Here is a 57,671-nt window from a genome sequence, read left to right on the forward strand (position 1 = left end):
TGACGCACGGGGCCGAAGCCCACCTCCTGGTGCCGGGCCAGCCACTCCTCCAGCCGCAGCCACAGCGCCGCGGCGAAGGCGGCCCGGGGAACCGGCCGGCCAAGCTCCAGGGCCACCGAGGTGGCCGTCTCCTGGAGCTCCTCGGGGAAGTGCTCCCGCTGGGAGTTGAGGTTCACGCCGACGCCCAGCACCACGAAGTGCACGCGCTCGGGCTCGGCGGACAGCTCCGTGAGGATGCCCGCCACCTTGCGCCCGTTGATCTGCACGTCATTGGGCCACTTGATGGCGGCCTCGGCCCCGGCCTCGCGCAGCGCCTCCGCCAGCGCCACGGCCGCCACCAGCGTCAGCTCCGGGGCGTGCTGCGGGGGCAGCTCCGGCCGCAGGATGGCCGAGAAGTAGAGGTTGAGCCCCGGCGGAGACACCCACGCCCGGCCCCGCCGCCCCTTGCCGGCCGTCTGCTGCTCGGCCACCACCACCTCGCCATGCTCCGCGCCCTCGTGGGCGAGCCGGAACGCCAGCTCGTTCGTGGAGGCCAGCGTGCCGTGGCAATGCAGGGTGCGGCCCAGCTCCCGGGTGGTGAGCAGGGGGTTGAGCTCCAGCGGCGTCAGCCGGTCGGGCACCTCCACCAGCCGGTAGCCTCGCGCGGGGATGGCCTCGATGCGGTAGCCCTTGCCGCGCAAGCCCTCCACGTGCTTCCACACGGCGGTGCGCGACAGCCCCAGCTTGCTGGAGAGCGCCTCCCCGGAGGTGAAGTCCTCGCCCCCTTCGAGCAAGAAGCCCAGGATGAGTTCTTCCTGCGTCTCGGACGTTTCGGGCATCGGGGCAGCCTCGGGGGTCGAGTTGCCCGCAGGGTACGGAGGGCTCCCCCGCCGTGCAACCCGGCCGGCCTGCCTACCCGCCCGCCCGCAGCACCCCGGGCCCTTCCTCGATGCGGATGACCTGGGTGGGCGCCCGCGTGCTCTTCAGCGCGTCGATCCACTGCACCGCGGCCTGTATGTCCTGCTCGCGGGTGGTGTGCGTGAAGACGACAATGGTGGCGTGCGGATCCTCGGGGCGGGCCGGGCGCTGGAGCACGGAGGCCAGGCTCACGCCCTTCTCGCCGAGCACGGTGGCGATGCGGCCCAGGACGCCGGGCTCGTCGCTCACGGAGAAGCGCAGGTAGAAGGGCCCCCGCCGCTGGACGGAGGGCACGCGCGGCGCCTCCTGAAGGTAGGGCGGGCAGAGCATGGGCAGCCTGCCGGAGACCCCCGCCAGCAGGTTGCGGCAGATGTCGATGGTGTCCGCCACCACCGCACTGCCGGTGGGCAGCGAGCCCGCCCCCAGCCCGGAGAACAGCGAGGCGCCGAGCGCCGCCGACTGGAGCAGCACCGCGTTGAAGGCGCCGCGCACATCCGCCAGGGGGCTCGCCGACGGGATGAAGGCCGGGTGGACCCGCACGTCCAGCCCCTCGGAGGAGCGCTGGGCGATGGCCAGGAGCTTGAGGACATAGCCCGCCTCGCGCCCCAGGCTGATGTCCACCGGCAAGAGCGAGGTGATGCCCTCCACGTGGACATCCTGCGGCGAGACGCGCGTGGCGAACGCCAGCGAGGCCAGCAGGCAGAGCTTCTGCGCCGCGTCCATACCGCTCACGTCCAGGGTGGGGTCTGCCTCCGCGAACCCCAGCTTCTGGGCCTGCGCGAGCGCATCCCCGTAGGCCGCCCCCTCATCGGCCATGGCCGAGAGGATGAAGTTGGTCGTCCCGTTGACGATGCCGTGGATGGAGGAGACCCGGTCCGAGGCGAGCGCCTCGCGCAGGGTGCGGATGATGGGGATGCCGCCGCACACGGCCGCTTCGAAGTGCAGGTCCACGCCCCGGGCGAGGGCCTGGGAGAAGAGCGCCTCGCCGTGCGCGGTGAGCAGGGCCTTGTTGGCGGTGACGACGTGCCGCCCCGAGGCGATGGCGCGCTCCAGGTACTCGCGCGCGGGCGACAGGCCGCCCATCACCTCGACGACCACGGCCACTTCGGGGTCGGCGAGGATCGGCTCGATGCTCCGGGTGACGATCTCGGCCGGGACATCCTCGGGCCGGGCCCTGCCCTCCTCCCGCACGAGGATGTGGCGCACGCGCACGCGCGCGCCCAGGCGGCGCTCGATGTCCCGGGCGTGGTCCGCGAGGATCCGGTACGTGCCCAGCCCGACATTGCCCATGCCCAGCAGCGCGATGCCGATCTCTTTCATTCGCTCCTCCCTGCACCCGGCGGGGGCGGCTTCACCTCGTACGCGAGCAGCTCCAGCCACGTCTGCGGAATGCGCTGCCCCTGCCGCTCCGCCTCCACCTGGATGCGGACCAGCCCCACGCCCGCGGCGAAGGTGAGCGTGTTGACGAGCGTGGTGTCCGCATCCACGCGGTTGCGCGCCTCGACCTGGACGCAGTCCGGGAAGGTGCCCGCTGGGACTTCGCAGGGGCTGCCCGCCCAGAGGATGCGGTAGCGCTCGGTGGAGGAGACCGACACCACGTTCGTCCACGAGTGGCCCGCCTCGACGGGGCCCCGCAGCAGGTAGCGCTTCTGGTCCCGGACGCCGAAGCTGTCCACGGTGAGCTGGCTGTTCCGGTTGTCGATGAAGTAGCCGTCCTCCTCACCGGTGATCTTCACCTCCACGCGCTTGTCGTCCCGGCCATTGAGCCGGTACGTCCAGGCATTGCCCACGGCGAGGGGGTAATAGGCGGCCAGCGAGGCAGGGCCCGGGGAGGGCTCCTCCGCCGCGACCCGCTTGGCACAACCGCTCCAGACCAGGGCCGCGGACACCAGCGCCCAGCCCCCAACGAGAGAGACCTTCATACGTTCAATGGTTCGCGGGGGACAGCGTCCCACGCGCCTCCGGTGAGCCGTGCTTGCGTGATGCGTGAAGCGTTTCCAGGGCCTGTTGCGCGGCGGCCTGGATGGCGGGCTGATCATGCCCCTCCGCCACGGTGTAGAGGTACGCCTCTGCCTCGCTGCCGCCGATCTCCCCCAGCGCGAAGACGAGCTCCTGCAGGAAGCCCACCTCCTTGCCCCGGGACAGATCGATGAGGGCCGGCACGGCGGCCGGGGCGCGCATCTCCACCAGTGCTCCGATGGCCTGCCGCACCGAGGTGGCGTCACTCGACTTGAGCTGTTCGATGAGGAGGGGCGCCGCTGCCGGGTGGCGGCGCTCGGCCAGCGTGCGCAGGGCGAACTCGCGGACCCGTGAGTCCGACGACTGGAGATCCTGCACGAGCGCGCCGCTGTCCCGCTCCAGCGAGGAGAGCTGGAGCTGCGCCAGCTCGGTCACCTGCCGGAGCGCGGCGTCGAGCGAGGCCCGCAGGGCCTTGCGCCGGGCCTCGGGCGTCTCCGCGGTCACCCGGGTCTCTCCCAGGCCGACCACCTCGTAGCGCTCGGGGAGCTCCCCGCCGAAGCGCTCCAGCACCAGCGTGGCGCCCACCTCGGCATAGGTGTGCTTGCTGTCGTCCTTGAGGATCTCCCGGGTGAAGGGCAGCTCCAGCGTCAGCCGCCACGGGCGCACCTCACCGGCCTTCTTCTCCTGGAGCAGCTCGAAGCGCTTGCTGCCCTGGAGGGCCTGCTGGAAGAGCTCCCGGATCTGATCGGGCTCCAGCGCGAGCTGGGCGTTGTCCGTGACCGTCTCTCCCGACAGCCGGACCTCCCCCACCGGGTAGCGGGGCGCCTGGGAACGGCAGGCGCCCAGCAGCAGGAGACCGGTGGTGAGGAGCAAGAACGGCTTCATGACCCCCTCACCGTACCTCACTCCCCCCCTGCCCGTCCCCGCGAACCGTTAGCTCGGGTTCCCCTCGGAAGTGCCTCCCTCGGAAGAGCCCTCCTCGGTGGGCGGGGCAGGCGGCGGCTCCGCAGCAGCAGGTGCCTCCCCAGCAGGCTGGGGTGCCTCTCCAGCAGGCTGTGGGGCCTCCCCAGCAGGCTGGGGTGCCTCCTCCGCAGTCTGCAGTGCCTCTGCGGCCACGGCGGCGGCCTCAACGGCAGCCACGACGCCCACGGCAGGCGCTCCCTCAGGAGCCGCCTCCCCTGCCGGCGCCGCCTCCCCTGCCGGCGCCGCACCCGGGGCGCCTGCCTCGGGCTTACTGCCACGGCCCCGGCGCCCACGGCGGCGGCGGCGGCGGCGCTTGCGCTCGGACGGGGAGCCGCCCTCCGCGGAAGCGCCTCCCTCGGGGGTGCCTCCCACGAAGGCACTCGCGGCCTCGAGATCCTCATCGTCCCCTTCGTCGTCGCCCTCCTCGCCCTGCTCCTCGTCCTCCGGGGGCGGCGGGGGCGGCACCGCGGAGAGGCTGCTCTCGCGCACCTCCACCTCGATGGGCTTGGGCTCCTCGGCGAGGTCCTGCTCCTTGTCCTCTTCGGACTCCTCGGCACGGCGGGAGGAGGTCTCCTTGCCGCCCGGCTCGCCCTTCTGCTTCTCGCGCTGACGCTCCTCGCGCCGGCGCTGGGCCTCGTCGGCATCGAGCTTCGCCGCCTCGAAGAAGCGCTCGTCGATGTCGAACAGCTCCACCTGGGTGATGGACACCGCCGTCTTCGCCTCGAGGAACTTCTCGCCGAGCGCGTCGCCGCACCACAGCATCACCAGCGCGCCGCTGGCCTGCGCCTCGGTGCGCGCATCGCCGCGCGCCTCGCCCGCGCTCACCAGCAGGCCCACCTGCGCCGAGTAGTGGCCCAAGTCCCTGCGCAGCTCCTGCACCATCTTGCGGTCCACGGTGGAGGTGCCCTTGAGCAGCCGCACCGCGTAGCGCAGCTCCACGCTGCCCTCGCGCTTGCGCGCGGTGAGCAGGGGGCCTTCCTTGGAGCGCTTGGCGACCTTCAGCTCCCGGAAGTGCAGCGCGTGCATCATCTTCACGACGGACTTCTCGAACGTGCCCACCTCCAGCTCGCCCAGGCGCTTGCGCAGGCCCCGCGCCACCGTGCGGCGCACGTCCTTGAGCGCCGTCTTGAGCGTGGCCAGCTGCGCCGGGTCCACCAGCGTCTCGGCAGCTCCCGCGGCGGCCGCGGGGCGCGCGAGGAGAGGCCGTCCCCCCTCCAGGGGAATGCCCAGGGCCGCGGCGAACGCCGCCTGCAGCTCCAGGGGAGGCGCCTCGCTGGGCGAGCCCGCGCGCTCCAGGCTCACCTCGCTCGACTGCTTGTTGAAGGAGAACTGGGGACGGCGCCCCGCGTCGATGCGCCGCTGGTTGTCCTCCAGGAGCGCGGTGAGCACCGCCTCCACGGTGATGTCCTCGGGGGCCAGCTCCCGCGTCCGGGCGCGCTCGATGAGCTGCTCGGCCCGCAGGCCCGCCTCCGCCTCGCTGAGGATCTCGAACACCACCTCCGGCAGGGGCGGGAACCGGCGCTTGCGGCCACCGCGCTCCTCCTCGTCCTCCCGGCGGCGCTTGCGCTCGCTGCCCCGGCCCGTGGCCCGCACGTTGTCCGTGCGCGGCTCGGGGTGGCGCTCCACGGGACGCAGCGGCGGCAGATCCTCTTCCGGGTTCGGCTCCACCACCCCGGTCTGTGCCAGTGCTTCCAGATCCTCCTGCAAAGCCCAGTCCACCAAGGCAAACGTGTCCTTGGAGGTCACGACCACCTTGCGATCCCGCGTCCGCCGTGCCATCGCGGCCAGCCGCGACAGCATCGTGATTTCTGGCGTCTTTCCAACATGGGACAGGAGGTTCTGAGCGATGGACTTCTCGGTAATTTCGAGAAAGTGGAGGGGACGACCTTCGCTCTCCAGGATTCGGAGCGCGGCCTCGTAAAATGTCATCGAGTATTCCCCAAGAATTTCAGACGGTTACAAAAATGTAGGTCCGTATGGGCGGCGGATGCTAGCCACCTGTATTCTGGCTTGTCAACGAAGGGAACGGATGACCCGCTTTCGTCTTGGACAGCGCTGGAAGCGCGAACCCTCGGCTCCGCCGTTGGATTCCATCGCCTTGGAATTGGATGGCGTCAACCTTCTTTCTGGGGCGGTGGAAGAACCGCTCGTGGAAGTGGTGTCCGCCCTGACGCGCGCGGCGGCGGCTTTGCACTCCGGAAAAGAGGGGCTGGTCCAGGTGTCCCTGGTGGAGGCCGGGCTGGAACTGGTGATGCGGCGCACCGGGACCGAGGTGGCCCTGTCCGTGGCGAGCCTGGGGCGCCCGGCGCGGCTGCTGCGGCCGCCCGTGCGGGTGGACCTGGAGGAACTGGCCGAGGCTGCGCGGGAGTGCGGCCGGGGCTTCCTGGCGGACCTCACCCGGGTGGCCCCCGGCACGCTCTCCACCCCCCCGGCCCGGGAGTTGAAGGAGGCCCTGCGCCAGCTCAGCGGCCCGGGGGTGGTGCAGAAAGCGCCCCGCCCCGAGCCCTTCGTCCGCCGGGTGGAGCCCCCGGAGACGCCCGGCTTCGGCTTCGAGCTGAAAGACGCCACGGACCTGCTGCGTTCCCGGGGAAAGGACCCGGGCGCGGCCCTGGGAAGCCTGCTGTGCGCGGGCGAGGTCTGGCTCTCCCTGCCGGGCCAGCCCACGGCGTGGCGGGCTCCGGGCCCTCCTTTCCTCACCGCGCTGGAGCTGTCCCGGCAGGCGGTGGAGCTGGCCCGGGCGGTGGAGCTGGGCGAGCCCCGCTTCTCCCTGGAGCTGGCCGGGGTGAAGCCGGGGCTCTCCCTGGAGCTGGCCGCGGGGCGGGGAAAGCTGGGCGCAGGCGCCGCCTTCGAGGTGAAGGGCGAGGCGCTGGTGGCGGCGATGTTCCACCTGGGGCAGTCGCTGGCGCTGGCCCTCTCGGAGCGTGAGCGCACCCAGGTGTCGAACCCCTATCTGGTGGAGCTGACGGACCGGTGCCGGGAGGGGCTGTCGCACCTGCGCGAGGCCGTTCCCCCTTCTGAAGGCGAGGCCCAGGCCCGGGGACGGGGGCGTGCGGCGGGCACGGGCAAGCCCCTGCCGGTACCCGGGCGCCTGCGCCGCTTGCGCTTCGAGAAGCGCTGGTCGCAGAAGGGGCTGACGGGCGCGGAGTTCGGCCAGCTCCACCTGGGGCGCCAGGAGGCGGTGTTCTGCTCGCGGGAGATGGCCTGCGCCGTGTCCCGCAAGGATGGGGAGATCCTGTGGCGGCGGGCCTCGAGCCATGGCGTGGCGGCGACGGCGGATGGCCACGTGGTGACGGCGGACCTGGACCGCGTCCTTGGCTTCATGGGCTCGGGCCCCAGCGCCCGGTGGCTGCACGACCACGACGGGCTGACGCTGGGGCCGCAACTGGTGCGCCAGGACGGACTGCTCATCACCCTGGCGGAGGACCGGACGGTGCTCGCCTACGCGGAGGTGACCGGCCGGGAAATCTGGCGCCTGGCGCCGCCGCGCACCCAGCGCAGCTGGCTGGCGATGCAGGGCCACCGGGCGATGCTGGCCACGGACTCGGGCTACCTGTACGGGCTGGACATCACGGATGGGCAGGTGCGCTACCGGATGCGGGCGCCTCAGCCCTTCCACGGCACGCCGGTGCCCTGGGGCAAGCACTTCGTGGCGCTGCTGGGGCGGGGCTCGCACCACGCGCTGTTGATGGCGGATGCGCACTCCGGAGACGTGGCGTGGACGCGTGAGTTCCACCTGGCCATGCCCTCGGCCCCACTGACTTCACGCACGCGCCTGTACGTCGCCGGGGAACGGGACCGCGAGGGTGTGCTGCTCTGCCTGGACGCGAAGGGCAAGCTCCTGTGGGAGCGCGCGCTGCACCTGGGCACGGGCCCCTATGCGCTCGCCGCGCTGCCGGGCGCGGTGCTGGTGACTTCCGCCAGCGGCGCGGCGGCCCGGGTGGAGACCTCCGGCGAGCTGAGCTGGCGCGTGGGTGCCGTGGGAGAGGCCCTCCCCGCCGCCCTGCCCGCCCGGACCTCGCGCGGCGTCACCCTCCTGGCCGGCGATCAGGTGCGCGCCGTGGATCCCAAGGGAGGCCAGGTGCTGGGCCAGGTGCGCGCGGGGGCCGGACTCGTCGCGCTCCAGGTGGATGCACGGCTCGGCCTCTACCTGCTGGACGACAGCGGGACCCTCAGTGCTTACCGGCTCGTGTCTCACTTCACCGTCGTGGATTGAGGCTGGACGCGCGGAGCCCGCCCACCTCGTGAAGATGCTCGAGTAAGCGCTCAAAGCGCCCAGTGCAACGCCATGCGCCACTGGGCGGAAGGCAGCAGCTCCGCCCTGCCATCGTACCGGGGCGTCCGCATGACGCCCGCGGTGCCCTCCACCCCCACCCGGAGCGGCTCCGCCAAGGGGTACGTCACGGACGCGAACGGCCCCACGCCCGGAATGAGCCCCCAGCGCCGGGGCTCCTCGATGCCGAAGAGCCGGCCGGCCTGTTCCGCATCCACCCGTGTAAAGGACTGGGACACCCACGTCCCACGGCCCTCCGCCCCCACCGTCACCTCCACGGGCCCCAGGGGAAACGGGAAGCCCACGCTCAGGGAGGCCTGCACTCCGGTCTGGACCAGGTAGAGGTCTTCCCACTCCCTCCGGGCGCGCGTGAAGCCCAGCCGCGCGCCCACCAGGGCCCGTGACCACCGGCGCCGCACCCCCACTTCCGCGAAGTGCTCCGGGCCCAGGCCCCGCACCGAGCCCGAGGACAGGGCATACCCGGCGCTCAGGGCCCACGGGCGCAGCACCAGCGGCGCGCCCCCGCGGAGACGGGCGTGCTGCCGGGGCACGCTCAGGAAGCCAGCCCGGGTCAGAACCCGCTCCGCGTTCCAGCCCAGGAGCACCTCGGCCGCCTCGGCGAACGCGCCCTCGGGGCGAACCACTTGGTAGCGGCCAGGCCGCACCGCCAGCCGCAGGACCTCGCCCCGGGACTTGCGCACCTCCGCCACCAACCCGTTCTGCGGGTCCGTGACCCAGAGGCTGCCCTCCACGTCCTCTCCGAGCACCAACTGGGCCCCGAGCCGCGCCGGGCGCGCCAGCACCCACTCTCCCCAGCCCTTCAGGCGGATGTCGAAGCTCGGATGCTGGAGCCCCGCCCCTCCCTGGGTGGAGCTGGCCAGCGTGTGGCGCCAGGTGTACGCGTAGAGTTCCGCCAGCGTGACGGCCCCATCCCCGTTCCCATCCGCCAGTCCGCGCAGCGCCGCCAGCAGGTGGTGCGTGAAGAGCGAGCCCCGCAGGGCGGACCACTCCTGGGCGGGCTCCCCCTCCCCCGCTGACCGGAGCACCACCATCCCCTCCACCTGGGCGGGGACCTCCAGTTGCACGGGAACCTCCGCGGCGCGAGGCATGCCTCCCTTGGCACGGGTCCGCACCGGCGTCCGGCACGCATCGAGGAGGGCCACCCGCAGCGTGGCCGGTGTGTCCTCCAGTACCTGGGTCAGCTCCGCGAGGGGGAGCTTCGTGCCCTCCAGGTGCAGCGACTCCTCATCCGCGTGGGCGGACGCATAGAAGATCAACGTGCCGCGCCCCCGGGGACGCGCCTGGGCCAACAACCGCTGAGCCCTGGACAGCGCGCTCCGGACCGCCTCCGCGCCCCCTTCCGTCACCAGGAAGGCATTGCCCGGGGCCACCTGGCCCGCCTCCCGGATCAGCTCGTGAAAGCGCCGGGCGTCCGCCTCCGCGTAGTCGAGGGCCGCCTCCTCCTTCAGACCGATGTTGCTGCCCACCACCACCGCCACCCGCAGCGCCTCTTCACCCTGGGCCGAGGAGGCTCCGGAGCACAGCAACACCGCCAGCAGCCATCCCCTCATCTCGCCTCCTTGACGTGGACATGTGACGCCGATGGAACCGGCAGCCCGGGATCCTCGAACCTCAAGCCCCCCGCCCTCTCGAAGGCCTGGCGCACCGAGGCCTCGACCTCCTGGGCCTCCAGCGGCGTGGGGCTGACAAACACCATCACCCGCTCTTCGCCCTGCACGTCATCCAGGACGACACTGCCCGGCAGAACATGCTCGCCAGGCTCCAGGGCCACCGCGTGCGCGCTGTCCGCGGGGTAATAGCGGGTGAACTGCCCCGCCTCGTCCAGGTTGGCGATGAAGACGTAGCCCCGCTCCGGCAGCACCACCCGGAAGCGCAAGACGTCTCCCTCGCGCAAGGGCATGCCCTCCGGGAAAGCCACCGCGGGCTGTCCCTCGCGGCTGACGAGCACCTCCCAGCGCACCGGGGCCGCGCCCTTGTATCGAATGGACGCGGGCCCGCTGGAGGCACCGGGCCCGGGAAGCGCGCCCTGAAGCGCCAGGGCAACGAGCGCCAGCGCGGGCACCATCGCCAACGCCCACAGCCTGGGGCGCTCCCACCAGGACGGACGTGCGGTCTGCTCCAGCACCCGGGCAGCGAAAGCCCGCGCGGGACGGGCCTGTAGGAAACGGGCACGTTCTTCTCGCAAGGCCGCGATCCGGGCCTGGCAGGCCGCACAGGCGCTCACGTGGCGCGCAGGCTCGGAGGCCCGGAGCGCTTCCCCGGGCGCGAAGGCCAGCTCGTCGAGAACCCGCCCCGGAGGGTGGCCCGCCTCACGGGAGGCACGCAGGGCATCGAAGCGGTTCATCCCGTTCCTCGCTGGGGCCGCCCGCCCGACAGCAGCCGGAGGGCCACCTCCTTGAACTGGGCCAGCCGCTCCTTCACCGTCTTGCGTGAGCACCCCAGGTGCTCGGCCACCTCTTCCTGCGTCAGCTCATCCAGGTAGTAGAGGACGGCGGTGTCCCGCACGCGCTCCTTGCAGGCCGCGAGCACCTGGCCGAAGAGGTACATCTGTTCCGGTGTCTCCGGGGCCACGGCCTCCTCCGAATGGGGCACCTTCCCCTCCTCCGTGGACACGTGCCGCGCCCGGCGGCTCAGCAGGTCCATGCAATGCCGGTCCGCGATGCGGTAGAGCCAGGGCAGCGGCTGCCCGTCCCGGAGGGTGTGCGCGTAGCGCCAGGCGCGCAGGAAGACCTCGTGCAAGGCATCATCCGCCTCGGCCTCGGACTGGAGCAAACGGACGCACCGCCGATGCACGGCATACCCATACAACGCATACCATTGCTCGATCGCCGACGCGTCCATTGCGCTCGCTCACGGACACACTTGCCGGGCGCCCTCCAGCGTCAAGGAGGTGGAGTCCGCCGGGAGTGATCGGAGCGAGGCCCCTCCCTCGGGAGAGAGACCTCCCTGCAGAAGGCTGAATCCCAGCGGCAGCCTCCCGGGCCACTGCCGCCAGATGCCCTCGCGCTCGCGTGGCAGTTCTCCATCCATGAAGAGCACGGCCATGCCCGAATCGAGGGACGTGGCCATCACGCGCTCGGGTGAGCCCTCCTCCGGCGCCAGGTCCAAGCGGCCGTTGCGATTGGCATCCTGGAAGGAGAGGACCCATCCGAGGGCCAGACGCCCCTGTCCTCCCTGGGACGCCAACACATGCTGGGCCGCCGGAGGCGGAACCGTGGACAGGGGCAGCACGAAGTTCACCGGGAAGTGCTCCTCATGAGGCACCGGCTGCAGGAGGGCGCCCTGCTCCAGGCCACACGCGCTGTTCCCGGCCAGCAAGGCCACGGAGAGTTCCTCCAGGGAAGACAGCCCCGGGGCCCACGCCAGGGCCATCGCAGTGGGGCCCCGGCCCGCATCCAGGGGGGCTCGCAGCTGTCCATCCAGGACCGCCACCGGATCGACGCGGTACGTCTCATCCGCCAGGCCGTACTCCCCACAGCCCCCCGTGCCCTGCGCCAGGAGTCCCCATCCCAGCGCCATCCCCCCCGCGCGTGCGCCCCGAAAGTTCATGGCGTGCTCCGGCTCCGGCGGCGCCTCAGCACCAGCAAGAGCCCTCCCGCCACCAGGGCCGGCATTCCTCCGCCCGTGGCCACACCGCACCCCGAGTCGCCGGGCCGCAACGGCTGCTCCTGGACTTGCTGGCCGCAGTCCACCGCCGGGGCACCGCTGGGATAAATGGTGCACAGGGCCTGTTGAGAGCCCTCATCGAGGGTGAGCCGGGGAGGCTCGCCGGGCGTCACCGTGGCGTACATCGTCGAGCGCGAATCGGGCGAGTGGTCCAACCCCAGCGCGTGACCCAGCTCGTGCGTCACCACCGCCTGGAGGGACAGGGGGCTGTTGGGCACGAAGGCCCAGGGGGCGAGTTCGATGTCCGCGTCGAGCACTTCACCACTGGGCATCCGGAAGGTAACCGTCGTCAGCGCCAGGGTCTCCGCGTGGTGTTCCCAGCAGTCCGGCTCCTCCGGCTGCGTACAGGTCCGGTCCCGCAGGACGATGATGTTCTCGTTCGTTCCCCCGGGGCTGTAGCCCACCTGCCGCGAGGAAGTGGCGGGTCCATCGGCCAGCCGGAGGCTCGCACACGCCACGAGGGCGTCATCCCAGCGCTTCAGGGCCAGCGCCACCGCCGCCTGGCGGGCCGCGCAGTCCGGCTCCCCCGGCATGCAGACCTGCTGATGAAACGTGAGCGTGCTGCCCCCAGGCCACCACAAGCAGTGCTCCTCCCCGGCCCCAGGCTCCTGAGGCACACGGGTTCTAACGAAAGGCACCGGCCCATCTTCCCCGGGAGAGGACTGAAAGGGCTGGAGGGCCGGGGAGGCCTCCGCTGCCGCCACCGCGAGCACCTCACTCCGAAGCGTCTGGAGGTCCACCGTCCTCGGCGCCGGGGAAACGGGCTGGAGCGACAGCGGATCGATCAACTGCAAGTCCGCCGCGAGCATTGAAGTGGCCTGCACACGGCCGTCCGGCGCGGAGCGAAGCACCCGGAAGCTGCCCTGGGACAGCCCCACCAGATGGGGGCCCTCGCTCCCCTGCTTCAGGAAGACCACCACCTCCTCACCGGGAGCGAACGCGGGCGCGCCGCTGACGTGCTGGCGGATGCCGCCCAGGGTGCCGCCCGGCAAGAGCACCTGGACCGAGGGGGGCGTCACGGTGCCCTTCAGCACCTCCCCCACGGACACCTCGACGGTGGTGACGAGGCGCCCCGTACCGGGAATCCAGCGGGGCTGGGTGCGCAGCACCTGGCCCTGGACCACCCAATCCGCCCCCTGGGTCAGGGCGGGCACATCCAGCGCCATCTGGGTCGAGGCCCAGGCAGCAGGGGTGAACAGCAAGAAGGCCACCATCCACAGGGGCCTCCACGGCAATCTCGGCAGGGAAAATGTGTTCATTTCCTCCAGGACCGGCGCAGCGGCGAAATTGGGCACCCCTTTTTTGATAGGGGCACGCCATGCACCCTGGACGCTTCCACGTGTGGGCCCGCCTCTGCCTTCTTCTTGGGCTGTGCCTCACCACCTCCTGCGGCGGTTGCGGCCGTGGCACGTCAACCCCTGCCCTGCCTTCGGCGCCGCGGGTCTACGTCAGCAACGAAGAGTCCAATGACATCTCGGTCATCGACCCCGCGACAGACCAGGTGGTGGCCACCGTGTTCGTCGGCAAGCGCCCCCGGGGAATCCGGCTCAGCCCGGATGGACAGACGCTCTACGTGGCGGTGAGCGGCTCCCCCCGGGCCCCGCCGGGGGTGGACGAGAGCACCCTGCCACCTCCAGACCGGAGCGCGGATGGCATCGCCCTTGTAGACATCGCGTCCCTGAAGCTCGTGAAGACGCTGGAGAGCGGAGACGATCCGGAGGCGTTCGACATCACCCCGGATGGCCGGTTCCTGTACGTCTCCAACGAGGACGCGGCCCAGGCCTCCATCGTGGACCTGGCCTCGGGCCAGGTGACGCACACCGTGAAGGTGGGCGGAGAACCCGAGGGGGTCACCACGCGGCCCGACGGCCAGGTGGTCTACGTCACCAGCGAGGAGGACCATCAGGTGTATGCCATCGACACGCGGAGCCATGAGGTGGTGGCCCGCATCCCCACCGGAGACCGGCCCCGCTCCGTCACCTTCACCCCGGACGGAGCCCGCGCCTTCATCACCGCGGAGTTCGGCCGCACCGTGACCGTAGTGGATGCCCAGCGGCACCAGGTCCTCTCCACCCTGCCCATCGAGCGGCCCTCGGCGCGGCCCATGGGCACCGCCCTCTCCCCCGATGGGCGGACGCTGTACGTCACCCATGGGCGCGGCAAGTCCGTCTCCTTCATCGACGTGGCGCGCCTGGAGGTGGTCCACACCGTGGAAGACGTGGGGACCCGGCCATGGGGCGCTGGCGTCTCGCCCGATGGCCGCAAGCTCTACACCGCCAACGGCCCCTCCAACGACGTCTCGGTCATCGATACCGGAACCGGGCAGGTGCTCAAGCGGATCGCCGTGGGCAGCTCACCTTGGGGGATCGCCGTCTCCCACGTTACAGGTCACGCCTCCCGTCCATGACCTGTCAGGTAGACAACGGCCCGCATTGTACTTCGGTACTACCCCCTCGCCTTCTGCGGCGTGGGCCCTAGCCTGCGGCCCGCATGACTTTCCCCCCCCGGCAGGGTTTGGCCTCCTGGCGTCCTCGTCCGCTTGCGAACCTTCTGACGGTGCTCCTGGTCGCGCTCCTGGTGGGCTGTAAGGACAAACCCGCGCAGCCCCCTGCCCCTTCGGGCGCGAAGAGCCCTGCCTTCGACAAGGCGCAACAAGGCGCTTCGGTGGCCGCCGAGGACGACGGCCAGTGGCTCATGGCCGCGAAGAACCACGCCAACACCCGCTTCAGCGGCCTTGGGGACATCCACACCGGCAACGTGAAGGATCTCAAGGTGGCGTGGACGTACTCCACCGGCCTGGTGCGCGGGCACGAGGCGGCCCCCCTCGTGGTGGGGGGCACGATGTACGTCGTCACCCCCTATCCCAACCACCTGGTCGCCCTGGATCTCACCCAGCCGGGCGCTCCGATGAAGTGGGTCTACGAGCCGCGCCCCTCCCCCGCGGCGCAGGGGGTGGCCTGCTGCGACGTCGTCAACCGGGGCGCGGCCTATGCCGAGGGGCGCATCTTCTACAACACGCTCGACAACCACACGGTCGCCGTGGACGCGGCCACGGGCAAGGAGCTGTGGAAGACGAAGCTCGGTGACATCAACAAGGGCGAGACGATGACCATGGCGCCGCTGGTGGTGCGCAACAAGGTCATCGTCGGCAACAGCGGCGGCGAGCTCGGGGTGCGTGGGTGGGCGGCGGCGCTGGACACCCAGACGGGCGCCATCGTCTGGCGGGCCTACAGCACGGGGCCGGACAGCGAGGTGCTCATTGGCCCGAACTTCAAGCCCTTCTACACGCAGGACCAGGGCAAGGACCTGGGCGTCAGCACGTGGCCCCCGGACCAGTGGAAGATCGGCGGCGGCAACGTCTGGGGGTGGATCTCGTACGATCCGGAGCTGGACCTCCTCTATTACGGCACCGGCAACCCGGGGCCGTGGAACCCGGAGCAGCGGCCCGGCGACAACAAGTGGACGTGCGGCATCTTCGCGCGCAAGCCCGATACCGGCGAGGCGGTGTGGTTCTACCAGTGGAGCCCGCACGACCTGTACGACCACGACGGCATCAACGAGGCCATCCTCACGGACCTCACCCTCAACGGCCAGCCGCGCAAGGTGCTCATCCACCCCGGGCGCACCGGCTACATGTACGTGCTGGACCGGGCGACTGGGGAGGTGCTCTACGCCGTTCCCTTCGCGCACATCACCAGCAGCCACGGCGTGGATCTGAAGACGGGACGGCTCCTGCCCGCGAAGGAGAAGGCCCCGGGCATGGGCCGGACGGCGCGGAACATCTGCCCCGCGGCCCCGGGCGCGAAGGACTGGTCGCCGGCGGCCTACTCGCCGCAGACAGGCTTCGTCTACATCCCCGCCCTCAACCTCTGTGAGGACTCACAGGGGTTCGAGGCCAACTACATCGCCGGGACGCCCTACGTTGGCACCAACGTGCGGATGTACGCGGGGCCCGGCGGGCACAAGGGGGAGTTCATCGCCTGGGACGTGCTGAACGCCAAGAAGGTGTGGAGCATCATCGAGCCCTTCCCCGTCTACAGCGGGGTGATGGTGACGGCCGGGGATGTGGCGTTCTACGGGACGATGGATGGGTGGTTCAAAGCCATCCACGCGCGCTCGGGCCAGGAGCTGTGGAAGTTCAAGGTGGGCTCCGGAATCATCGCCCAGCCCATCACGTACCGGGGGCCAGACGGCAAGCAGTACGTCTCCGTGCTCTCCGGCGTGGGCGGCTGGGCCGGCAACATCGTCGTCAACGAGTTGGATCCCCAGGACCAGACGGCGGGCAAGGGCTTCGCCAACGCCATGCGGGACCTGCCCAAGCACTCCACCAAGGGCGGCATGCTCTACACCTTCAGCCTCCCCTGAGCCGGCGAGAACACCCCATGCTCTCCCTGCTCCTCGGAGTCTCCCTTCTGCTGGGCGCCAGCCCTTCCCCCGCGCCCACGGCCCCCCTGGCCCCGGGGGCTCCTGCGGGGCGGGTGTTGCGCGTGTGCGCCGACCCCAACAACCTGCCGTTCTCCAACCAGCGCCAGGAGGGGCTGGAGAACCGGCTCGCCGAGCTGCTGGCGCGCGAGCTGAAGGCCTCCGTGCAGTACACCTGGTGGGCCCAGCGCCGCGGCTTCATCCGCAACACCCTCAAGGAGGGCCTGTGCGATGTGGTGCTCGGCGTCCCGGCGGACTTCGAGCTGGCCCTCACCACGAAGCCCTACTACCGCTCCACGTACGTCTTCGTGTCCCGCAGGGACCGCAAGCTGAAGCTCCACTCCCTGGATGATGCGGCGCTGCGCACGCTGAAGATTGGGGTCCACCTTGTCGGAGACGACATGGCGAACACGCCCCCGGCGCACGCGCTGGCCCGGCGAGGCATCGTGGACAACGTCGCCGGCTACACCCTCTATGGCGACTACACCCAGGAGAACCCTCCCGCACGGCTCATCGAGGCGGTCCGCCAGGGGGACGTGGATGTGGCCATCGTCTGGGGCCCCCTGGCGGGTTACTTCGCCAAGCAGGCCGGTGCCGCGCTGGAGCTCTCACCCGTGACGCCCCAGAAGGACACCGCCACGGGGCTGCCCTTCGTCTTCGACATCTCCCTGGCGGTCCGCCGGGGAGACAAGGCCCTCAAAGCGGAGCTGGAGACCGTGCTCGCCCGCAAGCGCCGGGAAGTGGACGCGCTTCTGGCCGAGTACGGCGTGCCGCGCCCGTAGGCTTCCCATGCCCACCCTCCCCGTCCGGCCCACCGTCGCCCTGCTTGGCTTGCTGAGCCTCACCGCGTGCGAGCGGGAGCAGCGCCGTTTCCAGGAACTGGCGCCCGCCTCGGGCCCCGTGGACTCCTCGGCCCAGCTCACCGAGCTGCAGCCCGGGACGCCCTCGCCGCGTACGCCCACGAAGAACGTCTACGAGGAGAACGCCTATGCCCTCAGCGAGGGCAAGCGGCTCTACAACCAGTTCAACTGCGCGGGCTGCCATGCCCAGGGGGGCGGAGACATCGGCCCGCCCCTCATGGACTCCAAGTGGCGCTATGGCAGCGAGCCCGAGAACATCCACGCCTCCATCGTCCAGGGGCGGCCCAACGGGATGCCTGCCTTCCGCGGGAAGCTGGTCGATCAGCAGGTATGGCAGCTCGTGGCCTACGTCCGCTCCCTGAGCGGGTTGGTGCGCATGGACGTGGCCCCCAGCCGCGGCGACTCGCTCAGCGCGAAGCCTCCGGAGGCCCTGCAACCCGAGCAGCCTCCCACCCCGGAGCCCGTGGAGCAGCCGCGATGAAGCGGCGCGTGCTCCTCCTGGCGCTCCTGTCCGCGGGGTGCCAGGACGCGGCCCAGTCCGTGCTGGATCCGGTAGGCCCCCACGCGGCCCACATCCACGGGCTGGGGCGCCTGTTCCTGGGGGTATGCACGGCGGTCTTCGTGCTCGTGCTCGCGGTGCTGCTGGTGGCCGTGCTGCGCCGCCGGGTCGATCCGTCGCTCGGCAACAGTCCGCCCGAGGTGGATGCGGAAGCCCTGCTCCCCAAGGACCGGCTCGCCCACCCCTACACGCGCGCGGTGGACCCTGCCACCGAGCACCGGATGACGCGGGCGGTGGCCGTGGCCACCGGGCTGACGGTCCTGACGCTGCTGGTGCTGCTGGTGGCGAACACCCTCACGGGCAAGTCCCTGGCGGCGATGCGCTCCGAGCAAGCGCTGGAGATCGAAGTGGTGGGCCGGCAGTGGTGGTGGGAGTTCAAGTACCGGGATCCGGTGCCCGCGCGCCTGCTCACCACCGCCAACGAGCTGCACATCCCCGTGGGCCGGCCCATCTCCCTCAAGCTCAACTCCCGGGATGTCATCCACAGCTTCTGGGTGCCCAACCTCGCGGGCAAGCGCGACCTCATTCCCGGGCAGGAGAACACGCTGGTCATCCAGGCGGACGCGCCGGGCGTCTACCGGGGGCTGTGCGCGGAGTTCTGTGGGCACCAGCACGCGAAGATGGGCTTCCTCGTGGTGGCCGAGTCCCCCGAGGACTTCGAGCGGTGGCGAGAGCACCAGCTCCAGCCCGCCCAGCCCCCGGCGGATGCACTGGCCCAGCGGGGGCAGCAGGTGTTCCTCACCGGCCCCTGCGTGATGTGCCATGCCATTCAGGGCACGGACGCCTTCGCCACCCTGGGCCCCAACCTCACCCATCTGGCGAGCCGCCAGTCACTGGCGGCCAACACGGTGCCTAACGTGCGGGGCCACCTGGCCGGGTGGATCCTCAACTCGCAGAGCATCAAGCCGGGCAACAAGATGCCGTCCATCCGCCTGCCCCCCGAGGACCTGCACGCGCTGCTGGCGTACCTGGAGGGGCTGAAATGAGCACCGATGCCCTCGAGCGGGAACGGCTCACCCGCACCTGGAGCCCCCTGAAGGGGCTGCGCGGGTGGCTGAGCGATGTGCACCACACCACGCTGGGCAAGCGCTTCATCGTCACCGCCTTCATCTTCTTCCTGCTGGGGGGCCTGGAGGCGCTGGCGATGCGGCTCCAGCTCGCCCGGCCCGAGGGCACGGTGATGGGGCCGGACCTGTACAACCAGGTCTTCACCCTGCACGGCAGCACGATGATGTTCCTGTTCGCCGTGCCGGTCATGGAGGGCATGGGGCTCTACCTGGTGCCGCTGATGATCGGCACGCGCAACGCGGCCTTCCCCCGCCTCAACGCGTTCGCCTACTACACGTTCCTCATCGGCGGCGGGCTGATGTACGTGTGCTTCTTCCTCGACATCGGCCCGGACGCGGGGTGGTTCGCCTATGTGCCGCTGGCGGGCCCGGAGTACTCGCCCGGCAAGCGCGTGGATGTGTGGGCGCAGATGGTCACCTTCACGGAGCTGTCCGCGCTGGCCGGAGCGGTCAACCTGATCGTCACCGTCTTCAAGCACCGGGCGCCCGGCATGTCGCTCAACCGCATGCCCCTGTTCGTCTGGGCCATGCTGGTGAAGTCCTTCATGATCGTCTTCGCCATGCCGGCGGTGATGGTCTCCAGCCTGTTCCTGGCGATGGACCGGCTCATCGGCACGCACTTCTTCAACCCGGCCGAGGGCGGCGATGCGCTCCTGTGGCAGCACCTGTTCTGGTTCTTCGGCCACCCCGAGGTCTACATCATCTTCATCCCCGCGCTGGGCATCCTCTCCTCGGTGCTCGCCGTGTTCGCGCGCCGGGAGATCTTCGGCTACCTGCCCATGGTGCTGTCGCTGGTGGCCACGGCGTTCATCGGCTTCGGCCTGTGGGTGCACCACATGTTCACCACCGGGCTGCCCCAGCTCGGGCAGAGCTTCTTCACCGCGGGCAGCCTGATGGTGGCCATCCCCAGCGGGGTGCAGATCTTCTGCTGGCTCGCCACGATGTGGGGCGGGCGGCTGCGGCTGCGGCTGCCGCTCTACTGGGTGCTGGGCTTCTTCGCCCTCTTCGTCATGGGGGGGCTCACCGGCGTCATGCTGGGGGCCTATGCCCTGAACCTCCAGGTCCACGACACCTTCTTCGTCGTTGCCCACTTCCACTACGTGCTCATCGGCGGCGCCGTCTTCCCGCTCTTTGGCGGCTTCTATTACTGGTTCCCCAAGTTCACCGGACGGATGCTGAGCGAGCGCCTGGGGAAGTGGAACTTCTGGCTCTTCTTCATCGGCTTCAACCTCACGTTCTTCCCCATGCACATCCTGGGGCTGATGGGCATGCCCCGGCGCGTGTACACCTATGGCGTGGACCGGGGCTGGGAGGATCTCAACCTGCTGGCCACCGGGGGCGCGGCCCTGCTCGCCGTGGCCATCACCCTCTTCCTGGTGAACGTCTTCTGGAGCCTCCGGTACGGCGCCCTGGCCGGCGACAACCCGTGGGATGCGGACACGCTGGAGTGGTCCACCACCTCGCCCCCGCCGCCCTACAACTTCCTGCACCTGCCCACCGTGCGCGGGCGCTACGCGCTGTGGACCCAGGCGGTGGATCAGCCCATCGTCACCGGTGTGCGCAGTGACCGGCGCGAGGTGCTCGTCACCCAGCTCATGGACGCCGAGCCCGACCACCGCACGGAGCTGCCAGGCCCCACGCTGTGGCCCCTCTTCGTGGCGCTGGGCACCGGGGTGACGTTCATCGTCTCCATCTTCACCCCGTGGGGCGTCATCATCGGCGGGGTGCTGACGGCCTGCGCGCTCGCCGGCTGGTTCTGGCCCTCGGGCCATTCGAAGGAACTCATGGAGGAGCAGCCGTGAGCCCCCGCCGGACCCTCGACGTGTCGCACCTGCCCACCGTGGCCTTTGGCCACCGCGATCCGCTGTGGTGGGGCGTGACGGGGCTCATCGCCATCGAGTCCACCGTCTTCGCCCTGCTCTTCGCCAGCTACTTCTATCTCCGGGGCAACTTCCAGGAGTGGCCCCCCTCGCCCATTCCCGCCTTCCCGCGCACCCTGGCCACCGTCAACCTGGGCGTGCTCCTCCTGAGCTGCCTGCCCATCCACTGGACGAACAAGGCCGCGGAGAAGTCCCGGCTGGGGGGCATGCGCTGGGGGCTGCTCCTGGCGAGCGTGCTGGGCGGGGTGTTCCTCGCCGTGCGCTTCGTGGAGTTCCAGCACCTGGGCTTCCGCTGGGACAGCCACGCCTACGGCTCCATCTTCTACACGCTGATGGGCATGCACACCGCGCACGTCATCACCGGCACGCTGGAGAACCTCCTGCTCGCCGCGCTCCTGTTCAAAGGGCCCGTGGAGGACAAGCACCGCGTCGATGTGAAGGTGAACGGCATGTACTGGTTCTTCGTCGTTGCCATCTGGTTGCCTGGCTACGCCCTCCTCTTCCTGGACCCCGGCGTGTTCCGGCGCTGAGGGGTCCCCTCGAAGGAGTCCTTCCATGACTCGCTCGGACGCACCGCTGCCCTCCCACGACGGGGCCCTCTGGCTGGGCGTGCTCGCGCCACCCCTGGCCTGGCTGCTGGTGCTCCAGGCCAGCTACAGCGTGGTGACCACGGACTGCCAGCAGGCCCGGCCGCTGCTGCTGCACGGGTTGACCCTCGGGGCCCTGCTGCTCCTGGGCGGCGGGGCGCTCGCCGCGGGCCGCGCCTGGAAGGCCCTGCGGGCAACGCCCACGTCCCTGCAAGGGCGTGGCGCGGGACGGGCCCGCTTCATGGCGGCCTTCGGGCTCGTGGAGAGCGCGTTCTTCGCCCTCGTCATTCTGGCCACCTCCCTCTCCACCTTCCTGCTGAGCCCCTGTGACTGAGCCCCGCTCCTTCCTGAAAGCCCGGTCCGCCGGGGTGCTGGCCCTGCTGGGGCCCGCCACCGCGCGGGCCCATGGCGGCCATGCCCCTGCGCTCACCCTCCCGGAGGTGCTGGGCTGGTGGACGTGGGATCCGCTCGTGCTGGGCACGCTGGGGCTCTCGGCGTTCCTGTACCTCCGGGGCCTGCGGGTGTTGTGGCGGCGCACGGGCACCGGCCGGGGGGTTCAGCGCTGGGAGGCGGGGGCCTTCGCCCTGGGGTGGCTCACGGTGGCCCTGGCCTTGCTGTCGCCGCTGGACCGGCTCAGCGATCTGCTCTTCTCCGCGCACATGACGCAGCACGAGCTGCTCATGCTCGTCGCCGCGCCGCTCCTCGTGCTCGGCCGGCCGCACCTGACTGCCCTCTGGGCGCTGTCCCCCTCCCGGCGTGCGCAGGTGGTGCGATGGATGCAGGCACGGCCCGTGCGCACAGCCTGGCGGGCCACCACGGGCCCCTTCCTCGTGCTGCTGCTCCATGCGCTGGCGCGCTGGGTGTGGCACCTGCCCGTCCTCTTCCAGGCGGCCCTGGAGAGCGAGGCCGTCCACGCCCTGCAGCACTTCATGTTCTTCAGCACCGCGGCGCTCTTCTGGTGGGCGCTGATCCGGGGGCGCTACGGCCGGGTGGGCTATGGCGTGGCGGTCCTCTTCGTCTTCGCCACCGCCGCGCACACCAGCCTCCTCGGCGCGCTGCTCACCTTCGCCCGCTCCGTCTGGTATCCGCTCTACGAGGGCCGGACCGAGGCCGGAGGGCTCGAAGCCCTGGAGGACCAGCAGCTCGCGGGCCTCATCATGTGGGTGCCCACCGGCGTCATCTTCATCCTCGTGGGGCTGGCCCTCTTCGCCGCCTGGCTCGGGGAGGCCGAGCGGCGCGTGGCCCACACGCGGGTGGAGTTCTCCGAGGAGGTCCCTCCATGAAGGCCCTGCTGCCGGGGGCGGGCCTGCTGGCCCTGCTGCTTCTCACGGGCTGCCGCCGCGATGCGGAGCAGCAAGCGGCCCTCGTCACGGGAGGAGACCCCGCGCTCGGCCAGGCGGCCCTGCTGCGCTACGGCTGTGGCTCCTGCCACACCATTCCCGGCGTCCCCGGCGCCACGGCCACCGTGGGCCCCCCCCTGCAATCCCTGGGGACGCGCACCTACCTGGCCGGGCGGCTGCCCAACACGCCGGAGAACCTCATCCAGTGGGTGCGCCACCCGCAGGCGGTGGAGCCCGGCAACGGCATGCCGGAGCTGAACGTGACCGAGGAGGACGCGCGCCACATCGCCGCCTACCTCTATGCGCGCTGAAGCGGCGCCTACTCCTGGGCGCTCGCCTTGGCCGGGTCGATCTCTTCCTCGGGGCGCTCCTCTTCCGTGGCCCCTTCCCACTTCTCGCCCGCGCCCAGCCGCCACTCCCCGGGCACATCCAGCTTCCACGTGTACGTGGACGAGGCGATGCCGCCCGTGGAGGCGCGGGAAGTCACCTTGAAGGTGATGTCCATCTTCGCCACCTCCGAGGGCACCAGGTCCATGTCGTAGTGGCCCAGCACCATCTGCGGCGGGAACTCGGGGATGAAGCGCTCCGGGAAGTCGATCTTCATCGACGGATCCGCGCCCCGCATCTCCCCCACGAGCTTGCCCTTGGCATCGGTGAGCCGCCAGGCGGTGTCGAAGGCGGCGCTGGTGGCCATCTTCTTCAGCTTGCCCTCCTCCTTCATCTCGCGCTGCGCGCCCCACAGCGCCAGCTGCAGCCGCACCTGCGGCTTGCCCAGCACCATCACCACGTCCGAGGACACCACATCCAGCCGCATCCCCTTGTCCGTGGCCGTCCATTCCGGGTGGTAGCGCCCGCCCCGGAATCTGTCGAAGACTTTACGCGTGTATTGGTAGAAGGCCTTGCGGTCGTCCGCCCGGTCCTCCTTGCCGCTCTCCGCCCGCCGCTCGACTTCCTGGAGGTACGCGTCGAACTCCTTGTTCCCTCCATAGCGGTTCAGGTGCGTGTCGATCTGCTCGAAGTACGTCTTGAAGAACGGGGCCACCTCCTCGCGGTAGGCCTTGTCGTCGGGGTTGTTGCGCATCCAGCCCACGCGCTCCAGGTACTCCTTCTGGATGCGGGCCAGATCCGCTTCGCGCTGCGCCTCGTGGGTCTGGGCGCTCAGCTTCCGGTAGAACATCACCGAGCCGACCAGCACACCCACGAAGAGGACGATGACACCAAAGTAGCGCTTCACGCAGAGAGTCTCCTGATGCGTACGGGCATCCAGTGATATGAGAACTTCCCTGCGTGATCCAGGCCACGGGCACCTACCTGTTGACAATACCGCTCCCCCTCGAAGAGGGCGGGCTGCTGGACGGCACCCAGGTGGCCTACGAGAGCTACGGCGAACCGTCCGGCGAGAACTCGGTGGTGTTGCTGCATGATCTCGCCCAGTCGCACCGCGCGCTCGGGCCCGTGGAGGACTCCGCGTATCAGCCCTCGGGCTGGGGCCGGGAGCTGATCGGCGACCGCCGCCCGTTGGATCCCTCCAGCCTGCACATCCTCTCCCCGAACCTGCTCGGCAGCCCCTTTGGCACCACCTCGCCGCTCACGGAGGACCCCTACACCGGGCAGCGGCTGGGGCCCGCGCTGCCCCTGCTGACGGTGATGGACATGGCGCGCATGCTCTCCGCGTTCATGCGCGGCGTGGGGCTCAAGCGGGTCCGGGCCCTGGTGGGCGTGGGGCTGGGGGGCCTGGTGGCGCTGCGGCTCGCGGCCCTGTTCCCCGAGCTGACCGCGGGGGTGGTCGTCATCGGCGCGGCGCGGGCGCTGCCGGAGCCGCTGCGGGACCGGATGGGCATGTTCCACCAGATGCTCTGGATGGATCCGGAGTTCCGCGAGGGCTTCTACACCCCGGACGCCGGGCCTCGCCGGACGCTGCGCAAGCTGCGGCTGGAGTACCTGCGGCTGCTGTACGGCCGCGAGTTGCTCACCGCGCGGTACCGGGACATCGCCGCCGCCGAGCAGGCGCTGGAGGCGGACGCCGAGGCGTTCGCGGCCACCTTCGATGCGAACGCCTGGTCGCTGCTGTGCACCGCCTACGCGGGGTGCGACTTGACGGAGTTCCTGCCCAAGATCCAGGCCCAGGTGCTGCTCATCACCGGGGCCTCGGACCTGCTGGCGCCGCCCGCGCGGGTGCGGGAGACGTACCACCTGCTGAGCGCCTCGGGCATCCAGACGCGCTACCACGAGCTGCAGGGCGCCGGAGACCACGGGGCCCTGCTCACCGAGACCCGGCGCCTGCACGGCCCCGTGCGGGACTTCCTGCGCCGGTTGCGCTGACTACCGCGCTGGAGGGGGCGCGGCGAGCCGTGCCCGGAGCGCGCCCACCAGCATCCCGATGGCGATGTCGTTGTTGCCGCCGTGCGGGATGATGATGTCGGCGAAGTGCTTGGAGGGCTCCACGAAGCCCATGTGCATGGGGCGCACGTGCCGCAGGTACTGGCCCACCACGTGATCGAAGTCCCGGCCGCGGTCCTTGATGTCGCGGGTGAGGCGCCGGAGGATGCGAAGGTCATCGTCGGCATCGACGTAGATCTTCACGCCCATCTGGTCGCGCACCTCCTTCATGTGGAGCACGAGGATGCCCTCGATGAGGATGATGTCCCCGGGCTCCACCAGCACGGTGCTCTCCTGGCGGGAGGACGTCCGGAAGTCATAGGCGGGCTTCTGGATGGCCTGGCCGGAGCGCAGCTGCTTCAGGTGCTCGACGAGCAGCTCCGTGTCGAAGGCATCCGGGTGATCGAAGTTCACCTGCCGCCGGTCCTCCAGCGGCATGTCCTTCAGGTCCCGGTAGTACGAGTCCTGATCGATGAAGGCCACCCGGCAGTCGGCCAGCGCCTCGCGAACCTTCCGGGCGACGGTCGTCTTGCCGGACGCGGTTCCGCCCGCGATTCCAACGACGAGGGGTGACGACATGGCCGGCCCACCTACCGCAGCGGCACGGCCAGCGCAAGGCCGCGTCTGAAACCGGACAAACCCGGCTCAGGCGCCCCGGCGCACCCACCCACGGCCCAGGGCCTCGGCGAGCAGCGCCGGAGGCAGCGCTGCCTCCTGGAGGGGCCCGGCGGCCAGGGTGCGCAGCATCTCCAGCAGGGGGGCCGGGGCCGTCTGCACCTCCAGGTGCCCGGCCCTCCGGCGCACGGCGAAGCGCCACGGCCGGAGCACCACCCGCCGGGCCGTCTGGGCCAGGGACTCCAACCCGCTCACCTCCAGCACCTCGCAGGCCCACGCCCGCCCGGTGAGGTGCCGCCGGAGCGCCCGGGCCGTGTAGACGAGCTCGGACAGGTCCGCCGCGAAGGCCCCCACCCCAGCGTCGGCCGCCAGCCCCACCTCTCCGGGCCCCGGCGGGGCATGGGGCCGCTGCATCACACTGGGCAGGAACACCTCGAAGGACAGCGCCGCCGAGCCCCCCTCGTCCGGCTGGGCCCGCAGGTGCCGCCGGGCATAGCTCAGGAACGCATGCTCCAGGGAGCGGCCCAGGCCCTGGAACAGCTCCCGGAACTCCGGGGACGCCGTGAAAGCCCGGAGGGCGTCGCGCGTCCCCGCCAGGAGCAGGCGGCTCAACGGGTAGGTGCGGTCGAGCTGCTCGGCCACCACCGCCAACCGGAAGTCCGTCTCCGCCACGCTGCCCTCGGGATCATCGCGGGGCTCCGGAGGCCGGGCGCCGTAGCCCAGCTCGAACAGCTCCCAGGGCTTGCTGGCGTTGCGCAGCGCGGGGACGGGCACCTCCGCCGGGGGCTTGAGGGCCAAGGGGGGACGGGGCTCCGCCGGAATCCACCGGCGCAGACGCTCCAGGGTCAGCCGGGCCACCTCGGGCGGGTGGCCATCCCCCTCGAAGGTGACCGCGCGCAGCGAGGGGCAGCGCGCCAGGAGGCGCTCCAGCAGGGTGAACAGCTCGTCACGCACCGGCTGGGTGTGGTCATCCACGTAGAAGCCGCGGGAGCCCCGGCGCGTCACCACCCCGCCGGCAAGGTGCAGCTCGATGACCTGCTCGAAGGGAAAGCCGTCCCATCCCACCTCCAGGGGCAGGCCCGCGGAGAGCTGGTAGCTGAACAGGTGCCCCACATCGATGAGGAGCGGGAGCCCCGTGCGCGCGTGCAGCCCGGCCATGAAGTCGAGCACGTGCATGTCCCCGCGCCGGGCGAAGACCGCGGGGTTCTCCAGCGCCAGCGGCCGGCCGAGCCCCGCCTGGACATGGAGGGCGTGCGCCACACAGTCCTCCAGGCCCTCCGGGGTGAGCGGCGGGGGCAGGTAGAGGTAGCCCGGAAAGGACTGGCCGCCCGCGTGCCACCAGCCCACATCGTTGCCCACCCACGCACTGCCCACGGCCTGTGCGTGCGCCTCCAGGTCCGCCAGGGCCTGGGCGCTCTCTCGCTCGGGGCCATAGAGGTTGAGGTGCACCGGGTGGAAGAGCACCGGCACCTGCCCCAGGCGCTGGGCCATCTCGGGATAGAGCGTGGCGTGCGCCCGGGTCTCCTCCAGCGACAGCGGAGCGCTGTACTCCACGAAGTCGAAGAGCCCGGGAGACGCGTCGAGCAGCCGGTAGGGATGGGGCGGATCGCTGGCATTCAGGTTGCTGCTCAACCCCAAGCCCCGCCACGGCAGCGTCCATGCTTCTTGGGAACGCACCACCCCTCCTCTTGCCATCGTCTCGCCCATAGGAGGGCGGGGATGCTACACCCGGACGCCATGTTCCATCGCAGGGGCCCTACCTTTTTCGAGCTGGCCCAACAGTGTCTGTCCTCCGTCGAGCACGGGTACGACTTGCTCGCGCCCAAGTTCGACCACACCCCCTTCCGGACCCCGGAGGTGGTGCTGCAAAAGGCCCTGGAACAGGTGGGCCCTCCGGGCTCCATCGGTCGGGCGCTGGACGTGGGGTGTGGCACGGGGGCGGCGATGCGCCACCTGCGCCCGCTGTGCCGCCAGGAGGTGGTGGGCGTGGACCTCAGCCGCGGAATGTTGGAGGAAGCCCGCCGCCGCCAGGCGGATGCCCCTGGCGAGGCCACGCTGACCTTCGTCCAGGGCAACGCGCTGGAGATGACCTACGAGGCGGAGTTCGACGCCGTGACGAGCTTCGGCGCCCTCGGCCACTTTCTGGAGGAAGACCAGCCCTGGCTGGTGCGGTGCATCGCCCGGGCCCTGCGGCCGGGGGGCCGCTTCGTCTTCGTCACCGCCGAGCCGCCCCCGGTGCTCAGCGCCAGCTACTGGGTTGGCCGGGGCTTCAACGCGGCCATGCACGTGCGCAACGCGCTCCGGAAGCCCCCCTTCATCATGTACTACCTGACGTTCCTCGTGCCCCGCGCCCGGGAGCTGCTGGAGGCGCAAGGCTTCGAGGTGGACGTGCGCGAAGGCCTGCTGCCCCGCCCCTTCTTGGACTACCGCATCGTCGTCGCCACCAAGCGGTGACTCAGTCCGAGCGCATGGCCTCCACGGGATCCAACCGGGCCGCGCGCACCGCGGGGTAGATGCCGAAGATGAGCCCTACCCCGGAGCTCATGCCCAGCGAGAGCGCCACCGCCCAGGGCGGCACCAGCGTGGGGAAGCCGAGCATCCACCGGCCCAGGAAGGCCAGGCCGAACCCCAGCCCCACGCCGATGGCCCCGCCCACCAGCGACAGCAGCACCGCCTCGGTGGCGAACTGGCCGAGGATGCGCCGCTTGCGCGCCCCCAGGGCCTTGCGGATGCCAATCTCCTTGGTCCGCTCCGTCACCGATACCAGCATGATGTTCAAGATGCCGATGCCGCCCACCACCAGCGACAGCAGGCACACGCCAAAGCCCGCGATGGTGATGACCTGCGAGAGCTGGTTGAAAGTCTGCGTCATCGACTCGTTGGTGTGCAGCTCGAAGTCGTTCTCCGCGAGCGGCGCCACGTCGCGCCGGCGGCGCAGCAGCGTCTCCACCTCGTCCTTCGCCTTGTTCACCAGGTCCGCGCCCTGCGCCTGGATGTTGAGGTCCAGGGAGCGCGCCTTCCCATAGAGCTGCTGGAAGGAGCGCAGCGGCACGATGACGAGGTTGTCCATGCTCATCATGCCCAGGAAGCTGCCGCGCCGCTGCAACACCCCGATGATGGTGAAGGGACGCCCCTTCACGCGGACCTCGTGGCCGAGGGGGTTCTGCCCGGGGAACAGCGCATCCGCCACATCCAGCCCCACCACCGCGACGTGGCGTCCATCCACGGCCTCGGACTCGCCGAAGAACCGGCCGGAGGCCACGGTGATGCCGCTGGTGTCCAGGTACTCGGGCGTCGCGCCGTAGACGCGCACCGACGGCCGAGTCTCCTGGGTGGCGGTGACGATCTTCTGGCCTCCCTCGTCATCGGAGGCCGCCACCGACATCACCGAGGGACACGACAGCTCGATGGCGTGGGCATCCTCCGAGGTGAGCGCGGGGCGCCGGGCATACTTCTGCCAGTTGAACCGTCCAAAACCCGTGGGCCACTTCGTGGCCATGAAGGTATTGGCGCCCAGCTGGGACAGGTCCTTGTTCACCTTGAGGCGCAGCCCTTCGATGAGGGCCATCATCGTGATGACGGTGGTGACACCGATGACGATGCCCAGCAGCGTCAGCAGCGAGCGCAGCGGGTTGCCCAGGAACGTTCCCAGGGCCAGACGAAGGTTGTCGAGAAAGGCGCGCATGGGCAGGGCCTACTCGTAGCGCAACGCTTCCACCGGGTCGAGGTTGGCCGCGCGGGCCGCCGGCCAGATGCCAAACAGCAAGCCCACCAGCGCGGCGAAGCCCACGCCCGCCACCACGGTGACGAGTTGCACCTCCGCCGCCAGCGGGGTGATGAGCGAAACCACCTTCGCCGTGCCCAACCCCACGAGCGTGCCCAACGCGCCGCCCACCGCCGACACGGCCGAGGCCTCCATCAGGAACTGCAACACGATGGTGCGCTTGCGGGCCCCGAGCGCCCGGCGGATGCCGATCTCCCGCGTCCGCTCGCGCACGGACACCAGCATGATGTTCATGATGCCGATGCCCCCCACCAGCAAGGTGATGAAGCCCACCCCCACCGCCACGCCATAGAGCGCGCCGGTGAGCTGCTGGTAGGTGTTGGCCAGCATCTCCGGACGGTTGATGGAGAAGTCGTCCGGCGCTCCGGGCGGCGTGTTGCGCACCCGCCGCAGGATGCCGATGAGCTGATCCTCCGCGCGGTTCACGTCCTCCGTGCTCCGCACGGAGAGCGCCATGCTGAAGGAGCGCTGCTTGCCGAACAGGGCGTAGAACGTCTTGAACGGCACCATCACGGTCAGATCCTGGTTGTTGTCCAGCATCATGCCCTTGCGCGACAGCGTGCCCACCACCAGGAAGGGCCGCCCGTCGATGCGCACCGTCTGCCCCACGGGGCTGACCCCGGGAAAGAGCCCCGAGGCCACATCCGCCCCGAGCACCGCCACTGACCGCGTCGTCTCGTTGTCCGCCTCGGTGAGGAAGCGGCCCGAGGTGACCTCGAAGCCGGAGATGGACAGGTACTCGTTCGTTACCCCGTTGATGGTCACGGTGGACAGCTGCTCCTCACCGTGGGCCACGTCCGCCGCGCGCCCCACCACGGGGGAGATGGCGGTGAGGTAGGTGGACTGCGCGCGGATCTGCTCCAGCTGCGCCAAGGTGAAGTTCTTGCGGTTGCGGTACACCCACCAGTCCCCCGCCATCACCCAGGGGAACTTGGAGATGAAGAGGTTGTTGGAGCCGATGGTGGCCAGCTGGCGGTCGAAGGACGCGTTGAGCCCCTGGATGATGCCGACGATGGCCAGCAGGGTGGCCACCCCGATGCCGATGCCCACCGTCGTGAGCACCGTGCGCATCCGGTTGGCCTTCAGCGAGAAGAGCGCGATGCGTCCCCCCTCCACCACGTCCACGCGGAAGCTCATAGCCCGCCCGCCCCCTGGGCCGAGGGAATGACGAGGTTCCCGAGCGCCACCTCCCGGCCGGGCCCATCCGCCACCACTTCCCCATCGCTGAGGCGGACGGCCCGGGGGCAGCGCGCCGCCAGCTTGGGCTCGTGGGTGACGAGCACCAGCGTGTGCCCCGCCCGGTGCAGCTCCTCGAAGAGCCGGACAATCTCCTCGCCCGTGGCCGAGTCCAGGTTTCCCGTGGGCTCGTCGGCGAGGAGCATGGAGGGCTCGGCCACCAGCGCCCGGGCAATGGCCACGCGCTGGCGCTGGCCGCCGGACAGCTCGTTGGGCCGGTGGTGCATGCGGTGGCCCAGCTGCACCTTCTCCAGCGCCGCCTTCGCCCGCTCCCGGCGCTCACGCGCGCCCATGCCCCGGTACACCAGCGGCAGCTCCACGTTGGCGAGCGCCGTCTCGCGGGGCAGCAGCTGGAAGGTCTGGAAGATGAAGCCGATCTCTTTATTGCGGATGAGCGCCAGCTCGTCGTCGTTCATCCGCGCCACATCCTTGCCGTTGAGGATGTAGCTGCCGCTGGAGGGCGTATCCAGACAGCCCAGCACGTTCATCAGCGTCGTCTTCCCGGAGCCGGACTGGCCAATGATGGCCACCCACTCGCCCCGGCCGATGCCGAAGGAGACACCCCGCAGGGCGCGCACCTCCTCGCCGCCCACGCTGAAGACGCGGGTGATGTTCACCACCTCGATGAGCGGGCGCGTCCCCGCCTCGCCGCCGTGACTCACGACTTTTGCCCACCCTTCGTCCCAGGGCCGCCCTGCGAGGGCTCGCTCACGACGTTCCCGTGGCTGAGATCCTTGGAGAGCGTGCGGTAGGGCCCCTCCACCACCCGGTCCCCCTCCCGCAGTCCCTCGAGAATCTCCAGCTCCGTGTCGGAGGCGATCCCCGTGCGCACGCGGCGCACCTGGGCCTTGTTGTCCGCGTCCACCACGAAGACGACCTTGGCCAGCGACTCCGTCTTGCGCTTGGCCTGCAGCGCTCCACCCTCCACCGGGGCCTGGTAATCCGGCAGGGTCTTCTCCGAGCGCACCGTCACCGCCTGGATGGGAACCAGCAACGCGTCGTTGTGCGTCTCCGCGGCGATGCGCACCTCGGCGCTCATGCCCGGCAACACGCCCGTGGGCCGCGTCTCCAGCGCCACGGTGATGGGGAACGTCGTCACCTCCGCCTCCGTGCCCTCGTTCTTGATGAGCGCCTTCTGGGCGATCTCCACCACCGAGCCCTGGAAGGACTCCCCGTCCAGCGCGTCCAGGGCGACCTCCGCGGACTGGCCCGTCTTCAGGTGGACCACCTCGTGCTCGCCCACCTCGATCTTCACCTCCATGGCGTTCAGGGCGGCGATGATCATCACGATGTCCTCGGACAGGTCCGAGCCGCGCACGCGCTCACCCACCTCACGGGACAGCTCGATGACGTTGCCGTCGATGGGCGAGACCAGCGTCGTCTGCGCCAGGTTGCTCGCCGCCTCCTCGTAGACGGCGGACGCCTGGGACAGCCGCTGCCGGGCCGCCGCGACCTGGGCGTTGGCCGTGTCCAGGCGCGCCTGGGACTGCTCCAGCTCGGCGCCCGAGGACAGCCCCTTGTCCACCAGCCCCTTCACGCGCGCATGTTCGGCCAGGGTGCGCTGGGCCTCCACCTCGGAGACCTGGACCTCGGCCTTGGAGGCGCTCTGGGCCGCCAGTGCCTGCTTCACCGTCGCCTCGAACCGCCGGCGGTCGATGCGCCCGAGCACCTGGCCCTTCTTCACCGGCTCCCCGTCCTTCACCAGCAGCTCGATGAGCTCTCCGGAGAGGTTGGAGGAGATCTTCACCGTGGTGGCCGCCTGTACCTTGCCCGCGCCCGTGATGGTGCGGGTGATGGTGCCCTTGTGCACCTTGGCGAGCTGCACCTCCACGGACGGAGGGGGCCGGTCCCGAAGTCCTGCCACCGTGATGCCCGCCGCGCCCAGAAACAGGCCGCCAGCAATGACTCCCTTCCACCACTTCATTTCGACTCTCCCGGACTCAGGGTGCCCATGGCCCTCATCATGGCAAAGCGGGCGGTCTCCACGTTCACTCGGTTCTCCAGCAGGGTCAGCTCCGACTGCGTGAGCTTGAGCTGCGCGTCGCGCACCTCCAGCGTGGAGCCTGCCCCCGCCTTGAAGCGTTCCTCGGCCAGCGACAGGCTCCGCGCGGCGGTTTCCCGGTTCTCCGCGGCCAGCTGCGCGGTGGCGATCTGCGTCGCCAGGAGCTGAAGGGTGCGCTGCACCTCGGCCTCCACCTCCCGATCGGTCTGCGCCAGGTTCAGCTCCGCGGTCCGCAGCTGCGCCCGGGCCTGGGTCACCTGGGCGTCGGTCGACAGCCCGGTGAAGAGATCCCACTGCAGCACCACGGCGCCCGACAGCGTGTTCTGCAGGCGCGGCGTGGCGAACACGGGACGGGCCTCGGGGCCGCTGCGTGAGTAGGAGCCCTGAGCAAACAGCCGGGGCCAGTAGCCCGCGCTGGCCACCTCCCGGCCCAGCGAGGCGGCACGCACCTGCTGCTGAAGCGCCACGAGCAGCGGCCGGCGGCGGCGGGCCTCGGCAATCGCCTGCTCGAAGGACGGCGGCGGCGGGGGCGGCTGCAAGAGGCTCTCGGGCGCCTGGGCCTCCAGAGGCTCGGAGCCCGGACGGGCCAACCACACCGCGAGCAGGCCCCGGTCCTGGACGAGCTGCGCCTGGCGCAGCAGCAGGTTGATGCGGTCATTGCCGAGGTTCACCCGCGCGGACAGCTCCTCGCCCCGGTTCACCCGGCCGGCCTCGAAGAGCGCCTGGGCCCTCTCGAGCTGCTCCTCGCTGCGGCGCACGGTGGCCTCCAGCACCTGGAGGGTGGCCTGCGTCCGGTACAGGGTGAAGAAGCGGTTGATGGCCTCCAGCTCGGAGGTGTCCGCCTGCTCCTGGGCCTGGCCCCGCGCCGCCTCGAACACCGCGCCGCTCTGCTCCAGCTGCTTCCAGCGCACCCGGTCATAGATGACCTGCGTGAGGTCCAAGGACAAACGGAAGTTGCCGCGGTCCTGGGAGTCCGTCTCGACCGTCCGCTGTTCGCAGACCGTACGATCCGCGTTGCACAAGATGGCGGGGCCACGCTGCCGGCCGATGAGTTCTCCGCCCACGGAGCTGGACAGGGACAGCTGGGGCAACAGCGGTGAGCGCGCCAGCCGGACATCTTCCGCCGAGCGCGTGGCCTCCAGCAGCGACACCAGCGCCTGGGTGTTCTGGCGCCCCTGGGACCGCGCCTCCTCCAGGGAAATGGGGGTGGCGGCGGGCACCATGGCCACCCAGGCGGCGAAGAGCAGTGCGTTCACTTGCCACCCGCCATGGAAGCACCCGGCCCACCGCCCATGGCCGGAAGGCCCACGGAGAACACGCCGAAGTACATCAGGTAGAGCACCCCCATGAGCAGCAGCGCGCGTCCCCGGCGCATGCCCGTCGCGGCGGAGAAGCCCAGCCCCAGCAGCCCCACGCTCCACAGCTTGAAGAAGTCCACCGCGCTCAGCAGGGTCTTCATCTTCGGGGACAGGCCTTTCAGCAACCCCAGGTGGGTGGGAAGCAGGGTCTGCACGCGCTCCAGGGTCATCGTGTGCTGCGCGGAGACACACAAGGTGAAGAGCAGGTGGTAGAGCGCGATGGGCATCATCGCGATGGCCGCCACGGCCATCATGCGGCCGAAGGGGGCACGCATGCCGAAGAGCCATGCGCTGAACCACAGCACCGCGGACAGCAGCAGCACCATCACCGGCATGACGAAGACGCCCGTGGCGATGCCCCCCACCAGCCCCTTGCGCGAGGCGATCTGGATCTTGTCGGCGATCTCGCTCTCCGAGAGCCCGCCAAGCTCCCCGCCCATCTGCAGCTGTTGGACGGTCGCCGCGGCCGCATCCCACTTCAGGGCGAACACGGCCCCGGACAGGGACACGCACAGGCACAGCAACACCAGGGGCCAGCCCCAGCGGCGCGCTTCGATGGCAGCCCCCATCCCGTCAATGGGATCGACGAGGACGCGAGCAGGTTGAGCAAGAGAAGTCATAAGAGAGGGTCGAGAGGTGTCGTTCACTCTACGACGAGAAACCCGGGGTATTGCCTGCAACCCTGGGCGTTGGGGAAGCGAACAGCGGACGGCGGCGCGAATTCCCCAGGATTCAAGGGGGTTACAGCAGCCCTGTAGCAGCCTGTAGTGGAAATTTTGCCCGTACGATCCGAAGGGTGTATTTGCTCGGCTGCTTGCCGGAGTTCTAATGGTCGACAGCAGCGATCTCGCGCAGGTTCTCCACGAGGCGAAGGACATTGCCCAGAGCGTCACACAGAAGCTCAGCTCGGCCCACGTGTTGCTGGCGCTCTACACGGTGGACAACCCCGCGCAGGTCCTTCTCAAGGAGAAGGGCATCGACGAGGACACCCTCCTCGAGTTGATGACCGAGGCGCCGGCCGAGGAGGAGTTCCTCGTCCGCAACCTCTGCGAGCGGGCCCGGGCGATCGCCCAGCAGTGCGACTCGCGGGAGGCCGACTGCCTGCACCTGCTCATCGCGTTTTCCCGCGTGCGCTGCGCGGCCAACGATCTGCTGGCCCGCTCAGGGGTGGACCTGCTCAAGCTGGGCACCGTCGCCTTCTCGTACTTCACGAGCGGCCGCATGCCGCGCAAGCTTCAGGCCAGCCGCGCGCCGATGTCCTCCCCCTCGGCCGGGGGCCGCTACCCCATGGGCCGGCCCCTGGGCGCGCCGCCGTCGCCGCTGCCCCAGGCCGCCATCGCCGTGAGCCTTCCCCGGCCGGCCCCTTCCCGGCCCTCGCTGCCCGCCCTCTCTCCCCGTGAGCTGATCGACGCGGATGAGGGTCATGACGAGGTGGCCGCCCCGGCCGCCGAGCCTCCGCCTCCTGCTCCGGCGGCTCCCGTCGCGAAGGCCGCCCCCCTTCCTGTGACGCCGCCGCGTCCCGCGCCCGCCCCGGCCCCGCTCCCGGCGGCACGCGCGGTCCCGCTGACGCTGGATCCCAAGATCTATCCCCTGCTGACCTCCATCGGCCGGAACCTGAGCCTGCTGGCCCAGGAAGGCAAGCTGGACCCCGTGGTGGGCCGCGCCAAGGAGATCGAAGAAGTCATCGACGTGCTGGGCAAGCGCCGCACCAACAACCCCTGCCTGCTCGGCGAAGCCGGGGTGGGCAAGACGGCGGTGGTGGAAGGCGTGGCCCAGCAACTGGTGAGCCTGCGCGGCACCCTGGCCGCCAAGGTGCTCATCGAGCTGGACATGGCGAGCCTGGTGGCGGGCACGCAGCTGCGCGGCGCCTTCTCGGAGAAGCTGAACGCGCTGAAGGACGAGGTGCGGCGGGCCGACGGGCGCGTGGTGGTCTTCATCGACGAAATTCACACGCTGGTGGGCGCGGGCTCCACGGGCGAAGGGCCCCAGGACGCGTCCAACGAGCTGAAGACGGCGATGGCGCGCGGGGAGTTCCCCTGCATCGGCGCCACCACCCACGACGAGTTCCGGAAGTTCATCACGGCGGACCCAGCGCTGGAGCGCCGCTTCACGCCCGTGGTGGTGAACGAGCCGTCGGTGCCGGACACGGTGGAGATCCTCAAGGGTGTCATTGGCCGGTACGAGGAGCACCACGGGCTGCGCTACTCACCGGAGTCCCTGGTGGCGGCCGCCTCGCTGGCGTCCCGGTACGTGACGGACCGCTTCATGCCGGACAAGGCCATCTCGGTGGCGGACCTGGCCGGCTCGCGCTGCCATCGCGAGGGCAAGACGTCGGTGGAGCCCGCGGACGTGGCGCGGGTGGTGGCCAAGCTGGCCGGGGTACCCGAGGAGCGGTTGCTGCTCAAGGACTCGGAGCGGCTGCTGAGCCTGGAAGCGGACCTGGGCCAGCGGGTCATCGGCCACGAGGAGGCCGTGACGCGCATCGCCCGGGTCATCCGCCGCAACTACGCGGGCTTCGCGTCGCGGCGGCCCATGGGCTCGTTCCTGTTCCTGGGCCCCACGGGTGTGGGCAAGACGGAGATGGCGCGGGCGCTGGCGGAGGTGCTCTTCGGCAACCGCGAGGCGCTCGTACGGCTGGACATGAGCGAGATGGCCGAGTCGCATGGCGTCTCCCGCCTCATCGGCTCGCCCGCGGGCTACGTGGGCTATGGCGAGGGAGGCCAGCTCACCGAGCCCGTCCGCCGCAAGCCCTCGTCCGTGGTGGTGCTGGATGAGATCGAGAAGGCGCACCGCGAGGTGCAGATGCTGCTCCTCCAGGTGCTGGAAGAGGGCCGGCTGACGGACGGCAAGGGCCGGCACATCGACTTTTCGAACACGGTCATCGTGATGACGACGAACCTGGGCGCGGAGGCCTTCTCGCGCGTGAACAGGACGCTGGGCTTCGGCTCGGAGGCGCAAGCGGGTGCCAAGTCCGACACGGATGCGGCGAGCGCGGCGGCCCGCAAGGCCCTGCCCCCGGAGCTGTGGAACCGCATCGATGAGCGGCTGCCGTTCCACCCCCTCAAGGAGGTGGAGGTCGCGAAGATCGCCACGCTGCTGCTGAACGAGAGCAGCAAGCGCCTGGTGACCGAGCGAGGCATCGCATACGTCGCGGGCGAGGATGTGGTGGGCCACCTGCTGAAGTCGGGCGGGTTCGATCCGCAGCTCGGCGCGCGGCCCATGCGCCAGGTGGTGCAGCGCCTGGTGGAAGCGCCCCTGGCCGAGCGGATCCTCGCGGGCGAGTTCGTCGCGGGCGACCGGGTCCGGGTCGCCGTGCGCAACAGCCAGCTCGCCTTCCAGCTCGACGCGGTCTGACCGCCCTTCCCTCCGTGGCTCCACGCTCCTCCCCTCCCCCGTCCCGGCGCCCTCCCCTCCTCATCGCCGGCGCGGGCCGGTTGGGAGGCGCCCTGGCGCTGTCCCTGTCCGCCCGGCGTTGGCCCGTGCGCGTGCTGAGCCGGACAGAGGCCGGACGCGCCCGGGTGAAGGCGCTCGGGCTGAAGCCCGCCACGGACAAGGACGTGCGTCAGGCCCGCGTGTGCCTGCTCTGCGTTCCTGACCCCGCCATCCCTGGAATGGCCCAGGAGCTGGACCGTCAACTGGGACGGGGCGCGGCCTTGGTGCATTGCGCGGGAGCGCTGTCCCTTGAAGCGCTGGGTGCTCCCCGGGCACGTCCCCTCGGCTCGTTCCATCCGCTCTGCGCGGTCTCGGATCCGCGGGATGCGCTGGCCGGACACTCCGTGGCCCTCAGTACCCGCTCACGCACCCTGAAGGCGGTGCTGCGCCGGATGGCGGATGATCTGGGCCTGCACGTCCTGGAAGTGCCCGAATCCCAGCGGGCCGCCTACCACGCGGGGGCGGTGCTGAGCGCGGGCTGCGTGGTGGCGCTCCTGTCCGCAGCGGTGGAGGCACTGGGCTGCGCGGGCATCTCTCCTTCAGAAGCGCTCACGGCCCTGCTGCCGCTGACCCGCTCGGCGGTGCGGGGCATGGAAGCCCGCGGGCTGGCCGGAGGCCTCACGGGCCCCATCGCCCGGGGAGACGCGGAGATCGTGGCCCGCCACCTGGCAGCGCTGCCACCAGACATCGCGGAGCTTTACCGGCAGCTGTCCCAGCGCGCCCTGGTACTGGCCGGGCCCCGCCTTCCGGAAGAGGCGCGCACTGCCCTGGCCGCACGGCTCGCGGCCTCAGGCTCCGTCAAAAGGCCTGCTTGAGGGTGGCCGAGAAGCCGCTCTCGATCTCACCACCACGGGCCAGCCCCACGCTGTAATAGAGATCGAACTGGAAGGTGTCGGCGAGCAGCAGGTGAACGCTGGGGCCCACGGCGCCCACCAGCCGCGGCTTCGACGTCCCGTCCGCGCGGTTCCGCTCACCGAACAGCGCCATATCGGTGAAGAGACCCACCTTGTAGAGATCCCGGACGAGCGAGAAGCGCCCTTCCAACCCCGTGCTGAGAACGCTGCGGGTGAAGAAGCGGTCGTCGAAGACGCCCCGGACGTGAGGCCCTCCCACCGGCTGCTCCTCGGAGAAGGGCATCTTGCCCCAGAGATAGGCCCCCTTGCTGGTGACCCACACATCGTGCCAGCCGATCTCGCAGACCTTTTGGTAGCGGTAGCTCAGCTGTCCGTAGCTGCGCCCGGTGGAGTCCGGGGAGTACTGGCCCAGGATGGCGATCTCATGGCGGCGGTCCCTGCGGATCTCGTCGGTATCGAAGATCATCTGCGCCGTGCCCCCCAGGTAGGGCTGGAACGTCGAACTCGACTCGATTCCCTCGCGAGCCCCCGTTCCCTCCACCCGGCGCAGTGAGAAGACGTCGAGCTTCTCGGCCCCCAACCCCAGCGCGAAGAGCATTCCAGGAATGCGATCGTAGAGGAGCCCCAGCGCCAGCTGCGCCCGGGTGGCGAAGTAGCTCTCCAGACCGACATCGGGCCGTTGGCGGCTCGTGAGCTCCCCCCGCAGCGCCAGGGCGGGCCGGATGCCCAGGTGCAGGCGCGGAGCGAGCCACTGCACCTCGGTGCTGACCCGGGTGAGCGCCAGATAGTCGTGCATGTCGACCACGTCTGAACGGATCTTCCCCCCGAGCTGCGTCCAGGCGCGCCACCGGTCGGTGTTCAGCAGGAGATCCGCTCCCTTGTACTCGAGCCCCAGCAGCAGGCCGTCCACCCCGTTGAGCCCCGCCATGACGCCCAGTCCCGTCACCCACTCCTGGCGGTGGACGAGGATGTGCAACTGGTAGTCATCCCGCGGCGGAAGCAGGGGGTGGTTCGTCGACCAGCTGCGGGTATCGATGAGGGGAATGGGCTCGAGGGTGTTCACCTGGGGCCCGACGTGGGACACATCGTCCCTTCGAACGAGCTCATACCGCTCCACCTCCACCCCGTTCCGCTCGCGCAGCTGGGTGAACTGACGCTTGAGGTAGGGACGGTTGAAGACGTTGTGGGGAAGCCCCAGGCCGATGATCAACTGCACCGTGCGCAGCGAGCCCTGGCCACGAAGAATGACCTTCTCGACCTGCCCCTCATCGATGTCCACGAGGATGCGCTCGCCCTGCACCACCGCATCCACCCGGGCCAGCTCATAGCCCGCCTGCAGCAGGAACGAGAGCAGCCGGTCCCGGATCCGCCCTGCCTCGGCGGCGCTGACCTTGAACTCCGACGGCAGATCGAGCACCGCGAGGTACAGCTCGTCGGACAACACGACGTTGCCGCTGAAGACGAGGGGTTCGCGGCGCTGCTCCGCCTCCTGCGCCAGGCTGACGCTGGCCAGCAGCAGGAGAAGAAGCCCGCAGAGCCATCGGAAACGTCCCACCATACCGCTCAGAAGCAGAGGGGCCAGGGTTGCGGCATCAGCGGTTCAGCGGGCACGGCGGGCGCGGCACGAGAGGACATATGGCCATCATGTAACATTTGGCCACGACATCGTGGTGGACAGTGTTTCAGCAAATTTCGGATCCCCGGGTCCCAGGGGCCTCAACCCGAAACGGCACCGCCCCATCCGGTAGGATCCGGACGGGGCGGCAGAGGGGAAACAGCCGTTCTAGCTCGCCGGGTAAGCCGTCCAGCCAGCCGTCCAGTCGGTCTCTCCCACGGCCCCCTGGAAGCCCGCGCTGGTGTCGAAGAAACCATCGTTCGGCGGCGTGCCGCCGGGGATGGCCACCTCGGGCTTGAAGCTGGGGCCCGGAACCTCCGGGGTCGGATCCTTGTAGAGGGCTTTGCCCAACTTCGGGTCCGCCACGCTGTTGCCCCGGCCCGACTCGCCCAGGAAGGCGAGGTACTCGCTGAAGTCGCTGCCATCGCTGCTGGACTTCACCACGAAGGTCGTCTCGCCGTAGGCCACCTTGTTCGACCAGAAGGTGCTGTTGCTCACGATCAGCCGACCCGCGTTGGCCTCGGCGATGGAGTCCGGCCCCGCGATGTCGATGGCGAAGTCATTGAAGTAGGCGATGATGGAGTTGTTGATGCTGCCCGCGGAGCCCACGCGCAGGATGGCGCCGCCCTGGGTCTGGGCCGAAGCGCCCGCGGCACGGTCCGCGCCCACGAGCGTCACGTTCCACAGCGTGGGAGACGAGCGCGGGGTGGCGTTTGGCGAGGCGGAGCTGTTGTCCGCCTCGATGCCGTTGTTGCCCGCCAGGCGGCTGAGCTGAATGGCGACGAACTGGGCCTTGCCCTGCCAGCCCTGATCCCAGTCCAGCCCGTCATCATCCGCCAGGGTGACGACGATGTGCTTGAGGTTGGCGGTGCCGCCGAACATCTCGACGCCGTCATCCAGGCCGCGGTGCACCTGCACGTAGTCCACGGTGGTCGCCGTGCCACAGGCACCCAGCGTCAGGCCGTTCAGCTCGTTGTTGCCGCCCAGCCGGAAGCCCGCGAACTCGATGCGCGCGTACTGGAGGGTGCCGCAGTTGTGCGCCGCATCCGTGCCGCCGTAGCGGGTGTTCTCGCTCTCCGGGTAGCCCTCGATGTTGTCCTCGCCGCCCTGGACGTTGATGGGCGCCTTGCCCAGCAGGACGAGCCCGCCCCAGTTGCCCGCCTGACGGGAGCCCTTGTCCACCGCGCTGGTGAACACGATGGGCGCCACCGCCGTGCCGCGGGCGTCCAGCTTCGCGTTCCGGGTGATGGCCAGCGAGGAGTTCAGCCGGCCCTGGATGACCGTGCCCGCCTCGATCGTCAGCGTCCCCCGCTCGACGAACACGTTCGTCGTGAGGACATAGGTGTGGTCCTTCGTCCAGATGGTGTCCTCGGTGATGTTCTGGGACACCTCGCACACCGCCTGGCCCTCGGCGCACGCGCTGCTGGCCGGAGGCGGGGGAACCACGGTCTCATCCTTGTCATCGCCACACGCGGGAAGTACCGCAAGGGCGCACACGCTGGCCCACGTCCGCATTGCTTTCATGATCTCTCCGTTGGGTGTGATTCGAGGGGAACTGCTCAGAACGGGCTCCACTCCACCTGGGCCACGGCGGTGACGCCGGGCTGGTAGCGGAACACGTCGGTACCGATCTGCTGGAAGTTGGAGGACTGGTTGAGCAGGTTGGTGCCCGTCAGCTTCAGCCGCAGGTCCTCCAAGAGCCGCTGGGACACCGTCAGGTCCACGCGGTGGAACGGCTGCTCATAGGTGTCCGGCAGCCGGTTGAAGCCGACCTCCGAGATGCGCTTGCCGAACACGTTGTAGAGCACCGTCACCTCGGTGCCCGAGCTCTCCCGCGTGTAGGTGGCGTTCACGTTGGCCACGTAGGGCGACTGGCCCTGGAGCGGGCGGCTCTCGCTGGTGCTGATCTGCTGGCCCTGGCCCAGGCTCACGCGGGAGTGGATGAGGCTCAGGTTGGCCCCGACGCGCAGGGGGCTCAGCACCGGGCTGAGGCGGCCCAGGGAGACGCGGCCCTCCAGCTCGATCCCCAGCGCGGTGGCGCCCTCGGCGTTGCGGTAGCCGACATCCCCCTGGATGGAGCTGACCACCACCTGCTCGATGGGATCGATGAAGCGCTTGAAGAAGCCGCCCACGGAGAAAAGCTCGCTCTCGGTGGGGAAGAACTCCCACCGCAGGTCGGCGTTGTGGATGCGCGAGGAGAGCAGCTCCGGATTGCCGCTCACGCTGCGGCGGCGGATGGCGTCGTAATAGAGGAAGGGGGCCACCTCGCGGAACTGCGGCCGGGCCACCGTGAAGCTGTAACCGGCGCGCAGGTTCGCCTTGTCCGTCAAGGCGTAGACCGCGTTGAGCGACGGCATCGGGTTGACCGTGGTGTTGTCCGTGGACGCGGGCGCCTGTCCCTGGGCGAAGCTGCTGCCGGACTCCAGCCGCTGGGTGAAGGCCTCCACGCGCGCCCCGGCGATGAGGCGCAGCCGCTCCAGGGGGCTGACCTCCGCGCTGATGAAGCCGGCGTAGATGGACTGGAAGCCATCGTAGCTGTCGGTCAGGAACGTCCGCTCCTCGGCGAGGAACGAGGGGCCGATGTTGTCGCCCGAGAACATCTCCTCCGCGGGCAGCCCCAGCATCTCCGGATCCTCCCCGACGAACAGGAAGGAGAAGCGGCGCGCGTCGAAGCGGCGCTGCGACAACTGCGCGGACGCGCCCACGTTCATCTCCACGGCGCCCAGGGGGAAGCGCAGCGACACACTGCCTCCCCCGCTCGTGTCGCCCAGCGAGGAGAAGAAGCGCTCGCCGCTGTTGGCGGCCTGGCGGAAGCGCCGCACGCCGTTGGTATCGAGGTAGAGCAGGTCCCGGGTGTCCGGCTCCTTGGCCTGCGTCACCGACACGTTCGCCTGCCAGCGCAGCGTGAGGGCATCTTCCGCGCCGAAGCGGTGGGTGCCCCGGAGCTGGTTGAAGTTCAGGAAGCGCTGCGAGAACTTCAAGCGCGTGGCATCGAACTCCGCGTTGTCGGTATCGGAGAAGCCGCGCAACACCTGGGCCGAGTCCTCGGTGGAGCTGCTCACCAGGGACAGCACGCTCACATCGTTCAGCGAGTCCAGCTGGTAGCCCGCGTTGAACAGGGCGCCGAGGTTCGTGTTCGTGGCGCCGAACTCCGAGCGGTAGAGATCCTTGGGAATCAGGTCCTGGTCGTTGATGCGGAACGTCTGGGCGTCGGCGTTGGTGACCGCGTCGCTCCGGGAGTAGAGGGCGCTCGCCAGATAGCCGAAGGCCCGGCCATCGCCCCAGGAGTGGGTGTTTCCGACCGAGAAGCTCAGGCTGCCATTGGGCAGGCCACTGGAGGTCCGGCTCGACCAGGTGTTGGCGAAGCTCTCACTCACCTGCTCCGCCTGCGCATCGCGCGTCGTCAGCGGCCGGTCCGAAGGAACACTGGAGGGCAGCGAACGGGTGCCATCGTCGATGCCCAGGAAGTCCAGGCTGCCGCCAGCGTACGTCCGGCGGGAGCGGAAGGTGGACTCGGAGTTGGCGCCCAGCGACAGGCGCAGCCGGGTCTGCAGGGTGGCGGGATAGGCGTTGGTCTCGATGCCAAGCACGCCGCCCGCGAAGGCGCCGCCCATCTCCGCCGAGAAGGTCTTCTGCACCGTCAGCGTGGACAGGAGCGAGCTGGGAAAGAGGTCCAGAGGGGCCTGGTGGCCATCCGGGTCCGTGCTGGGCAGGGAGACACCGTTGACGGTGGTAGCGGCGTAGCGCCCACCCAGTCCGCGCAGGAACACGTTCCGGCCCACCACCGTGGCCGAGGTCACCCGCTTGACCGCATCCCCAGCGTTGGAGTCCGGGGAGCGGGAGATCTGCTCGCTGCCAATCGAGTCCTGGACGGTGTTGGCGAGCTTGCGCTGGAGCAGCAGGCCGCTCTCGCTCTTGGTGTCCACGGTGCCGATGACGACAACTTCCTCGGTGAAGGCGCCTTCCACCGGCTTGAGCGCGAGGTCGCGCTCCACGAAGCCCTCGGCGACCCGCATGCCCTTCACGTCCACGCCCTCGTACTGGTCGCACCAGAAGCGGACGTCATAGGTGCCCGGCGGCAGGGGCATCTCGTAGAGCCCCTCCAGGTTCGTCTCGACGAAAGTGTTACCCCCGGAGATGACCGTGATGGGGCATACCAGCAGGGGCTCACCCGTCTTGGCGTCCGTGAGCTTGCCGCGGATTCCGGAGCCGCCCTGAGCGGCCGCAGTGCCTGCGAATGCGGCGATGACCAGCGAAAACGTGGAGCGAACCATATGTCCTCGAAGCCGCCCCAACAGGTGGGGCGAAAACGAGGCACAGTCTGTCGATCCACCGGCCAGGGGGTGGTCACAGTTGACGCTCAATTGCGTCAAGGGCCCGCAACGCACGTCATCGCGCCGTCACAAAGGCCGTGCCGCTATGATTCCGCGCGACATGACCTTCACGTTCTCCCAGCACTTTCCCGCTTTGCGGTCCGGTTTCAGCTACCTCGACAACGCCGCGGGAGCCCAGGTGCCCACCCACGCCATCGAGGCCATCTCCCAGTTCCTCTCCCAGGGAAGCTGCAATGTCGGCCAGCCCTACCCGGCCTCCCGGGTGGCCACCGAGCTGAAGGCCCAGGCCCGCACCGCCACCGCCAGCTTCCTGAACTGCAAGCCCGGGGAGGTCATCCTGGGCACCAGCGCCACCGCCCTCACCTTCCAGCTCGGGCGAGCCTTCAGCCGGTTGTTCCAGCCGGGAGACCACATCATCGTCTCCGAGCTGGAGCACGAGTCCAACGTCAGCCCCTGGCGTGCATTGGAGGCACAAGGGGTGGAGGTGAAGCTCTGGAAGGCCAGCTGGCCCGAAGGCCGGCTGGAGCTTGCGGATCTGCGTGCGCTGCTCACGCCCCGGACGCGGCTGGTGGCATTGACGGCCGCCGCCAACTCGGTGGGCACAACCCCAGAGGTCACCGAGGCTGCGCAGCTCGCGCACTCCATGGGCGCCTGGATCATCATCGATGCGGTGCACTCCAGCCCTCACCTGCTTCCCGATGTGAAAGCATGGGACGCGGACTTCGCGGTGTTCTCGCCGTACAAAGTCTTCGGTCCCCACCTGGGCTGCATGTACATCCGCCAGGAGCTGCTGCCGCGCCTCCCGGCGGATAAGCTGTGGTTCGTACCCGACGACAGCCCCCTGAAGTTCGAGCCTGGCACCGCCAACCACGAGGGCCTCGCGGGCTGGTTGGGCGCCTTGCGCTACTTGCGTGAGGTTCTCGGTGAAGGCACTGCCGGACGTGCGGGGCTGGAGCAGGCCTACCGCCGCATCGAGAGCCTGGAACGGCCCCTGCGGGAGTCCACGCTGGAGCGGCTGCTGCGCCATCCGCGCATCCGGCTGTATGGCCCCCCGGAGCCGCAGGGACGTGTGGCCACCTTCTGCTTCAACGTCCCAGGCGTTTCCCCTCGCGCGGTGGCCGAGCACCTCGGCCAGAACGGGGTCGCGGTGGCGGCGGGCCACTACTACGCCACCCTGGCCGCTCAGGCGCTGGGCCTCATGCCCGATGGCGCTGTCCGGGCTTCACTGCTGCACTACAACACCATCGAAGATCTCGAACGGTTCTTCTCCGCCCTAGACACGTTAGCGTTCTGACAGCCACCTATTCACCAATGCGCATGGTTTGACGCGGAGCTGGAACTAGCGCGAGGCGGGAAAGGTCTCGAAGGGCCAAGGGAGTGCCCCGGGCGTTCCAAGCCACAGGTCCGCCACCTGTTGAGCGATCCGCCACGGCTCTCCTCCAGCGCGATTCGTCAGAACGATGACCGTGAGCCGCTGCTCCGGATATTTCACGATCGCGTTGGTGAAGCCGGACGTCTCACCATGATGGGAGAGGCGCAACCGTCCTCCGTCATCATCGACGAACCAACCGAAGCCATAGCGTGCGGAGGTCCCGTCCGGCAGGGCCGGCGCCGTCCACGCGAGCCGCTGGGTGGCCTCGCTGACGAGCGCGTGCGTGTCCAGCGCCCGGTCCCACGCCACCAGTTCCTCCACCGAGGCGTAGATGCCGCCATCTCCCAGCACCGCGCTGGTAGGACTCTGGTCCCGGGGACGGAAGCCCTCCGTGCTGGCCACATACCCGTAGGCACGCTGGGGCACCGCCGAGAGGCCCTCCTCGTGTGCAACCGCCGAGCGCATGCCCGACGGGGCGAAGACGCGCTCGCGCAGGAACCGGGCGAACGGCATGCCACTGATCTGCTCCACGATGAGGGCGAGCAGCGCGTAACCGGAGTTGCTGTAGCGCACTGCGGTCCCAGGCGGAAAGTGCGTGCGGCTGGCGCGGGAGACCAGTTCGAGCACGTCGCGGTCCGTCACCTGCACGGTCTGGGTGTCCGGGACGAAGGCCTCGTACTCCCAGAGGCCAGAGGTGTGATTCAGCAGGTGGCGAATGCGAACCTCGCCCGCATGGGCTGGAAAGCCAGTGAGCACACGGGCCACGAGATCGTCGTAGCGGAGCTTGCCCTCCTCGACGAGCCGCATGATGGCCATGGCCGTGAACTGCTTGGAAAGTGAGGCCAGCCGGTAGTGCGTCTGCGGTGTGGCGGGGATGCGCGCCGAGAGCTCGGCCAGACCATAAGCGCGGCTGAACACGGCCCGCCCCTCATGAATCACGGTGACACTGGCGCCAGGGAGATCCGGGCCGTCATAGCTGGCGAAGAGCGAGTCCACGGTGTGCGCATCCGGAGCCCGGGATGCCCTGACGCTCGATGATGCGCCAGTACATCCCGTGAGCAGGGAGAAGGTGACGAAGAGGGCTGCGGCCACAAGGAAGGAGTCCTTCATGCGGCCTCCATCCATACCTCATCCCTTCAGCCTTACGTGCATTACACGTATTACTGCAAAAATTTGTTTTACGTGAATGACCCTTGTGCTACGGCGATGAGGACATTGCCCCTCCTCAGCCGGTTGGACATGGACCTCAAACGCTTACTCCCCGCCCTCGTCCTCGCGCTCCTCGCAACAGCCGAGGCCTCTGCCCAGTCGGCCACGAAGCTCGCTGTTCCGGGCTCGGCAGTGATCGCCAGCACCTATGACGTAGCGAACAACGCCATCCCCTCCCAAGCGGTGGATGATGACCTGTCCACCCGCTGGGCAGGCCAGGGCGATGGTGCTCACATCACCTTCGATCTCGGTACCACCCAGAACGTGCAGCTCATCAAGATCGCCTGGTACCAGGGCAATACCCGCACGACGGCCTTCGACGTGCTCGCCAGTACATCCTCAAGCGGCCCGTGGACCCCGCTGCTCAACCGTCACGCCAGCAGTGGAACCACCACCGATTTCGAAATTTATGACTTCGCCGACACCAACGCTCGCTATGTCCGGATCGTGGGACACGGCAACAGCTCCGGCAACGGCTGGAACAGCATCGCCGAAGTCGAACTCTGGGGTCAGACCGGCACGGTCAATCAGGTGGCGGAGCCTACCTTCAGCCCTACGCCCGGCACCTACTCCAGCACGCAGACCATCTCCCTCAGTTCCGCCACCGCCGGAGCCTCGATCCGATACACCACCGATGGCAACATCCCCTCCTCCACCACCGGCATTCTCTACACCGGTCCCCTCACGCTCAGCACGACGGCCACGTTGAAGGCAATCGCTTACCAGAGCGGGCTGTCGCCCAGTCCGGTTCGAAGTGGCACGTATACGATTGGAGCGGGTGGCCTCGATCCTTCTGCGCCCCCGAGTAGCAATTTCGATCTCTCGCACTGGAAGATCACGCTTCCGGACGCCAGCGAGGTCAGCGCATCCACATTGAGCCGAGGCTACGAACTCGAAGACACGTTCTACACGGACCCGGTAACGGGCGGTATGGTCTTCCGCTGTCCAAACATCGCCGACACGACCAGCAACTCCAATTACTCCCGGACGGAGCTACGCGAGATGCTCGCCCCGGAGGGAAGCGCAAACGCCCCCGCGAACAATTGGGTGATGTCGACGTCCTCATCGTCCGCCAAGGCCGCCGCAGGGGGCGTGGATGGAACACTCAGGGCCACCCTCACGGTGGATCGTGTTTCGACCACCGGTGAGAGTGGAAAGGTGGGCCGAGTCATCGTAGGCCAGATCCATGGTCCGGACAGCGAGCCCATCCGGCTGTATTTCCACAAGCGCCCTTCCGACGCCCGGGGCGCGATCTACTTCGCCCACGACACGCCCTCCAACAGCACCACCTACTACCCAATCATTGGCGATCCGGACCACCTGAACCTCTCGAACGGGGTTCTGCTCGGGGAAACCTGGAGCTACGAGATCAAGGTCGTTGGACAATCCATGACGGTCAAGGTGACGCCACAAGGCCGTGCTGCCGTCACCAAGACTTTCACCTTGGAATCCGGCTACAACAACCTGAGCATGTATTTCAAAGCAGGCGTCTACAATCAGAACAACACCGGCACGGCGTCCGATTACGTGCAGGCCACGTTCTACAGCCTGACCCACAGCCATCCCTAATCCAGAGGAAGTACGTTCTGTCAGGGGGGGCAGCGGCTCTGGCCTTGAGACCGCCGCACTCAGGCCGGTGAGACGGTAAAGGAACCCACGGGCGTGGCGAGGCCGTTGACGAGTGCTTCGACGCGATGCTCCCCCGGGTAGTGTTGGCGCGTCGTCAGGTCCTGGAGCGACACCTTCTTCTCCAGGCAAAGGGTGGCCCCCGGTGTCAGATCCACCTTGCCCCCCTTGAAGACCTTGGGGCGGCAGGTGCCGCGGGCCTTCACGAAGTGGACGGCGAAGTCGACGAGCGCCTTTTGCCGTGACTCCGAGCGGTTGACGATGCGCAGTGTCACCTGGACGGACTGGCCGACGCGAACCCGCTGGGGCGTGAAGGTGGCCGTCACCTCCAGCTGGGCGGGGCCCTCGAAGCCCATGAGCACCATGGCGCGCGCGCTGCCGCGCTTCACGGCGGAGCGCAGCGCGTGGCGGATGAGCCACTGGCGGTCCGGAGGAGCCCCCTTGCTCCAGCGCTCGCAGGTGTCCACGAGCAGCTCCGGGTGGTCCTTGCCAATGTCGTTCAGGTGGTTGGCAACGGAGCGGCGGACGTAGAGCTCCGGGTCATCCTTGAGCAGTTCGAGCAGTTCCAGCAGCGGACGTGGGTCCTCCTGGAACACGCGGAGCCGGGGCGCCCAGGGAAGCCGGGGCCGGCTGCCCTCGGAGACGAGCCTCCGCACATGGACGTTCGGATCCACGGCCCACTGGCGCAGCCTCTCGAGTGTCCGCTCCGGGTAGCGCTCCAGGTAGGCACGCAGGGAGAACTCGGAGGTGAAGCGCTTGGTGAGCTCGTACTGCAGGCGCATCGCCGGCTCGAAGTGCTCCAGGCCGTGCTGGGCGGCGTAGAGGACATGGGGCAGGTAGAGGAACACGGCCATGCCCTGGCCCTCGGTGTACTGCTCCTGCTCCGGTCCCAGCGAGTCCACGAGGATGCGGGAGGCCTGCGCGAAGTCCGAGGGGAGGGCCCGGTGCATGGCACGCGTGATGTGGCGCGCCCGGTCCATGAGCTCCAGCGCGTCGAGCCCTTGGGTGGCCTCTGCGATGAAGCGGCGCTCGGGGAAGGCGGGGTGCGCGGCGCGGAGCATGGAGGCAATGCGCCGCACCACGCGCGCGTCGAAGAACGTCTTGAGGGACTCGGCCATGGCGGAGTGGGTCTACCGCGTCCCGGAGGGGCCTTCCATGCGGTGTCCCACACTCTCCTCGCGCTCCCGCCGCATTGCCTCAGAAATGCATTGAGGTGAAACAACGCGAAGAAATGCGCCCGGCCACGCCAGGAACTGTTCACTTTGCTTCAATTTCCTGAAACATGCGCTTAGGGTGCCACCGCCGTTTTTTTCGGAGGTTCCATGCATCGTCGTTTGTTGTCGCTTGTCGCGTTTACCGTTCTGTCTGGCTCGCTGGGTTTCGGCTGCGGTGGAGAAGACGATCCCACCCCTCCTGCCGAGAACAAGAGCCCCACCCTCACCGGCCCTACCGCCCAGTCCTCCCAGGTCTCCTCCGGCGCGGCCGTGACGCTGTCGGTAACCGCCTCGGATGCCGATGGGGACACGCTCACCCATGCCTGGGAGCAGACGTCGCCTGCCTCTCCGGCTGGCACCTTCAGCAGCACCACGGCAGCCACCCCCACCTGGACGGCGCCCACGGTGGGCACCAGCACCGCCTTCACCCTGCGCGTCACCGTCTCGGATGGAAATGGCGGCAGCGCGCAGGGCACCGTCACCATCACCGTTGCCCCGGTAGTCCCCGAGAACCTGCCCCCCGAGGTGGCCGCCACCATCACCGCGCCCTCGACGCTGAAGGCGGGCGCGACGGGGACCCTCTCCATCACCGCGACCGACCCGGAGGGTGACATGCTCACCTATACCTGGTCGCAGAAGGCTCCCTCAGTGCAGGGCACCTTCGTGGGCGGCACCACGGGCACGAGCGCGCAGTGGTTCTCTCCGCAGGTGGGCACGGAGACGTCCTTCACCTTCGAGGTGTCCGTCTCGGACGGCAAGGCCGCTCCCGTGGTCCGCACCGTGAATGTGCCTGTGACGGTTCCGGCGTACAGCGACGTGCAGAGCGTGTGGAGCACCAATACCCTCTGCACCGGCTGCCATGGGACCTCCGGCGGACTGAGCCTCGCGCAGGGCAGCAGCTACGCCGCCCTGGTCAATGTCAACAACAACAACGCCGCCTGCAACACGCTCAAGCGGGTGCTGCCCAATGATCCGGACAACTCTTCGCTGGTGCGCAAGCTGGAGGGCACCACCTGCGGCAACCGCATGCCGCGCGGTGCCAACGCGGCCCACTTCGATAACAACCCGGGCCAACTGATCCTCATCCGCTCGTGGATTCTCGGCGGCGCGATCAACAACTGACGGCACAGGTAAAGCTTTAGCATGCGTTGACATCTCAACTTCTCAATGCTAGAGCGGCCTCAAGACAGCTCATACTTTAGGTGAAAATCTTCTGGATGAGCTGTCGATCCTTCAGTTGGTTTCCATGTAGCAACCGTCACTCTGGGTAAAAATATGAATCGATACGCATGGCTCCCCATGGTCATCTCGCTCGCGCTGGTGGGTTGCAATGTGCCGGGAGATGCCGAGCTGGATACCCCAGACGTTGGGCTCGTTCAGGAGAACGCCGCCCCAGCAGCCGAAGCAGATGGCAAGGTGACTGCCATGGCTGGGTATTGTTACAACGGTTACAAGGCTGGCCTGTACTGCAACTCCAGCACGGACTGTGGAAAATTCTGTACCTCTGGACCCAAGGTCAACCAGTACTGCAACACTGCGACGGATTGTAGCAAGTGGTGTGCCTCTGGACCCAAGGTCAACCAATACTGCAATTCCAATGCGGACTGTCTGGGCTCTACCTGCGTGAGCACCACCTGCATCCAGGCAACCTGTTCTGGGTGAGTGCCAGGCGCACGCTCAATTACTCTGGACAAGAAGAGGCTTGTTGGAGACTCATGCGGAGCACCATGAGTCTCTCGAAGAAACTGAACCTCAAGGACGGCATGAAGGTCCGCGCCGTGGGCAAGCCCGCGAACGTTGACCTGGACGATGTCGCGGTCACGGCCTCCGCCAAGGCGGAGGCCCTGCTCATCTTCGTCAAGACGCTCGCCGAGGTGGACGCGAAGTGCGCCCCCCTCATCGAGGCCGCGAAGGAGGACCGGCTGGCCTGGGTGGCCTACCCCAAGGCAGGACAACTGGAGACGGATCTCAACCGGGACGTGCTCTGGAAACACCTGGGGAAGCAAGGCATCCAGGGCGTGCGCCAGGTGGCGATTGACGCCGTCTGGAGCGCCATGCGCTTCCGGCCAGGCAAGTAAGCCGCAGTTCAGCGCTGTCCCTGGAACGGCGGGCAGTACGGCAATCCCTCCTCGTCCCAGCGCAGCTCGATGATCATCGCGTTGCGGACTGCTGACGGCGAGCCGAAGCGCGCATGAGCGAACAGGTAGTCCCTTCCGTCATGCCCCCGCAGCCATGCGCAGTGGCCGGGCCCATGGAGGCCGCGCTCTGGCTCGGGACGGAGGACGAAGTGCTGCCCGCCCCGCGTCACGTTGACGAGCCTGCCCGGCGCCTCCTCGACGAGGGCGCCCACGCCGTAGAACCCGAAGAAACAGCCGCCGCTGTACAGGTACACGCGCTGCCCTCGCGGGTTGACCAGGCCCCCGACGGGCGCCTCCACCGTGTTCCACACGACGGTATCCGTGCTCCAGTCCACGCCTGGGATCTGCTTCCAGGGCATGCGCCGCTGGGCCTCGTAGAGGTGCCAGTCATCGGACGCCCGCGCGAGCAGGGCGGGAGGTGTCAGCACACGGGTCAGGTCTTCGCTGACGCCGACCTCGACGATCCCCGTGCCGAGCGGAGCGTCGGAGACGAAGTCGGTGGCATAGGCAAGGCGGAGCGATCCATCGGGGGCCCGGTAGAGGTCCGGATCAATGGCGAAGTCCGTGTCCGGCGTGATCACGTGCCCAGAATCGATGAACGGGCCTTCCGGGCGCTCGCTGTCGGCGCGCCGGAGCGTGTGGCCCACATGCGCCTCGTCCCCTGCCCCCACCGACCGCGAGTAGAGCATGACGAATGGGCGCGTGAGGCCGCGCACGTAGCGCACGCACGGCGCCCAGTACGCCCGCGGGACAGGATCCGTCACCAGGCTCGCCCCAAGTGACCGCCACTCCACCAGGTCGTTCGAGGCGTAGACCGGGAAGGCCTTCGGAGAGACCACGTCACTCGTGACGTACACGTAGTAGCGGTACTCCGCTTCGACTCCCTCCGGCACGGCGAGGGGGTATGGGTCGCCCTGATCGATGTCCTCAGGATGGATTGGCCGGTAGTTGATCGGTTGGGTCTTCACCAAGGAGCACTATAGCCAAGCTCACCCCACCCGGGCGCGAGGCCTGCGCACCTTCCGCGCGCCGCACGCCTGGGCATGCCGTGCCAGGGCTTCATCGAGCGCTGCGTCATCCAGCTTCACACCCTTTTCCCGCCACAGCTTCTCCACGTGCAGGACGTCTTCCTTCACGCGCGCCTCCAACCTGCCCACGAACTGCCCCCGGTGCAGCAAGGGACACACGTACCAGCCCCAGCGCCGCTGCGCTTCCGGCTTGTACACCTCCCAGACGTACTCGAAGCCAAAGAGCTGCTTCACCAGCGCGCGGTCCCACAGCAGGGGATCCAGGGGGCCGAGGATCCGCATCCGCGCGTCCGGCACCGTCACGGGCCGGGCTCGAAACCCCGCTGGAGCCAGGTAGCGCCGGGAGGCCCCCGGCAGCACCACTTCCTCCAGCAAGCCTTCCGCTACCAGCGTGTCTGGCAGCGCGGTGACGCGCACCGGGGACAGCATGGACCAGTGTGCCCCTGCCCCCCGTGACAAAAGCCCTGCCGCTTCCACGCGCTCTCTGAGCGCCCATCGCAAGAAGCCCTCCTCGGTGGTGTACCCCGGAGAGATCCGGGCCACTTCCGGCAGGGCCCGGTGCGGCACGTCATACCGCTTGCCCCCGGAACTCCGTCCGCACACGACGATGTCACAGCGGGTCCACAATACCTCCAGGGCCATGGAGGAGGCCTTCGCAGTGCCCTTCCATCCGCTCCAGTCGAGGGGTTCCACCGCGCCGTGGTCGGTCAGCTCCGCGGCCGTCAGAGGGCCACGGGCCTCCACCTCCTCCAGGACGGCCCGCAACACGGGGGCGGGCAGCCGCTGCAACCGCGTGGTATGGCGCCACCACGGGGCCTCCAGGGAGCGGCCCGCGCGGTAGTGGGCAAAGGCCTCGGCGGGCAGCAAGCAGCGCTCCTTGGCCCAATGCTCGAAGGCATGCCCGGGATAGAGGTGGCGGTACACGTCACCTCGCACGAGGCCATCGATCCGCGCGAGCGCCACCAGGTCTGCGTTGGTGCCGATGACATCGAGGGGATCGAGCTGGATATGGCGCAACTGGCGCAAGAGCGCGCGCACGCCCTCGGCGCCCGGGGGATGCACGGGCGCGGCGAGGGCGTGCTGGCTGAGGAGAAACGCGCACGCCTGCTCGGCGGGCAGCATCACTGCGGGAGGAATCGTCTTCGGCACGGTCAGGGACGGGCCCACAGACCCGGTCATCAGGTGGGGGAGGATTGAAGCCGCCCCCACCTTAGCGCTCCGGCACTCAGGATGGGCTCAAAGCTCCATGCAATTGAGCGCAATGGGCTCATGTGCCAAGGCTTGACGAATCCCACTGTAGACAGCGCCATTCGACGCCAGCCCGATGTGCTCGACGATGTTGAGCGGGCAGTCGTCCTGGACGGTCACGTTGCACTTCAGTGGCTGTCCCTTCGCATTGACGCGATCGCAGTTGTCCATGCGCCCATTGGTGGCCGCGTCCGTGAACACGTCGTACGGCTTCCGGGTGTTGATGTTCGTGTAGAAGATGGCGTCGTCCGGGGCCCGCTGGTTGATCTCCACCAGGAAAGGTCCCGGCCGCAGCTGGTGGCAGAGCAGCTTGTCCGTGGGCTGTCCGAGGCACCCCACCAGCAGCACGGCCAAGAGCGGATCCACGTCCGTTCCCTTGTGAGGCGTCCCCAGGCTGATGAGGCTCTCGACCCGACGGTGTCCATAGGCATGAACGTACGTCCGGGCGGTGATGCCTCCCTGGCTGTGGCCCACCAGGTTGACCTTCTCCGCGCCCGTCTTCAGCAAGACATCCGCCACCCGGGAGTTGAGCTGCTGCGCGCCCTCACGGATGTCGATCAAACCACTGCCTGGCAGTTCGAAGAACTCGACGTAGTAGCCATCCGCCCGGAGCCGGGCCTCCAGGGTCCAATAGAGGATCTCACTGGCCAGGGTGCCTCCCACGATGATGACCGGGTTCTTCCGCATCACCGGCGCAACGGCCGGCGGCGGGACGGCGGCGGTGGTGAGGTTGCAGCTCACCACGCTGGCCTTCGCGCTGCCAGGGTTGGAGAGCAACGGCGGATCCGCGGCCAGACAGGCCCAGGAGCCATCCGCGGGCTGGGGCCCTTGCTGCACCATGAACTCGGCGTGAGCCGAGCCATTGCCTGTATAGGACAGCTCGCACCCTCCGCCCAGCGCCTTGGACGGCCCCTTCGCGATGGACTTGGGATAGGCCCCCGTGCCCGGAGTGCCCTGGGTCACGGTGCACTGGAGGCTGGGCTTCGGCGTCACCGCCGTGGGCGCCACCCGGCAGGCAACGAGCGAGGCCTCGACCGAAGCATCCTGGGCATGGTTCGGCGGATCCGCCGCTTGGCAGTACCAGCCCTGCCCTCCCGGCGTGGGCCGGGAGATCACCACGTTCTCGGCATGCAAGGAGCCATTGCCGAAGTGCGAGGTGTCACACCCTCCGGAGACCACGGTATAGCCACCGGCAATCTGGTCCGGCGTCAGCGTCACCTCGACGGCCGGGTTGCGCAGCAGGCCCGTCTTCTTGGTGAGCGTCGTGCACTGCAGGGGCAGGTTGCCACCGCTCGCATCGGTGGCCCGGCAGAAGGTGACCGACGCTTTTGCCCAGGCCGGGTTGGAGACGAGCGCTGGATCCGCGCCCTTGCACCGCCAGCCAAACTCCCCATCTGGCGAGTTCTGTACCATCACCGCGGCGTGAACGGACTCGAAGCCGAAGCGGGACACTTCACACCCACCGCCCACCCGGACGTAGCCCTGGGTCTGCTTGTCGAAGGGAACGGTGGCCACTGCTTTCGGGTTGGGGGCAAGACCCGAGACAGGCGCCCGCGACTGAAGGGTCTGGCATTCCAGGCTCCCCTGCCCTGCGGCGGTAGAGCCCAGCAGCAGAAGCGACGTGGCCAGCACAGCATGACTCTTGGAAATGAATGTCATGGCATGTCCCTGGCCTTTCACTTCGCCACGTCACGCAGGGTGATCTCGTAGATCAACGTTGCGTTCGGGGGGACCTTGCCGGGGAGACCCTGTGCGCCGTAGGCCAGCTGCGGAGGAATGGCGAAGCGGTACGTGCTGCCCAGTGTCATGAGCTGGAAGGCCTCCGCCCAGCCCTTGATGCCGTCGCTGACGCCCACGACAGATACTTTTCCTTGGGCCGCGGAGCTGTCGAACTCCACGCCATTGCCCCCTGCGATCGTTCCCTTGAACTCGAACACCACGCGGTTCGCGGGGCCTGGGCGCGGGCCTTGGGTGGCGGTCAGTACCTGGTACTGGAGACCGCTCGCCGTGGTGATGACGCCCTTCTGGGCCTTGTTCTTCGCCAGGAACTCCTGGCCCGCTGCGCCGTACTTCGCCGTGTCCGCCGCGAGCTTCTTCTGCCGGTTCTGGAGCATCGAGTTCTGAGCCCGGTCCCGGGCTTTGGTGAGCTCCGTCCCATTCAAGAGCGAGGGCTTTCCCTCCAGCTTGTCCCGAATGCCCTGCACCAGCGCATTGATGTCCAGGTCGATCTCGTTCCGCCTGATCGACTCCGCGACGTCCTGCCCCAAGGTGTAGCTGTCCCGCTCCTTATCTGTCGCGAGCGGCACCGCCGCTTGTGCTCCCGCCGCCGTGAAAAGGAGAATGAATGCAAGATGCTTCATGAAGCTGGACCCCCGGAATGATGGAAACGGTGGAAAACAGCCCGCCACACCGCAGCGGCGGCTCCGTCTCAATCCAATTCACATGCCAGCGTCTGGAGGCCACTTTGGGCCCTCAGGGCGAGGTTTGACGTGCCCGTTCAGTGAACTGACACGTCAAGAGAACGCACCGGCGCGTGGAAAGCTCTCCGCGCGCCGGTGGTTCACACAGGACCCGTTGGGCTACTGGCCGGTGATGACGAACTGCGAGCCCGGCTCCTTGTCGACGTTGCCTTCGGCCGAGCCGGTGATGGTGACGTTGGTCAGCACCGCGTTGCCGCGGGCGCCCGACATGGCCAGGATGCCAGACCCGTTGAGCGAGTTGCTGATCCGCACGTTGGTGATCGCGACGTTCGGCATGTTGCCGCCACCGTTCTTGAACTGGATACCGTCGTAGGTCGAGTCATAGATGTCGGTGTCCCGGATGGTGACGCCAACGATGTCGCGCGTCGACGGGAACAGCGTGATGGCCCCGAACTCCTGGTCCTCGTTCCAGAACGCACCACCGGTCCGGTAGAGCCCGTTGTTGGCGATCAGCGTCGTGCCCGAGAAGGGCAAGGGATCGTGGTCGGTCGCCAGCATGATGCCGGGGTAGTTCATCGTGTCGTAGATGAGGTTGTTCTCGACCGTGTTTCCGTAACCGCCGTAGATCGCGATGCCATTGGCCCGCCAGGGCAGCTGGATCGTGTTGTTGAGGAAGCGGTTGTCGTGGGCGATGTCCACCGACCGGTCCTTGACGTAGGGGTTGGCCCAGACCGCCAGGGAGTCGTCACCGGTGGTGCGGAACGACGAGTTGAACACCCGCGAGTTGCTCGTGCCGTTGCTGAAGTTGATGCCGTCCGCATAGGTATTGCGGATGCGCATTCCGCTGAACTGCAGGCCGTCGGCCGGGCCCCACAGATCGGGGATGTTGTCGTAGTCACGGCCCACCCACACCGCCACGTTGGCGTGCTCGATCCACACGTTGGTGATCTTCGTGTTCTTGCCGAACCGGCCGTTCAGGCCGACGCCGCCCTCGGCGTTGCCGTCGCCGCCGCGGATCCGGCCCGAGCCGAAGATCGCGATGTCGGAGATCTGGACGTTGTCGTCGATGTCGAAGCCAAAGTTGCCCTCGTGCGGGTGGTTGATGCTGCCCGTCTGGTTGTGCGGCTCGATGGTGGTGTAGAGCTGCGAGTGCCACATGCCCGCGCCGCGGATCGTCACGTTCCGGATGCCCACCTGGTTCCACATCCCTCGGTTGAGCGGGTCATCGGTGAGAATCTTCTTCTCCTGCCGCCACTGGCCGGCAGGGATCCACACGCAGCTGATGACACCGTTCTGGTCATCCGTCACCGCGCGCT

48 protein-coding genes (2 of these 48 only partly in view) are annotated in these 57,671 nt (G+C 69.0%); 19 read left to right on the plus strand and 29 right to left on the minus strand.

The features are described from left to right. The 5 genes from KY661_RS07825 to KY661_RS07845 all read right to left on the minus strand — a co-directional run. A protein-coding gene (locus KY661_RS07825) for a biotin--[acetyl-CoA-carboxylase] ligase (RefSeq protein WP_225409609.1) crosses the window boundary here: on the minus strand, positions 1–818 show its 5' portion. The gene continues 193 nt to the left of window position 1, outside the view; only the first 818 of its 1,011 coding nucleotides appear in the window; its start codon is at positions 816–818; its stop codon lies off the left edge, out of view. Positions 819–891: 73 nt separating this feature from the next. Further along, the gene (locus KY661_RS07830) at positions 892–2,217 is read right to left on the minus strand and encodes a homoserine dehydrogenase (RefSeq protein WP_225409610.1); all 1,326 of its coding nucleotides are present in this window, start codon (positions 2,215–2,217) and stop codon (positions 892–894) included. After that, positions 2,214–2,819, minus strand: coding sequence for a hypothetical protein (locus KY661_RS07835; protein ID WP_075005214.1), 606 nt, complete (start codon positions 2,817–2,819; stop codon positions 2,214–2,216). The genes KY661_RS07830 and KY661_RS07835 overlap by 4 nt, the downstream gene beginning before the upstream one ends. 4 nt (positions 2,820–2,823) lie before the next feature. Further along, positions 2,824–3,741 carry a HEAT repeat domain-containing protein gene (locus KY661_RS07840; protein WP_225409611.1) on the minus strand — a complete coding sequence of 306 codons (918 nt, stop codon included), beginning with the start codon at positions 3,739–3,741 and terminating at the stop codon, positions 2,824–2,826. A gap of 48 nt (positions 3,742–3,789) precedes the next feature. After that, entirely contained in the window at positions 3,790–5,748 is a 1,959-nt protein-coding gene (locus tag KY661_RS07845) for an HTH domain-containing protein (protein WP_225409612.1), read from the minus strand. A 100-nt stretch (positions 5,749–5,848) separates the two neighbouring features. Between KY661_RS07845 and KY661_RS07850 the strand changes: the two genes are divergently transcribed. Continuing rightward, positions 5,849–8,032, plus strand: a complete 2,184-nt coding sequence (locus KY661_RS07850) for an outer membrane protein assembly factor BamB family protein (RefSeq protein WP_225409613.1) — start codon at positions 5,849–5,851, stop codon at positions 8,030–8,032. Positions 8,033–8,082: 50 nt separating this feature from the next. Here the strand turns inward: KY661_RS07850 and KY661_RS07855 are convergent, their stop codons facing one another. From KY661_RS07855 to KY661_RS07875, 5 genes are read right to left on the minus strand one after another with little or no spacing between them, the layout of a single operon-like run. Further along, positions 8,083–9,660, minus strand: a complete 1,578-nt coding sequence (locus KY661_RS07855; RefSeq protein WP_225409614.1) for a caspase family protein — start codon at positions 9,658–9,660, stop codon at positions 8,083–8,085. Then, positions 9,657–10,454, minus strand: a complete 798-nt coding sequence (locus KY661_RS07860; RefSeq protein ID WP_225409615.1) for a DUF4384 domain-containing protein — start codon at positions 10,452–10,454, stop codon at positions 9,657–9,659. Before KY661_RS07860 ends, KY661_RS07855 begins: the two co-directional genes overlap by 4 nt. Continuing rightward, positions 10,451–10,951 (minus strand): RNA polymerase sigma factor, encoded by a 501-nt coding sequence (locus tag KY661_RS07865; RefSeq protein WP_225409616.1) that lies wholly within the window; start codon positions 10,949–10,951, stop codon positions 10,451–10,453. The genes KY661_RS07860 and KY661_RS07865 overlap by 4 nt, the downstream gene beginning before the upstream one ends. 9 nt (positions 10,952–10,960) lie before the next feature. Further along, positions 10,961–11,659: a hypothetical protein gene (locus KY661_RS07870; RefSeq protein ID WP_225409617.1), complete on the minus strand. Its 699-nt coding sequence runs from the start codon at positions 11,657–11,659 to the stop codon at positions 10,961–10,963. Beyond that, complete coding sequence (locus KY661_RS07875; RefSeq protein WP_225409618.1) at positions 11,656–12,990, minus strand: matrixin family metalloprotease; 1,335 nt, start codon at positions 12,988–12,990, stop codon at positions 11,656–11,658. Before KY661_RS07875 ends, KY661_RS07870 begins: the two co-directional genes overlap by 4 nt. A 104-nt stretch (positions 12,991–13,094) precedes the next feature. Here KY661_RS07875 and KY661_RS07880 point away from each other — a divergent pair, with 104 nt between their 5' ends. From KY661_RS07880 to KY661_RS07925, 10 genes are all read left to right on the plus strand, one after another. Then, positions 13,095–14,183: a beta-propeller fold lactonase family protein gene (locus tag KY661_RS07880; RefSeq protein WP_225409619.1), complete on the plus strand. Its 1,089-nt coding sequence runs from the start codon at positions 13,095–13,097 to the stop codon at positions 14,181–14,183. A gap of 149 nt (positions 14,184–14,332) precedes the next feature. Beyond that, positions 14,333–16,141 (plus strand): methanol/ethanol family PQQ-dependent dehydrogenase, encoded by a 1,809-nt coding sequence (locus KY661_RS07885; protein ID WP_225409620.1) that lies wholly within the window; start codon positions 14,333–14,335, stop codon positions 16,139–16,141. A 17-nt stretch (positions 16,142–16,158) separates the two neighbouring features. After that, entirely contained in the window at positions 16,159–16,980 is an 822-nt protein-coding gene (locus KY661_RS07890) for a substrate-binding domain-containing protein (protein WP_225409621.1), read from the plus strand. Between the two features lie 7 nt (positions 16,981–16,987). After that, complete coding sequence (locus tag KY661_RS07895) at positions 16,988–17,539, plus strand: c-type cytochrome (RefSeq protein WP_225409622.1); 552 nt, start codon at positions 16,988–16,990, stop codon at positions 17,537–17,539. Then, positions 17,536–18,603: a cytochrome c oxidase subunit II gene (coxB, locus tag KY661_RS07900; RefSeq protein ID WP_225409623.1), complete on the plus strand. Its 1,068-nt coding sequence runs from the start codon at positions 17,536–17,538 to the stop codon at positions 18,601–18,603. Before KY661_RS07895 ends, coxB begins: the two co-directional genes overlap by 4 nt. Further along, the gene (ctaD, locus tag KY661_RS07905) at positions 18,600–20,486 is read left to right on the plus strand and encodes a cytochrome c oxidase subunit I (protein WP_225409624.1); all 1,887 of its coding nucleotides are present in this window, start codon (positions 18,600–18,602) and stop codon (positions 20,484–20,486) included. The genes coxB and ctaD overlap by 4 nt, the downstream gene beginning before the upstream one ends. Continuing rightward, positions 20,483–21,094 (plus strand): cytochrome c oxidase subunit 3, encoded by a 612-nt coding sequence (locus tag KY661_RS07910; RefSeq protein ID WP_225409625.1) that lies wholly within the window; start codon positions 20,483–20,485, stop codon positions 21,092–21,094. The genes ctaD and KY661_RS07910 overlap by 4 nt, the downstream gene beginning before the upstream one ends. A gap of 25 nt (positions 21,095–21,119) precedes the next feature. Beyond that, the gene (locus KY661_RS07915) at positions 21,120–21,485 is read left to right on the plus strand and encodes a hypothetical protein (RefSeq protein ID WP_225409626.1); all 366 of its coding nucleotides are present in this window, start codon (positions 21,120–21,122) and stop codon (positions 21,483–21,485) included. Next, on the plus strand, positions 21,478–22,434 hold the full coding sequence (locus tag KY661_RS07920) for a cytochrome c oxidase assembly protein (protein WP_225409627.1): 957 nt from the start codon (positions 21,478–21,480) through the stop codon (positions 22,432–22,434). The genes KY661_RS07915 and KY661_RS07920 overlap by 8 nt, the downstream gene beginning before the upstream one ends. Continuing rightward, on the plus strand, positions 22,431–22,802 hold the full coding sequence (locus tag KY661_RS07925) for a c-type cytochrome (RefSeq protein ID WP_225409628.1): 372 nt from the start codon (positions 22,431–22,433) through the stop codon (positions 22,800–22,802). Before KY661_RS07920 ends, KY661_RS07925 begins: the two co-directional genes overlap by 4 nt. Positions 22,803–22,810: 8 nt before the next feature. Here the strand turns inward: KY661_RS07925 and KY661_RS07930 are convergent, their stop codons facing one another. Next, positions 22,811–23,725 carry a hypothetical protein gene (locus KY661_RS07930; RefSeq protein ID WP_225409629.1) on the minus strand — a complete coding sequence of 305 codons (915 nt, stop codon included), beginning with the start codon at positions 23,723–23,725 and terminating at the stop codon, positions 22,811–22,813. A 53-nt stretch (positions 23,726–23,778) separates the two neighbouring features. Here KY661_RS07930 and KY661_RS07935 point away from each other — a divergent pair, with 53 nt between their 5' ends. Next, the gene (locus KY661_RS07935) at positions 23,779–24,813 is read left to right on the plus strand and encodes an alpha/beta fold hydrolase (protein WP_225409630.1); all 1,035 of its coding nucleotides are present in this window, start codon (positions 23,779–23,781) and stop codon (positions 24,811–24,813) included. Here KY661_RS07935 and udk read toward each other — a convergent pair whose 3' ends face one another. After that, complete coding sequence (gene udk / locus KY661_RS07940) at positions 24,814–25,449, minus strand: uridine kinase (RefSeq protein WP_225409631.1); 636 nt, start codon at positions 25,447–25,449, stop codon at positions 24,814–24,816. 66 nt (positions 25,450–25,515) lie between these two features. Beyond that, the gene (locus KY661_RS07945; RefSeq protein WP_398577157.1) at positions 25,516–27,192 is read right to left on the minus strand and encodes a multinuclear nonheme iron-dependent oxidase; all 1,677 of its coding nucleotides are present in this window, start codon (positions 27,190–27,192) and stop codon (positions 25,516–25,518) included. Positions 27,193–27,222: 30 nt separating this feature from the next. Between KY661_RS07945 and KY661_RS07950 the strand changes: the two genes are divergently transcribed. After that, complete coding sequence (locus KY661_RS07950; protein ID WP_225409796.1) at positions 27,223–27,939, plus strand: class I SAM-dependent DNA methyltransferase; 717 nt, start codon at positions 27,223–27,225, stop codon at positions 27,937–27,939. A gap of 1 nt (position 27,940) precedes the next feature. On the opposite strand, the gene KY661_RS07955 is transcribed toward KY661_RS07950, so the two are convergent. Genes KY661_RS07955 through KY661_RS07980 form a run of 6 tightly spaced genes read right to left on the minus strand, consistent with a single transcriptional unit; the run spans position 27,941 to position 34,485 of the window. Continuing rightward, on the minus strand, positions 27,941–29,170 hold the full coding sequence (locus KY661_RS07955; protein ID WP_225409633.1) for an ABC transporter permease: 1,230 nt from the start codon (positions 29,168–29,170) through the stop codon (positions 27,941–27,943). A gap of 9 nt (positions 29,171–29,179) precedes the next feature. Further along, positions 29,180–30,406 carry an ABC transporter permease gene (locus KY661_RS07960; protein ID WP_225409634.1) on the minus strand — a complete coding sequence of 409 codons (1,227 nt, stop codon included), beginning with the start codon at positions 30,404–30,406 and terminating at the stop codon, positions 29,180–29,182. Next, positions 30,403–31,167, minus strand: coding sequence for an ABC transporter ATP-binding protein (locus KY661_RS07965; protein ID WP_075005198.1), 765 nt, complete (start codon positions 31,165–31,167; stop codon positions 30,403–30,405). Before KY661_RS07965 ends, KY661_RS07960 begins: the two co-directional genes overlap by 4 nt. Continuing rightward, positions 31,164–32,429: an efflux RND transporter periplasmic adaptor subunit gene (locus tag KY661_RS07970; RefSeq protein WP_225409635.1), complete on the minus strand. Its 1,266-nt coding sequence runs from the start codon at positions 32,427–32,429 to the stop codon at positions 31,164–31,166. Before KY661_RS07970 ends, KY661_RS07965 begins: the two co-directional genes overlap by 4 nt. Continuing rightward, on the minus strand, positions 32,426–33,763 hold the full coding sequence (locus tag KY661_RS07975) for a TolC family protein (RefSeq protein ID WP_225409636.1): 1,338 nt from the start codon (positions 33,761–33,763) through the stop codon (positions 32,426–32,428). The genes KY661_RS07970 and KY661_RS07975 overlap by 4 nt, the downstream gene beginning before the upstream one ends. Next, a complete protein-coding gene (locus KY661_RS07980) occupies positions 33,760–34,485 on the minus strand; it encodes a YIP1 family protein (RefSeq protein ID WP_225409637.1) in 726 nt (241 codons plus the stop codon). Before KY661_RS07980 ends, KY661_RS07975 begins: the two co-directional genes overlap by 4 nt. A 208-nt stretch (positions 34,486–34,693) precedes the next feature. Between KY661_RS07980 and KY661_RS07985 the strand changes: the two genes are divergently transcribed. Together KY661_RS07985 and KY661_RS07990 are read left to right on the plus strand one after the other, a co-directional pair. Continuing rightward, a complete protein-coding gene (locus KY661_RS07985) occupies positions 34,694–37,219 on the plus strand; it encodes an AAA family ATPase (protein WP_225409638.1) in 2,526 nt (841 codons plus the stop codon). Between the two features lie 14 nt (positions 37,220–37,233). Next, on the plus strand, positions 37,234–38,112 hold the full coding sequence (locus KY661_RS07990) for a Rossmann-like and DUF2520 domain-containing protein (protein WP_225409639.1): 879 nt from the start codon (positions 37,234–37,236) through the stop codon (positions 38,110–38,112). On the opposite strand, the gene KY661_RS07995 is transcribed toward KY661_RS07990, so the two are convergent. From KY661_RS07995 to KY661_RS08005, 3 genes are all read right to left on the minus strand, one after another. Next, positions 38,096–39,709 (minus strand): hypothetical protein, encoded by a 1,614-nt coding sequence (locus tag KY661_RS07995; protein WP_225409640.1) that lies wholly within the window; start codon positions 39,707–39,709, stop codon positions 38,096–38,098. The genes KY661_RS07990 and KY661_RS07995 overlap by 17 nt on opposite strands. A gap of 225 nt (positions 39,710–39,934) precedes the next feature. After that, complete coding sequence (locus tag KY661_RS08000) at positions 39,935–41,290, minus strand: hypothetical protein (RefSeq protein ID WP_225409641.1); 1,356 nt, start codon at positions 41,288–41,290, stop codon at positions 39,935–39,937. Positions 41,291–41,325: 35 nt separating this feature from the next. Beyond that, positions 41,326–44,040 (minus strand): TonB-dependent receptor, encoded by a 2,715-nt coding sequence (locus tag KY661_RS08005; RefSeq protein WP_225409642.1) that lies wholly within the window; start codon positions 44,038–44,040, stop codon positions 41,326–41,328. 160 nt (positions 44,041–44,200) lie between these two features. Between KY661_RS08005 and KY661_RS08010 the strand changes: the two genes are divergently transcribed. Next, the gene (locus KY661_RS08010; protein ID WP_225409643.1) at positions 44,201–45,394 is read left to right on the plus strand and encodes a cysteine desulfurase-like protein; all 1,194 of its coding nucleotides are present in this window, start codon (positions 44,201–44,203) and stop codon (positions 45,392–45,394) included. A 45-nt stretch (positions 45,395–45,439) separates the two neighbouring features. On the opposite strand, the gene KY661_RS08015 is transcribed toward KY661_RS08010, so the two are convergent. Continuing rightward, positions 45,440–46,582: a serine hydrolase domain-containing protein gene (locus tag KY661_RS08015; protein ID WP_225409644.1), complete on the minus strand. Its 1,143-nt coding sequence runs from the start codon at positions 46,580–46,582 to the stop codon at positions 45,440–45,442. Between the two features lie 129 nt (positions 46,583–46,711). On the opposite strand from KY661_RS08015, the gene KY661_RS08020 reads away from it, so the two are divergent. Next, positions 46,712–48,250, plus strand: coding sequence for a polysaccharide lyase family 7 protein (locus KY661_RS08020; protein WP_225409645.1), 1,539 nt, complete (start codon positions 46,712–46,714; stop codon positions 48,248–48,250). A gap of 59 nt (positions 48,251–48,309) precedes the next feature. Here the strand turns inward: KY661_RS08020 and KY661_RS08025 are convergent, their stop codons facing one another. Further along, positions 48,310–49,425: a DNA alkylation repair protein gene (locus KY661_RS08025; protein WP_225409646.1), complete on the minus strand. Its 1,116-nt coding sequence runs from the start codon at positions 49,423–49,425 to the stop codon at positions 48,310–48,312. 204 nt (positions 49,426–49,629) lie between these two features. On the opposite strand from KY661_RS08025, the gene KY661_RS08030 reads away from it, so the two are divergent. Continuing rightward, complete coding sequence (locus KY661_RS08030; protein ID WP_225409647.1) at positions 49,630–50,643, plus strand: PKD domain-containing protein; 1,014 nt, start codon at positions 49,630–49,632, stop codon at positions 50,641–50,643. Positions 50,644–51,248: 605 nt separating this feature from the next. After that, positions 51,249–51,599: a hypothetical protein gene (locus tag KY661_RS08035; protein WP_225409648.1), complete on the plus strand. Its 351-nt coding sequence runs from the start codon at positions 51,249–51,251 to the stop codon at positions 51,597–51,599. 8 nt (positions 51,600–51,607) lie between these two features. Here KY661_RS08035 and KY661_RS08040 read toward each other — a convergent pair whose 3' ends face one another. The 5 genes from KY661_RS08040 to KY661_RS08060 form a co-directional block, all read right to left on the minus strand. After that, on the minus strand, positions 51,608–52,627 hold the full coding sequence (locus KY661_RS08040) for a family 43 glycosylhydrolase (RefSeq protein WP_225409649.1): 1,020 nt from the start codon (positions 52,625–52,627) through the stop codon (positions 51,608–51,610). Between the two features lie 21 nt (positions 52,628–52,648). After that, complete coding sequence (locus KY661_RS08045; protein ID WP_225409650.1) at positions 52,649–53,866, minus strand: winged helix-turn-helix domain-containing protein; 1,218 nt, start codon at positions 53,864–53,866, stop codon at positions 52,649–52,651. A 57-nt stretch (positions 53,867–53,923) separates the two neighbouring features. Beyond that, positions 53,924–55,594 (minus strand): esterase/lipase family protein, encoded by a 1,671-nt coding sequence (locus KY661_RS08050; RefSeq protein WP_225409651.1) that lies wholly within the window; start codon positions 55,592–55,594, stop codon positions 53,924–53,926. Between the two features lie 17 nt (positions 55,595–55,611). Continuing rightward, complete coding sequence (locus KY661_RS08055; protein ID WP_225409652.1) at positions 55,612–56,295, minus strand: FKBP-type peptidyl-prolyl cis-trans isomerase N-terminal domain-containing protein; 684 nt, start codon at positions 56,293–56,295, stop codon at positions 55,612–55,614. 219 nt (positions 56,296–56,514) lie between these two features. Further along, positions 56,515–57,671 carry the 3' end of a CARDB domain-containing protein gene (locus KY661_RS08060; RefSeq protein ID WP_225409653.1) on the minus strand. The gene runs 2,284 nt beyond the window's last position, so the window shows 1,157 of its 3,441 coding nt (coding positions 2,285–3,441); the start codon falls outside the window, past its right edge — the gene reads right to left on this strand; it ends in the stop codon at positions 56,515–56,517.

Source organism: Allostigmatella hybrida (genome assembly GCF_020103775.1).
Taxonomy (GTDB): domain Bacteria; phylum Myxococcota; class Myxococcia; order Myxococcales; family Myxococcaceae; genus Hyalangium; species Hyalangium aurantiaca.

Coding starts and splice junctions, on each gene's coding strand:
- KY661_RS07830 (WP_225409610.1), bottom strand. CDS start 2,217: ATGAAAGAGATCGGCATCGCGCTGCTGGGCATGGGCAATGTCGGGCTG.
- KY661_RS07835 (WP_075005214.1), bottom strand. CDS start 2,819: ATGAAGGTCTCTCTCGTTGGGGGCTGGGCGCTGGTGTCCGCGGCCCTG.
- KY661_RS07840 (WP_225409611.1), bottom strand. CDS start 3,741: ATGAAGCCGTTCTTGCTCCTCACCACCGGTCTCCTGCTGCTGGGCGCC.
- KY661_RS07845 (WP_225409612.1), bottom strand. CDS start 5,748: ATGACATTTTACGAGGCCGCGCTCCGAATCCTGGAGAGCGAAGGTCGT.
- KY661_RS07850 (WP_225409613.1), top strand. CDS start 5,849: ATGACCCGCTTTCGTCTTGGACAGCGCTGGAAGCGCGAACCCTCGGCT.
- KY661_RS07855 (WP_225409614.1), bottom strand. CDS start 9,660: ATGAGGGGATGGCTGCTGGCGGTGTTGCTGTGCTCCGGAGCCTCCTCG.
- KY661_RS07860 (WP_225409615.1), bottom strand. CDS start 10,454: ATGAACCGCTTCGATGCCCTGCGTGCCTCCCGTGAGGCGGGCCACCCT.
- KY661_RS07865 (WP_225409616.1), bottom strand. CDS start 10,951: ATGGACGCGTCGGCGATCGAGCAATGGTATGCGTTGTATGGGTATGCC.
- KY661_RS07870 (WP_225409617.1), bottom strand. CDS start 11,659: ATGAACTTTCGGGGCGCACGCGCGGGGGGGATGGCGCTGGGATGGGGA.
- KY661_RS07875 (WP_225409618.1), bottom strand. CDS start 12,990: ATGGTGGCCTTCTTGCTGTTCACCCCTGCTGCCTGGGCCTCGACCCAG.
- KY661_RS07880 (WP_225409619.1), top strand. CDS start 13,095: ATGCACCCTGGACGCTTCCACGTGTGGGCCCGCCTCTGCCTTCTTCTT.
- KY661_RS07890 (WP_225409621.1), top strand. CDS start 16,159: ATGCTCTCCCTGCTCCTCGGAGTCTCCCTTCTGCTGGGCGCCAGCCCT.
- KY661_RS07895 (WP_225409622.1), top strand. CDS start 16,988: ATGCCCACCCTCCCCGTCCGGCCCACCGTCGCCCTGCTTGGCTTGCTG.
- coxB (WP_225409623.1), top strand. CDS start 17,536: ATGAAGCGGCGCGTGCTCCTCCTGGCGCTCCTGTCCGCGGGGTGCCAG.
- ctaD (WP_225409624.1), top strand. CDS start 18,600: ATGAGCACCGATGCCCTCGAGCGGGAACGGCTCACCCGCACCTGGAGC.
- KY661_RS07915 (WP_225409626.1), top strand. CDS start 21,120: ATGACTCGCTCGGACGCACCGCTGCCCTCCCACGACGGGGCCCTCTGG.
- KY661_RS07925 (WP_225409628.1), top strand. CDS start 22,431: ATGAAGGCCCTGCTGCCGGGGGCGGGCCTGCTGGCCCTGCTGCTTCTC.
- udk (WP_225409631.1), bottom strand. CDS start 25,449: ATGTCGTCACCCCTCGTCGTTGGAATCGCGGGCGGAACCGCGTCCGGC.
- KY661_RS07945 (WP_398577157.1), bottom strand. CDS start 27,192: ATGGGCGAGACGATGGCAAGAGGAGGGGTGGTGCGTTCCCAAGAAGCA.
- KY661_RS07950 (WP_225409796.1), top strand. CDS start 27,223: ATGTTCCATCGCAGGGGCCCTACCTTTTTCGAGCTGGCCCAACAGTGT.
- KY661_RS07955 (WP_225409633.1), bottom strand. CDS start 29,170: ATGCGCGCCTTTCTCGACAACCTTCGTCTGGCCCTGGGAACGTTCCTG.
- KY661_RS07960 (WP_225409634.1), bottom strand. CDS start 30,406: ATGAGCTTCCGCGTGGACGTGGTGGAGGGGGGACGCATCGCGCTCTTC.
- KY661_RS07970 (WP_225409635.1), bottom strand. CDS start 32,429: ATGAAGTGGTGGAAGGGAGTCATTGCTGGCGGCCTGTTTCTGGGCGCG.
- KY661_RS07980 (WP_225409637.1), bottom strand. CDS start 34,485: ATGACTTCTCTTGCTCAACCTGCTCGCGTCCTCGTCGATCCCATTGAC.
- KY661_RS07985 (WP_225409638.1), top strand. CDS start 34,694: ATGGTCGACAGCAGCGATCTCGCGCAGGTTCTCCACGAGGCGAAGGAC.
- KY661_RS07995 (WP_225409640.1), bottom strand. CDS start 39,709: ATGGTGGGACGTTTCCGATGGCTCTGCGGGCTTCTTCTCCTGCTGCTG.
- KY661_RS08000 (WP_225409641.1), bottom strand. CDS start 41,290: ATGAAAGCAATGCGGACGTGGGCCAGCGTGTGCGCCCTTGCGGTACTT.
- KY661_RS08005 (WP_225409642.1), bottom strand. CDS start 44,040: ATGGTTCGCTCCACGTTTTCGCTGGTCATCGCCGCATTCGCAGGCACT.
- KY661_RS08010 (WP_225409643.1), top strand. CDS start 44,201: ATGACCTTCACGTTCTCCCAGCACTTTCCCGCTTTGCGGTCCGGTTTC.
- KY661_RS08015 (WP_225409644.1), bottom strand. CDS start 46,582: ATGAAGGACTCCTTCCTTGTGGCCGCAGCCCTCTTCGTCACCTTCTCC.
- KY661_RS08020 (WP_225409645.1), top strand. CDS start 46,712: ATGGACCTCAAACGCTTACTCCCCGCCCTCGTCCTCGCGCTCCTCGCA.
- KY661_RS08025 (WP_225409646.1), bottom strand. CDS start 49,425: ATGGCCGAGTCCCTCAAGACGTTCTTCGACGCGCGCGTGGTGCGGCGC.
- KY661_RS08030 (WP_225409647.1), top strand. CDS start 49,630: ATGCATCGTCGTTTGTTGTCGCTTGTCGCGTTTACCGTTCTGTCTGGC.
- KY661_RS08035 (WP_225409648.1), top strand. CDS start 51,249: ATGAGTCTCTCGAAGAAACTGAACCTCAAGGACGGCATGAAGGTCCGC.
- KY661_RS08045 (WP_225409650.1), bottom strand. CDS start 53,866: ATGACCGGGTCTGTGGGCCCGTCCCTGACCGTGCCGAAGACGATTCCT.
- KY661_RS08050 (WP_225409651.1), bottom strand. CDS start 55,594: ATGACATTCATTTCCAAGAGTCATGCTGTGCTGGCCACGTCGCTTCTG.
- KY661_RS08055 (WP_225409652.1), bottom strand. CDS start 56,295: ATGAAGCATCTTGCATTCATTCTCCTTTTCACGGCGGCGGGAGCACAA.